Annotated in this window: 59 protein-coding genes and 2 tRNA genes (1 of these 61 running past the window's edge); 38 read left to right on the top strand and 23 right to left on the bottom strand. The window is 28.4% G+C overall.

The features are described from left to right. Positions 1–328: MerR family DNA-binding transcriptional regulator (locus O6B72_RS04155; RefSeq protein ID WP_269492303.1), on the bottom strand; the 328-nt coding region annotated here is incomplete at its 3' end. Between the two features lie 148 nt (positions 329–476). Further along, positions 477–1,019: a macro domain-containing protein gene (locus tag O6B72_RS04160; RefSeq protein WP_269492304.1), complete on the bottom strand. Its 543-nt coding sequence runs from the start codon at positions 1,017–1,019 to the stop codon at positions 477–479. A gap of 192 nt (positions 1,020–1,211) precedes the next feature. Between O6B72_RS04160 and O6B72_RS04165 the strand changes: the two genes are divergently transcribed. After that, complete coding sequence (locus O6B72_RS04165) at positions 1,212–1,763, top strand: PepSY domain-containing protein (protein ID WP_269492305.1); 552 nt, start codon at positions 1,212–1,214, stop codon at positions 1,761–1,763. Between the two features lie 46 nt (positions 1,764–1,809). On the opposite strand, the gene O6B72_RS04170 is transcribed toward O6B72_RS04165, so the two are convergent. Beyond that, positions 1,810–2,328: a macro domain-containing protein gene (locus tag O6B72_RS04170; RefSeq protein ID WP_269492306.1), complete on the bottom strand. Its 519-nt coding sequence runs from the start codon at positions 2,326–2,328 to the stop codon at positions 1,810–1,812. A 113-nt stretch (positions 2,329–2,441) separates the two neighbouring features. On the opposite strand from O6B72_RS04170, the gene O6B72_RS04175 reads away from it, so the two are divergent. The 12 genes from O6B72_RS04175 to O6B72_RS04230 all read left to right on the top strand — a co-directional run bounded on the left by O6B72_RS04175 (position 2,442) and on the right by O6B72_RS04230 (position 15,671). Further along, positions 2,442–3,299 (top strand): EamA family transporter, encoded by an 858-nt coding sequence (locus O6B72_RS04175; RefSeq protein WP_269492307.1) that lies wholly within the window; start codon positions 2,442–2,444, stop codon positions 3,297–3,299. A 74-nt stretch (positions 3,300–3,373) separates the two neighbouring features. Further along, positions 3,374–4,543, top strand: coding sequence for an efflux RND transporter periplasmic adaptor subunit (locus O6B72_RS04180; protein WP_269492308.1), 1,170 nt, complete (start codon positions 3,374–3,376; stop codon positions 4,541–4,543). 2 nt (positions 4,544–4,545) lie between these two features. After that, the gene (locus O6B72_RS04185; RefSeq protein WP_269492309.1) at positions 4,546–6,462 is read left to right on the top strand and encodes a MacB family efflux pump subunit; all 1,917 of its coding nucleotides are present in this window, start codon (positions 4,546–4,548) and stop codon (positions 6,460–6,462) included. 71 nt (positions 6,463–6,533) lie between these two features. Beyond that, the gene (locus tag O6B72_RS04190; protein WP_269492310.1) at positions 6,534–7,895 is read left to right on the top strand and encodes a phosphomannomutase/phosphoglucomutase; all 1,362 of its coding nucleotides are present in this window, start codon (positions 6,534–6,536) and stop codon (positions 7,893–7,895) included. A gap of 74 nt (positions 7,896–7,969) precedes the next feature. After that, complete coding sequence (locus O6B72_RS04195) at positions 7,970–8,893, top strand: Wzz/FepE/Etk N-terminal domain-containing protein (RefSeq protein WP_269492311.1); 924 nt, start codon at positions 7,970–7,972, stop codon at positions 8,891–8,893. Positions 8,894–8,909: 16 nt separating this feature from the next. Further along, on the top strand, positions 8,910–10,325 hold the full coding sequence (locus O6B72_RS04200; protein WP_269492312.1) for an oligosaccharide flippase family protein: 1,416 nt from the start codon (positions 8,910–8,912) through the stop codon (positions 10,323–10,325). A 64-nt stretch (positions 10,326–10,389) separates the two neighbouring features. Next, entirely contained in the window at positions 10,390–11,187 is a 798-nt protein-coding gene (locus tag O6B72_RS04205; RefSeq protein ID WP_269492313.1) for a glycosyltransferase family 25 protein, read from the top strand. A 90-nt stretch (positions 11,188–11,277) separates the two neighbouring features. Further along, positions 11,278–11,724, top strand: a complete 447-nt coding sequence (locus O6B72_RS04210; RefSeq protein ID WP_269492314.1) for a hypothetical protein — start codon at positions 11,278–11,280, stop codon at positions 11,722–11,724. Then, entirely contained in the window at positions 11,714–12,712 is a 999-nt protein-coding gene (locus O6B72_RS04215; RefSeq protein ID WP_269492315.1) for a glycosyltransferase family 2 protein, read from the top strand. Before O6B72_RS04210 ends, O6B72_RS04215 begins: the two co-directional genes overlap by 11 nt. 718 nt (positions 12,713–13,430) lie before the next feature. Beyond that, a complete protein-coding gene (locus O6B72_RS04220; RefSeq protein ID WP_269492317.1) occupies positions 13,431–13,847 on the top strand; it encodes a hypothetical protein in 417 nt (138 codons plus the stop codon). Next, positions 13,819–14,859 (top strand): glycosyltransferase, encoded by a 1,041-nt coding sequence (locus tag O6B72_RS04225; protein ID WP_269492318.1) that lies wholly within the window; start codon positions 13,819–13,821, stop codon positions 14,857–14,859. The genes O6B72_RS04220 and O6B72_RS04225 overlap by 29 nt, the downstream gene beginning before the upstream one ends. Further along, positions 14,856–15,671 carry a glycosyltransferase gene (locus tag O6B72_RS04230; protein ID WP_269492319.1) on the top strand — a complete coding sequence of 272 codons (816 nt, stop codon included), beginning with the start codon at positions 14,856–14,858 and terminating at the stop codon, positions 15,669–15,671. Before O6B72_RS04225 ends, O6B72_RS04230 begins: the two co-directional genes overlap by 4 nt. Positions 15,672–15,674: 3 nt before the next feature. Here O6B72_RS04230 and O6B72_RS04235 read toward each other — a convergent pair whose 3' ends face one another. After that, positions 15,675–16,616, bottom strand: a complete 942-nt coding sequence (locus O6B72_RS04235; RefSeq protein ID WP_269492320.1) for a sugar transferase — start codon at positions 16,614–16,616, stop codon at positions 15,675–15,677. A 132-nt stretch (positions 16,617–16,748) separates the two neighbouring features. Here O6B72_RS04235 and O6B72_RS04240 point away from each other — a divergent pair, with 132 nt between their 5' ends. After that, a complete protein-coding gene (locus tag O6B72_RS04240; RefSeq protein WP_269492321.1) occupies positions 16,749–17,111 on the top strand; it encodes a DUF2179 domain-containing protein in 363 nt (120 codons plus the stop codon). 42 nt (positions 17,112–17,153) lie between these two features. After that, positions 17,154–17,354 (top strand): hypothetical protein, encoded by a 201-nt coding sequence (locus O6B72_RS04245; RefSeq protein WP_269492322.1) that lies wholly within the window; start codon positions 17,154–17,156, stop codon positions 17,352–17,354. Positions 17,355–17,358: 4 nt separating this feature from the next. Here the strand turns inward: O6B72_RS04245 and lptB are convergent, their stop codons facing one another. From lptB to O6B72_RS04260, 3 genes are read right to left on the bottom strand one after another with little or no spacing between them, the layout of a single operon-like run. Then, positions 17,359–18,084, bottom strand: a complete 726-nt coding sequence (lptB, locus tag O6B72_RS04250) for an LPS export ABC transporter ATP-binding protein (protein ID WP_269492323.1) — start codon at positions 18,082–18,084, stop codon at positions 17,359–17,361. Beyond that, positions 18,077–18,499 carry a tRNA (adenosine(37)-N6)-threonylcarbamoyltransferase complex ATPase subunit type 1 TsaE gene (tsaE, locus tag O6B72_RS04255; RefSeq protein WP_269492324.1) on the bottom strand — a complete coding sequence of 141 codons (423 nt, stop codon included), beginning with the start codon at positions 18,497–18,499 and terminating at the stop codon, positions 18,077–18,079. The genes lptB and tsaE overlap by 8 nt, the downstream gene beginning before the upstream one ends. After that, on the bottom strand, positions 18,483–18,728 hold the full coding sequence (locus tag O6B72_RS04260; RefSeq protein WP_018713024.1) for an RNA-binding S4 domain-containing protein: 246 nt from the start codon (positions 18,726–18,728) through the stop codon (positions 18,483–18,485). The genes tsaE and O6B72_RS04260 overlap by 17 nt, the downstream gene beginning before the upstream one ends. Positions 18,729–18,801: 73 nt before the next feature. Here O6B72_RS04260 and O6B72_RS04265 point away from each other — a divergent pair, with 73 nt between their 5' ends. The 18 genes from O6B72_RS04265 to O6B72_RS04350 all read left to right on the top strand — a co-directional run bounded on the left by O6B72_RS04265 (position 18,802) and on the right by O6B72_RS04350 (position 38,450). After that, positions 18,802–20,022 (top strand): argininosuccinate synthase, encoded by a 1,221-nt coding sequence (locus O6B72_RS04265; RefSeq protein WP_269492325.1) that lies wholly within the window; start codon positions 18,802–18,804, stop codon positions 20,020–20,022. Between the two features lie 12 nt (positions 20,023–20,034). Further along, the gene (gene rplI, locus O6B72_RS04270; protein ID WP_269492326.1) at positions 20,035–20,478 is read left to right on the top strand and encodes a 50S ribosomal protein L9; all 444 of its coding nucleotides are present in this window, start codon (positions 20,035–20,037) and stop codon (positions 20,476–20,478) included. 1 nt (position 20,479) lies between these two features. Next, positions 20,480–21,022 carry an ATP-dependent protease subunit HslV gene (hslV, locus tag O6B72_RS04275; RefSeq protein ID WP_018713027.1) on the top strand — a complete coding sequence of 181 codons (543 nt, stop codon included), beginning with the start codon at positions 20,480–20,482 and terminating at the stop codon, positions 21,020–21,022. Next, on the top strand, positions 21,019–22,341 hold the full coding sequence (gene hslU / locus O6B72_RS04280) for an HslU--HslV peptidase ATPase subunit (protein WP_269492379.1): 1,323 nt from the start codon (positions 21,019–21,021) through the stop codon (positions 22,339–22,341). Before hslV ends, hslU begins: the two co-directional genes overlap by 4 nt. Further along, positions 22,341–23,225: a GTPase Era gene (era, locus tag O6B72_RS04285; RefSeq protein ID WP_269492327.1), complete on the top strand. Its 885-nt coding sequence runs from the start codon at positions 22,341–22,343 to the stop codon at positions 23,223–23,225. The genes hslU and era overlap by 1 nt, the downstream gene beginning before the upstream one ends. Before the next feature lie 76 nt (positions 23,226–23,301). Further along, entirely contained in the window at positions 23,302–24,870 is a 1,569-nt protein-coding gene (locus O6B72_RS04290; protein ID WP_114675227.1) for a hypothetical protein, read from the top strand. Further along, positions 24,867–25,502: a type 4a pilus biogenesis protein PilO gene (pilO, locus tag O6B72_RS04295; RefSeq protein WP_114675228.1), complete on the top strand. Its 636-nt coding sequence runs from the start codon at positions 24,867–24,869 to the stop codon at positions 25,500–25,502. The genes O6B72_RS04290 and pilO overlap by 4 nt, the downstream gene beginning before the upstream one ends. Then, positions 25,499–25,888 carry a hypothetical protein gene (locus O6B72_RS04300; RefSeq protein ID WP_257876478.1) on the top strand — a complete coding sequence of 130 codons (390 nt, stop codon included), beginning with the start codon at positions 25,499–25,501 and terminating at the stop codon, positions 25,886–25,888. The genes pilO and O6B72_RS04300 overlap by 4 nt, the downstream gene beginning before the upstream one ends. Continuing rightward, positions 25,872–27,431 carry a pilus (MSHA type) biogenesis protein MshL gene (gene mshL, locus O6B72_RS04305; protein ID WP_269492328.1) on the top strand — a complete coding sequence of 520 codons (1,560 nt, stop codon included), beginning with the start codon at positions 25,872–25,874 and terminating at the stop codon, positions 27,429–27,431. Before O6B72_RS04300 ends, mshL begins: the two co-directional genes overlap by 17 nt. Next, on the top strand, positions 27,424–28,236 hold the full coding sequence (locus tag O6B72_RS04310; RefSeq protein WP_258298513.1) for an ATP-binding protein: 813 nt from the start codon (positions 27,424–27,426) through the stop codon (positions 28,234–28,236). Before mshL ends, O6B72_RS04310 begins: the two co-directional genes overlap by 8 nt. Further along, a complete protein-coding gene (locus tag O6B72_RS04315; RefSeq protein ID WP_269492329.1) occupies positions 28,229–29,071 on the top strand; it encodes a CDC27 family protein in 843 nt (280 codons plus the stop codon). Before O6B72_RS04310 ends, O6B72_RS04315 begins: the two co-directional genes overlap by 8 nt. Next, positions 29,068–29,607 carry a hypothetical protein gene (locus O6B72_RS04320; protein WP_258298511.1) on the top strand — a complete coding sequence of 180 codons (540 nt, stop codon included), beginning with the start codon at positions 29,068–29,070 and terminating at the stop codon, positions 29,605–29,607. Before O6B72_RS04315 ends, O6B72_RS04320 begins: the two co-directional genes overlap by 4 nt. Positions 29,608–29,613: 6 nt before the next feature. Further along, positions 29,614–31,374, top strand: a complete 1,761-nt coding sequence (locus O6B72_RS04325) for a GspE/PulE family protein (RefSeq protein WP_269492330.1) — start codon at positions 29,614–29,616, stop codon at positions 31,372–31,374. Next, on the top strand, positions 31,374–32,621 hold the full coding sequence (locus tag O6B72_RS04330; RefSeq protein ID WP_269492331.1) for a type II secretion system F family protein: 1,248 nt from the start codon (positions 31,374–31,376) through the stop codon (positions 32,619–32,621). The genes O6B72_RS04325 and O6B72_RS04330 overlap by 1 nt, the downstream gene beginning before the upstream one ends. 172 nt (positions 32,622–32,793) lie before the next feature. Beyond that, the gene (locus tag O6B72_RS04335) at positions 32,794–34,929 is read left to right on the top strand and encodes an FtsK/SpoIIIE family DNA translocase (protein ID WP_269492332.1); all 2,136 of its coding nucleotides are present in this window, start codon (positions 32,794–32,796) and stop codon (positions 34,927–34,929) included. Between the two features lie 5 nt (positions 34,930–34,934). After that, a complete protein-coding gene (locus O6B72_RS04340) occupies positions 34,935–36,104 on the top strand; it encodes an FtsW/RodA/SpoVE family cell cycle protein (RefSeq protein ID WP_258298507.1) in 1,170 nt (389 codons plus the stop codon). A 2-nt stretch (positions 36,105–36,106) separates the two neighbouring features. Beyond that, the gene (murG, locus tag O6B72_RS04345) at positions 36,107–37,126 is read left to right on the top strand and encodes an undecaprenyldiphospho-muramoylpentapeptide beta-N-acetylglucosaminyltransferase (RefSeq protein ID WP_258298506.1); all 1,020 of its coding nucleotides are present in this window, start codon (positions 36,107–36,109) and stop codon (positions 37,124–37,126) included. Then, complete coding sequence (locus O6B72_RS04350) at positions 37,116–38,450, top strand: ATP-dependent DNA helicase (protein ID WP_269492334.1); 1,335 nt, start codon at positions 37,116–37,118, stop codon at positions 38,448–38,450. The genes murG and O6B72_RS04350 overlap by 11 nt, the downstream gene beginning before the upstream one ends. Here O6B72_RS04350 and O6B72_RS04355 read toward each other — a convergent pair whose 3' ends face one another. The 9 genes from O6B72_RS04355 to lolA form a co-directional block, all read right to left on the bottom strand. Then, complete coding sequence (locus O6B72_RS04355; protein ID WP_101636687.1) at positions 38,451–38,771, bottom strand: chaperone NapD; 321 nt, start codon at positions 38,769–38,771, stop codon at positions 38,451–38,453. Further along, entirely contained in the window at positions 38,768–39,676 is a 909-nt protein-coding gene (locus tag O6B72_RS04360) for a nitrate reductase (protein ID WP_269492335.1), read from the bottom strand. Before O6B72_RS04360 ends, O6B72_RS04355 begins: the two co-directional genes overlap by 4 nt. Continuing rightward, positions 39,673–40,110 carry a 4Fe-4S dicluster domain-containing protein gene (locus O6B72_RS04365; protein WP_269492336.1) on the bottom strand — a complete coding sequence of 146 codons (438 nt, stop codon included), beginning with the start codon at positions 40,108–40,110 and terminating at the stop codon, positions 39,673–39,675. Before O6B72_RS04365 ends, O6B72_RS04360 begins: the two co-directional genes overlap by 4 nt. 11 nt (positions 40,111–40,121) lie before the next feature. Further along, a complete protein-coding gene (locus O6B72_RS04370) occupies positions 40,122–40,610 on the bottom strand; it encodes a nitrate reductase cytochrome c-type subunit (protein WP_269486127.1) in 489 nt (162 codons plus the stop codon). Beyond that, on the bottom strand, positions 40,607–41,389 hold the full coding sequence (gene napH, locus O6B72_RS04375; protein ID WP_269492337.1) for a quinol dehydrogenase ferredoxin subunit NapH: 783 nt from the start codon (positions 41,387–41,389) through the stop codon (positions 40,607–40,609). Before napH ends, O6B72_RS04370 begins: the two co-directional genes overlap by 4 nt. After that, complete coding sequence (gene napG / locus O6B72_RS04380) at positions 41,389–42,126, bottom strand: ferredoxin-type protein NapG (protein WP_269492338.1); 738 nt, start codon at positions 42,124–42,126, stop codon at positions 41,389–41,391. The genes napH and napG overlap by 1 nt, the downstream gene beginning before the upstream one ends. A 4-nt stretch (positions 42,127–42,130) precedes the next feature. Beyond that, a complete protein-coding gene (gene napA / locus O6B72_RS04385; protein WP_269492339.1) occupies positions 42,131–44,914 on the bottom strand; it encodes a nitrate reductase catalytic subunit NapA in 2,784 nt (927 codons plus the stop codon). 119 nt (positions 44,915–45,033) lie between these two features. Continuing rightward, positions 45,034–45,462: a nickel-responsive transcriptional regulator NikR gene (gene nikR, locus O6B72_RS04390; RefSeq protein WP_016646960.1), complete on the bottom strand. Its 429-nt coding sequence runs from the start codon at positions 45,460–45,462 to the stop codon at positions 45,034–45,036. 69 nt (positions 45,463–45,531) lie between these two features. Next, positions 45,532–46,053 carry a LolA-like outer membrane lipoprotein chaperone gene (gene lolA / locus O6B72_RS04395; RefSeq protein WP_050334599.1) on the bottom strand — a complete coding sequence of 174 codons (522 nt, stop codon included), beginning with the start codon at positions 46,051–46,053 and terminating at the stop codon, positions 45,532–45,534. 87 nt (positions 46,054–46,140) lie between these two features. Between lolA and secA the strand changes: the two genes are divergently transcribed. Together secA and O6B72_RS04405 are read left to right on the top strand one after the other, a co-directional pair. Further along, the gene (gene secA / locus O6B72_RS04400) at positions 46,141–48,780 is read left to right on the top strand and encodes a preprotein translocase subunit SecA (RefSeq protein ID WP_258298496.1); all 2,640 of its coding nucleotides are present in this window, start codon (positions 46,141–46,143) and stop codon (positions 48,778–48,780) included. A gap of 10 nt (positions 48,781–48,790) precedes the next feature. Then, a complete protein-coding gene (locus tag O6B72_RS04405) occupies positions 48,791–49,981 on the top strand; it encodes an ABC transporter permease (protein WP_156847405.1) in 1,191 nt (396 codons plus the stop codon). A 407-nt stretch (positions 49,982–50,388) separates the two neighbouring features. On the opposite strand, the gene O6B72_RS04410 is transcribed toward O6B72_RS04405, so the two are convergent. The 4 genes from O6B72_RS04410 to O6B72_RS04425 form a co-directional block, all read right to left on the bottom strand. Continuing rightward, positions 50,389–50,475 (bottom strand) — tRNA-Leu (locus O6B72_RS04410). 89 nt (positions 50,476–50,564) lie between these two features. Next, positions 50,565–50,861 carry an HU family DNA-binding protein gene (locus tag O6B72_RS04415; protein WP_156847406.1) on the bottom strand — a complete coding sequence of 99 codons (297 nt, stop codon included), beginning with the start codon at positions 50,859–50,861 and terminating at the stop codon, positions 50,565–50,567. 168 nt (positions 50,862–51,029) lie between these two features. Beyond that, positions 51,030–51,758, bottom strand: a complete 729-nt coding sequence (locus tag O6B72_RS04420; protein ID WP_258298494.1) for a YaaA family protein — start codon at positions 51,756–51,758, stop codon at positions 51,030–51,032. A gap of 79 nt (positions 51,759–51,837) precedes the next feature. Next, a tRNA-Arg gene (locus O6B72_RS04425) sits at positions 51,838–51,914 on the bottom strand. 133 nt (positions 51,915–52,047) lie between these two features. On the opposite strand from O6B72_RS04425, the gene O6B72_RS04430 reads away from it, so the two are divergent. From O6B72_RS04430 to O6B72_RS04440, 3 genes are read left to right on the top strand one after another with little or no spacing between them, the layout of a single operon-like run. Then, positions 52,048–53,514 carry an acetyl-CoA carboxylase subunit A gene (locus tag O6B72_RS04430; RefSeq protein ID WP_018713063.1) on the top strand — a complete coding sequence of 489 codons (1,467 nt, stop codon included), beginning with the start codon at positions 52,048–52,050 and terminating at the stop codon, positions 53,512–53,514. A 3-nt stretch (positions 53,515–53,517) separates the two neighbouring features. Then, complete coding sequence (locus O6B72_RS04435; RefSeq protein ID WP_244078743.1) at positions 53,518–53,733, top strand: hypothetical protein; 216 nt, start codon at positions 53,518–53,520, stop codon at positions 53,731–53,733. A 2-nt stretch (positions 53,734–53,735) separates the two neighbouring features. Beyond that, positions 53,736–54,467 (top strand): arginyltransferase, encoded by a 732-nt coding sequence (locus O6B72_RS04440; protein ID WP_258298493.1) that lies wholly within the window; start codon positions 53,736–53,738, stop codon positions 54,465–54,467. 94 nt (positions 54,468–54,561) lie between these two features. Here O6B72_RS04440 and mog read toward each other — a convergent pair whose 3' ends face one another. The 3 genes in view from mog to mtaB are tightly spaced (at most 8 nt apart) and all read right to left on the bottom strand, a layout consistent with a single transcriptional unit that may run on beyond the window. Continuing rightward, the gene (gene mog / locus O6B72_RS04445; protein WP_258298492.1) at positions 54,562–55,098 is read right to left on the bottom strand and encodes a molybdopterin adenylyltransferase; all 537 of its coding nucleotides are present in this window, start codon (positions 55,096–55,098) and stop codon (positions 54,562–54,564) included. 8 nt (positions 55,099–55,106) lie between these two features. Further along, entirely contained in the window at positions 55,107–56,783 is a 1,677-nt protein-coding gene (locus tag O6B72_RS04450) for an AAA family ATPase (protein WP_269492340.1), read from the bottom strand. Further along, a protein-coding gene (mtaB, locus tag O6B72_RS04455) for a tRNA (N(6)-L-threonylcarbamoyladenosine(37)-C(2))-methylthiotransferase MtaB (protein WP_269492380.1) crosses the window boundary here: on the bottom strand, positions 56,746–57,671 show its 3' portion. 319 nt of this gene lie beyond the right edge of the window; the window shows 926 of its 1,245 coding nt (coding positions 320–1,245); its start codon lies beyond the right edge, outside the window — the gene reads right to left on this strand; it ends in the stop codon at positions 56,746–56,748. The genes O6B72_RS04450 and mtaB overlap by 38 nt, the downstream gene beginning before the upstream one ends.

Consider the following 57,671-nt stretch of genomic DNA (forward strand, 5'->3'; position numbering starts at 1 on the left):
AGTAATTCATACCACTACCTAAATCTTGTATAATTTCATAATTAAAGCCTTGTTTAGAACAATATAATTCTAATACTTGAATTTGTCTAATTAAATCATCTTTTTGGTCGTGAGAACTTACTCTTGCGTAAGCTATAGTTTTTAAGTTATCATTTCTGAAGATGATATTTTTATTTATGTTTTTAAGACTTTCTAGTTTATATCTACGCTCCCCACCACGAGTTAATTCATCAGGCTTTAATAAGCCTTTTTTATCCCAGTTTCTAAGTGTTTGAATAGTAACTCCAAGAGCTTTTGACGCTTGTCCTATCGATAATAATTTATTCATACATTAATCATATTAAATTTCAAAGTAATTGTCAATATAATAATATAAAATATTTATGGTATTTTATATTATTTTATAGATTTTATGTTGTTGGTGGTTACCCACTCATGCATATCTGAAATAGAACGAAATTTAGCTAAATTTTGCATCATATATCCTTTTTAAAAATTTCATTTATTAGATTAAAATCCTCTTTTGTGTATCCATATATCACAACTCTACACTTTATATTTGCACTATTGTTTTTAATAAAATGTTTTTTATATAAATTTATCACATCTTTTTTATTAAGTCCGCCAATGCCACACCCAATGAGAGGAATTCCAAGCTTAATGTCAAATTTGCCATATCTTAAAATTTCATTATCGATATTTTTTAGAACACTTTTAATAACATCTAAATTTGGATATTTTGGCAGATTTTTAAATGTATAGTTTAAAACAGCTGCGTGAAAAATATGAGTGAAATTTTCATTATTTGATATGGTTTTTACAACTTCACCTGGTTTTAAAGAGCTATTTTTTAGTTTTTCTTGCATCAAACATTCAAGCTCTCCACCGCCACATCTACAAAAAAATGCCCTTGAAACACCGCTTCCAAGCAGCATTAGAGTATTTGATGGATTTACTAAAATATCAGCTTTTTCATCAAGTAAATCACCACGCTTTATGCTAACTTCATAAGAGATCATTTAACCCTCCTTTTTGGTCTATGATAGATGATTTTTAAGACATTTTTATGTCTTTTTGCAAGATGGACAAAGTAGAATTTTAGTTTATAGAACTCTTATTTTCATTTTAAATTTATTCTTTTATCCATCTAAATTTCAATAAAAAATTTAATTATTATGTTATAATTCTCATTATCATAAAAGGAGTGTATTATGAACAGATACAAATTTTTTCGTAAGTTTCATATCTATTTGAGTTTATTTTTTCTACCAGTTGCCTTGCTTTACGCAGTTAGTGGGCTTGCTTATATCTTTGGTGCCAATCAAGATTTTATGGCTACAAAAAACAGCTATAAAACAAATTTGGTTTTGCAAAAAGGAGCGGAACAAGAGGCGGTTTTGCAATTTTTAAAAGAGCAAAATATAAAAATACCAAGCGATGTAGGGCTCAAAAAAGACAAAAAGCAAGGTGGGCTTACTATGGGAACTGCAAGTTATAGTATCAACGTCAAGCAGGCAAAAGATGAGCTTGTTGTAACTACTACAAAAAGAAGTTTTTTGGGCAACATCATCATGCTTCACAAAAACAAAACTAGTTGGTATTTTAGGATTTTATCGATAAGCTTTGGCTTTTCTTTGATGCTTTTTTATCTCTCTGGTTTGATGATGACCTTCTTTGCCAATAAAAAAGAGCGAAAAGCACAGCTCTTAGTTATTGCTGCTGGAGTTTTTGCATGTGTGGTTTTGGGCTATATCAGTCTATAGTTTTTAAATAAGTCATATTGCAATAGTGCAAAATAAAAAGTATCTTTTAAATTAGATTAAAATCCTCTTTTGTGTATCCATATATCACAACTCTACACTTTATATTTGCACTATTGTTTTTAATAAAATGTTTTTTATATAAATTTATCACATCTTTTTTATTAAGTCCGCCAATGCCACACCCAATGAGAGGAATTCCAAGCTTAATGTCAAATTTGCCATATCTTAAAATTTCATTATCGATATTTTTTAGAACACTTTTAATAACATCTAAATTTGGATATTTTGGCAGATTTTTAAATGTATAGTTTAAAACAGCTGCGTGAAAAATATGAGTGAAATTTTCATTATTTGATATGGTTTTTACAACTTCACCTGGTTTTAAAGAGCTATTTTTTAGTTTTTCTTGCATCAAACATTCAAGCTCTCCACCGCCACATCTACAAAAAAATGCCCTTGAAACACCGCTTCCAAGCAGCATTAGAGTATTTGATGGATTTACTAAAATATCAGCTTTTTCATCAAGTAAATCACCACGCTTTATGCTAACTTCATAAGAGATCATTTAACCCTCCTTTTTGGTCTATGATAGATGATTTTTAAGACATTTTTATGTCTTTTGTTTTTATTTAATTTAACTTTTTATAATTATGCGAAAATTTTAAATTTGGGAAAAATATGAATAAACTCATCTTTGTTACCATTATGTGGGCTTTTAGTTTTAGTTTGATTGGTGTTTGTTTAAAAGGTGTTGATAGCACATTTTTAGCACTTTTAAGAGTTGGTGTTGCACTAATTTGCTTTTTACCATTTATGAGATTTAATAATCCTAAATTAGCTTTTACAACAGCATTCATAGGAGCTTTTCAAATTGGTGTGATGTATCTGTTTTATTATGCAAGTTTTTCATATTTAAGTGTTGTTGAAGTTGCATTATTTACTATTTTTACTCCTTTTTATGTTACTATTTTTTATGATTTATTTAGTTTTAAATTTAGAAAACTTTATCTTTTAAGCGTCGGACTTGCAGTATTTGGAGCTTTTATAATTAAATTTGGAAATATAAATGAGGGGTTTTTAAAAGGTTTTTTACTTATTCAAGGAGCAAATATTTGCTTTGGTTTTGGTCAGAGTGCTTATAAATTTATACTTGAAAAAAAGGGACTTAAAGACCAAATGCATAATTTTGGATTTTTCTTTTTAGGAGCCATAATACCTTGTTTTGTAGCATTTTTAATTTTTGGAGATGGTTCAAAAACAGCTCTTAACTTAACTCAAATTTTAGTTATTTTATGGCTTGGTATAGGAGCTAGTGCAGTTGGATATTTCTTATGGAACAAAGGAGCTTGCGAAGTTGATAGTGGTGTTTTGGCTATTATGAATAATGCTTTAATCCCAACTGCAATTTTAGTAAATTTAATATTTTTTGGAGCAAAAGCTGATATTTTAAAACTTATAATTGGTGGTGGTATAATCTATCTTTCGCTACTCGTTCATAAAAAAATAATGAAATATTATGGGCTAAAAAACAGTTGATTTTATATATTATTTACATTTTAGTAGTATCATCTTTTTAAAATAATGATAAAATAAAATATGAAAAGAGAGTTATGAAAAAAAAGTGGATATTTTTTATAGTAATTTTGCTTATTGTTATAGCCTGTTTTAAGTTTTTTAATAAAAAAGAAGAGGTTGATTATTTTACTATTAAGCCAACAAAAGGGGATTTTGCAAATGTTGTGGTTGCAACTGGCGAGGTTAGTGCACAAAATTTAATAGATGTTGGAGCTCAAGTTAGTGGGCAAATCCAAAAACTTTTTGTAAAAACAGGTGATATGGTAAAAAAAGGTGAGACTATTGCCAAGATTGATTCTGTTAAGCAAAGCAATGAAGTTGGAAAGCTAAAAGCAGAAAATGAAATTTTACTAGCTGATTTAAACGCAAGTGAAATTTCATTAAAAATCCTAAACTCAAAATATAAAAGACAAAAAACTCTTTATAATAAAAATGCAACTTCAAAAGAAGCTTTGGATGATGCATATGATTTAGTTGCTTTAAAAATAGCTCAAATTTCACAAATAAAAGCTAGAGTTTTACAAAATCAAATTGCTCTTGATACGGCTATGACAAATTTAGGCTATACGCAAATTCTATCCCCGCTTGATGGTGTTGTGATTTCAACAATTGCAAAAGAGGGGCAAACTGTAAATGCAAATCAAACAACCCCTTTAATAGTTCAAATAGCCGATCTTTCAAAACTTGAGATAAATATGCAAATAGCTGAGGGCGATTTGCCTAAAGTAAAAACTGGAATGAAAGTAAGATATTCGATTTTAGCTGATCCAAATAAAAAATTTGATGGAATTATTTCAAGCATTGATCCTGCAATGACAACTTTAAGTGATGGTGTAAAAAACACGCAAAACTCACAAAAAAATGAAGCTGTTTATTACTATGCAAAAATTTTAGTTGATAATAGCAATAATTTTTTAAAAATAGGCATGACTACTGAAAATGAAATAGTTATAGAAGAGGTAAAAGATGCAATTTACTTACAAAAAAATGCAATTATAAAAGAGGGCGATAAGTTTTTTGTAAAAATTTTAAAAGATGAAAAGCCAATTAAAAAAGAGGTAAAAGTTGGAATTAGTGATGGATTTTATAGTGAAATTAAAAGTGGCATTAGTCAAAACGATGATATTATTTTAAATAGCGAAGCCCATCAAGCTGGAAAAAATCATAAAATTTCACACCCTGGTGGAAGAAATACTAGGATGTAGTTTTGCTAAAACTTGAAAATATTAATAAAAATTTTAATCTTGGTAAAAATAAAGTCCAAGTCTTAAATGATATAAATTTAGAGATTAAAAAGGGTGAATTTGTAGCCATAATTGGACAAAGTGGAAGTGGAAAATCAACTTTAATGAATATAATTGGCTGCTTAGATACGCAAAGTAGTGGAAAATACTATATTGATGATAAAGACATAAGCAAGTTTTCAAGTGATGAAAAAGCAAGTCTTAGAAGAAAAAAATTTGGTTTTGTATTTCAAAGATATAATTTAATTTCAAATTTAACTGCACTTGAAAATGTTTGTTTGCCGGGTATCTATGAAGGCTTAGAAGATAGAAAAACAAAAGGCTTAAACTTGCTTGATAAGCTTGATATAAAAGAAAAAGCCTATAGTAGACCAAACCAATTAAGTGGGGGACAGCAACAAAGAGTTAGTATAGCAAGAGCTTTAATAAATGGCGGAGAGGTTATTTTAGCTGATGAGCCAACTGGAGCTTTGGATAGTAAAAGTGGCATCATGGTTATGGAAATTTTGTCAAATTTACATAAAAATGGACATACAATAATTTTAGTAACGCATGATAAAAATGTTGCAAATTACGCAAATAGGATAATTGAGATAAAAGATGGAAAAATTATCAATGACGAAACTAAGAAAAATGAAAAATTTACTATACAAAATTTAGACAAAAATAAAAATAAATCATCTTTTGGATACAAATTTTTAGAAGCTTTAAAAATGGCTATAAGTTCAATTTTTTCTCATAAATTAAGATCTTTTTTAACAATGCTTGGAATTATTATAGGAATTGCATCTGTTATTTGTGTTGTAGCTCTTGGAGAGGGTTCACAAGAAAAAATTCTATCATCAATTAGAGCAATTGGAACAAATACGATAAATATCTATCCTGGAAAAAATTTTGGTGATTTAAGAGCTGGAAAGGTAAAAAGCTTAAGCGTAGATGACTCAAGAATTTTAGGAATGCAGAATTATTTAGATTATTCTACGCCAAATACTTCAACAAGTGGTGTGATAACTTATAAAAATTTAAGTTTAAATGCAAATTTAAGAGGTGGTGGGGTAAATTCTCTAGCAGTTAATGGTATAGAAATTCAAACTGGAAGAAGCTTTGAATTAAGTGATATAGCAAACTCAAGCTCAGTTGTTATCATAGATCAAAATACAAAAAATTCATTTTTTAAATATGAAGATCCACTTGGAAAGAATATATTTTTTAATCAAAAACCACTTAAAATAATTGGTATAGCAAAAGAAGATGAAAACGCATTTGGTGGAAGTGATAACTTAAGACTTTACGCACCTTTTTCAACTGTTATTAACAAAATTACAGGTGATAGGCATATTCACAGCATCACAGTAAAGGTAAAAGATGATATAAATGCCCAGCTTGCAGAAGAGGCTATAGTTGCTATCTTAACTCAAAAGCATGGAAAAAAAGATTTTTTTACAAGAAATTCAGATACTATTAAAAAAACAGTTGAAAGCACAATGGCTACGATGAGGCTTTTAATTTCATCAATTGCTTTGATTTCATTGATAGTTGGGGGAATTGGCGTTATGAATATAATGCTAGTAAGCGTGAGTGAAAGAACAAAAGAAATTGGCATAAGAATGGCAATTGGAGCAAAAGAAAGCGATATTTTAATACAGTTTTTAATAGAGGCTATAATTTTATGTATTATTGGAGGCATTATAGGATTATTAACAGCTTATTCTTTTGGTTATTTATTTAACTCTTTAAGTGGAAATTTTTATATGAAATTTAGCACAATGCCAGCAATTATTGCTTTAATGTCATCATGCTTAGTAGGAACTATTTTTGGATATTTGCCTGCAAAAAATGCTAGTAAATTAAATCCTATTGATGCACTTTTACAAGAGTAGAAATTGAAACTTTACCAAGTTTTAATTAATTTTATATATAATTTTCATTCCAAAAATAAAAAAGGAAATTTATGATAGAAAATATTTTTAGAGAATATGATATAAGAGGTATTTTTGAAACTGAGTTAAATGAAATTTCAGTTAAGGCCATTGGTTATGAACTTGGGCTTGAGATGAAAAATATGGGGGTTAAAACTCTAAGTGTAGGATATGATGCAAGACTTAGTGCAAATAGTCTTTTTAATTGGCTAGTAAGTGGTCTAAATAAGGCTGAAATTAAAATTTTTGATATAGGAATGCTTCCAACTCCAGTTGGATATTTTAGTGTTTTTAAAGATTTTTTTGATGCAAATATTATGATAACAGGATCACATAATCCTAAAAATTATAATGGATTTAAAGTGACAATTTTTAAGGATAGTTATTTTGGAAGAGATCTTCAAATTTTAAAAACAAAAGTTAAAAATGCAATAGATAATGATATTAAAATAGAGGATAATTTTAAAACCAATAAATTTGATGTTTTAACTCCATATATTGAATATTTAACAAAAAGTTTTGAGCATTTAAAAAACTTAAATTTAAAAATAGTAAGTGACGCAGGCAATGGAACAGCGGGAATTGTTTTGGAAAAATTAAAAGAAAACCTAATTTTAAATATGGAAATTTTATATCCTAAACCTGATGGAAATTTTCCAAATCATCACCCAGATCCAAGCGTGGAAGAAAATTTAAAAGATTTAAAAGAAAAATTAAATGATGGTTTTGAGATAGGCTTTGGATTTGACGGTGATAGTGACAGAATAGCAGTTTTAACCAAAAACAAAAATATAAAGGGTGATGAATTAGCGTATCTTTTTGCTCTCAATTTAAAAGATCCTAAAATTGTTGGAGAGGTTAAGTTTTCACAAAGTATTTATGAAGAGATTAATAAATTTGGCACAACTTTCATGAGTAAAACTGGTCATAGTAATATTAAAAAAATATTAAAAGATGGTGATTTTGACCTTGGAGCTGAAGTTAGTGGGCATATTTTCTTTAAAAATAGATATTTTGGATTTGATGATGCTATTTATGCGATGATGAGAGTTTTAGAACTTATTAAAGATGGTATAAATTTAGAGGCTGAGCTTGATAAACTTCCTAAAATTTATAGCACTGATGAAATAAAAATAGAAGTAAATGAAGAAAATAAATTTAAAATAATTGAAGTTTTTAAAGAGCATTTAAATGAACTTGGCTTGCCTGAAATTTTAGAAGTCATAGAAATAGATGGCGTTAGAGTGCATTTTAAAAATGCTTGGGCGTTACTTAGGGCTAGCAATACAACGCCAGTTTTAGTAGCAAGATTTGAAAGCACAGATGAGAGTTTAAAAAACGAGATAGAGGATAAATTTATTAAATTTGTAACTGAGATAAAAGATAATTTGTAATTTTTAAATATATTTTAAATATATTTTAAGAGTAGATATTATAAACTATTTAAATTTAATTTTAGGAAAATATTTTGAATAAAGAAGAAATTTTAATTAAAGATGATGAGATTGATTTAGTAGAGCTTTTTAAAACACTTTGGGGTTATAAAATTATCATATTTTTAGTAACATTTTTATTTGTGATATTGGGTGCAATATATGTTTTTGTTATTGCAACGCCAAAGTATGAAATAAGTGCTACATTTGAAAATGGATATTATAAAGTATCTATAAATGACAAAGTATCTATAAATGACAAAGTATCTATAAATGACAAGATATCTATAATAAATACTTTAAATGTTAAATGGATAGATGAGCTAAAAAATCAGTCTAATCTTGATTTTAAATTTGATAGCATAAAAGACATTGAAAAATCAAATAATTTTAAAATAGTAATTTTGGCAAATAGCAATGAAATAGGTATTTCTAAAATGAAAGAAGTTTTAAAATCTTTAGAAATAAACGATCAAAAAAATATAGATAATTATGTTAAAAATATAAAACAACAGATAGAAATTCTAAAAAATCAAAATTTAAATTTAGAATCTAATAAAAATAATTTTGAAATTCGAATTGATGATTTAAAGCAAATAGTAAAAAAATTTGATGACCAGCTTAACAGTTTGTCTAAAAAAGATGACTTAAGCTCTCAAACGCATTTTAATAAAACTATAGATTTAAAAAATGCATCAAATTTAGAGATATCAGCGATTGAAAAAAATATAATGGAGTTGGATTCTAATTATTTTAAAAATCAATCTGATATATTGGAGTTAGAGAAGAAAATAGAGCCAGAAAGTATCCAAAAAACACATATTTTATCAAACATAGTAACTTATGAAAATCCAGTAAAGCCTAAAAAAGCTTTAATTTTACTTATATCTTGTTTTGTTGGATTTTTTATTAGTGTTTTTGGTGTGCTTGTGTGGGACGTTGTAAAAAATAGAAACTAATACTAAAGTATAAATTTTGAGCGATTTAAAAAGATTTATAAAATCAAGCGGCATATATTTTCTAGGAAGCATATTAAGTAGGCTTATAGGATTTTTTATGCTTCCAATTTATACAAAGTATTTAAGTCCAGCTGAGTTTGGAGAGTATGACTTAAATCTAGCCTATATGCAGTTTTTTATCTCATTTTTCTTTTTGGATATTTATATTGGCATTATGAAATTTTTGCTTGATCCAAATTTAAAAGAAATTGAGAACTATAAAGAAAAAGTTCTTTTTTCAGGTTTTTTTATCTTTTTTATATCTACTTTAGTTTATTTTTTATTTTTTTATCTTTTTATGCAAATTTATGATATTAAATTTAAATCTATACTCATTTTGCTTGGATTATTTATAAATTTACAAATCGTTTATGGTTATATATGTAGAGCTTACTCTAAAAATCAGATTTTTGTTATAAGTGGTGTTGTAAATAGTATTTTGTATGCCGTAGTTTCATTTATACTACTTTATAAATTTAATTTTGGATATGAAGCTTTGTTTTTAAGTGCATTGTTTGGAAATTTAGTAGCTATTTTTATTATGGAGTGCAGTGTAAAAGTTATAAAAAAGATTAAATTTGCTCTGTTTGACTTTACATTTTTTAAAAGACTTTTGTATTACTCGCTTCCACTTTGTTTAAACTCGCTTTCATTCTGGTTTGCGGCTGTTTATGGTAGATCCGTTATAGCTAATAAGTTAAGTTATGCCGATAATGGATACTATACTATTGCTTTAAAATTTGCGATGATTATTTCTCTTGTTGCTATGTGTTTTAAACTAGGTTGGCAAGAAGTGAGCTTTTCAAAAGATCTTAAAAAACAGAATAACTCTATTTTTTACTCAAGAGCTTGCAATGAGTATCTTAAATTTATGCTTTTATCGGTAGCTGTTTTGTTACCGATAATTAAGATAATTTTTCCATTTTTTATAAACAGTGCTTTTAATGAAGCTTTGGTTTATATCCCACTTACGCTTTTAGGGGCTATAGTTTTTGGTTTTAGTGAGTTTTTGATGAGTATCATAAACACCATAAATAAAAACAAATATCTTTTTATCGCAACAGCTTGCGGCGCTATTTTAAACATAATTTTACTATATCTGTTTATCTATAAGTTTAAAGTTTTTGCAGTGGCTTTTTCATATATTATATGTTACTCATTGGTATGCTTTATAATGGTACTTGTGATAAACAAAACTTTTAAACTGAATATAAAAGTGCTAAATATCGTGCTTTATCTGTTTATTTTGCTAATTCAAAGCTTCATTATGATAAAATGCAATAATTATGCAAACATAACATCTTTTATTGTTATTTGTTTGCTGTTTCTGTTTTTTTACAAAAATGAAATTAATATAATAATTTCAAAATTAAGACAAAGGTTTTTTATATGAATATTGTTTTTATCAACGTCTTTTATATTGGTAAAAAATATAAATTTCCAATAAAGGAGAATTTATGAATTTTGATCCTAAACAAAATATACAGATTCCAATATATTTAATTTCTTTATGTAAAGACAAAGTTAGACGCGATACATTAAAGCAAATTTTTCCAAAATCATATGAAAAATTTACACTAATTGATGCTGTAGATGGTAGGATACTTAGTGCAAAAGAATATTATGATAAGGCAATGATGTCATATAAGTTACTTAAGAAAGTTAGAGGCTTTGTTATATCACCAAGCGAACTTGGTTGTACGCTTAGTCATATCAAAGCACTCGAAAATTTTATAAAATCGAATGAAAAATTTGCAATTATACTAGAAGATGATATTATAGGAAATGATATTGATTTGTTAAAAATACAAAATATAGCCTATAGCTTAGATGAAAATTCTATTTTTATTTGTGGTGGACAAGAAGGTGTAAAACAGTATCTATACGGTAAAAAAATAAATGATAATTTTTATGAAGTTTCAAAATTTTCATATAAATTTATTTATAGAACTTGTTGTTATATCGTAACAAGAACATCAGCTAAGCACATACTAAAATATCAAAATAAAAATTATGGTATAGCAGATCATTGGAATGAGATTTTGAAAAAAAGTAGTATTAAGATATATTATGCAAATATTTTAAAACATCCAGAAAATTTATTAGATAGCAATATAGAGGAAGATAGGATTAAATTTAAAATATCATTATTTCATAAACTATTTTCGCTGAGTGCACCCTATAAGATAATAAGAAAATTTTATTACAAATTTATGTCTGTTTGGTTAAGAATAATAGGATATAAAAAGTTGTAATTTACAAATTTAGTTATGAAAAATATTTTTAATACTACTAATAAAATATTGTGTTTATCGGTTCAAAAGTAAAAAATTTAGAAGGCAAATATGAAATATTATATGTGTAGTTGCTCTTTAATTTTAATAACGGTTTCAATTTATGATACTAAAAAATATCTTATAAAATATATTCATAGTATTCTATGTAAAACTTATAAAAATTTAGAAATTTATGAGATAAACGATGGAAATTCATCCAATAACATTATATCTATTGAAGAATGGTTAAAAAGCATTTATGAAACAGATACCATTGGATGTATTTTTTCGATTTTATTGAATAAACCCTTTTATACTTTTGTAAATAAAGAAAGAGGGGCTGATAGATTTTATTCTTTATTTGAAATGTTTGATTTATTTGATAGAATTATAGATGGTGATAATTTTAGTCAAAAAAGTATAAATTATAAAAAAGTTAATGAAATCATCAAAGAACAAAAAGAGTTTTCTAAAAAGTTTTTGATATCAAATTTAAAGGTTAATAATGCAAAATAATCCACTAGTTTCAATCATTGTCCCAGTTTATAATGTAGAAAATTTCATAGAAAAGTGTGCTACAACGCTTTTTGAGCAAGACTATGACAATATAGAGTATATTTTTGTAAATGACTGCACACCGGATAGTTCAATAAGCGTTTTAAAAGAAATTATAGAAAAATATCCAAATAGAAAAAAAAATATAAAAATAACAAATAACATAAAAAATCAAGGCTCGAGTCTATCCAGAAAAATTGGACTTGATATAGCTAATGGTGAATATATTTTATTTGTTGATAGTGATGATTGGGTTGAGTTAGATATGGTTAGTTCTTTGGTAAAAGAGGCTCTTAATACAAGCTCTGATATAGTGATTTACGATTATTATATAGTTTATATGAATAAAAAAATATCAAAAACAAATAGATCCTATAAAATCAAAAATATAAATAATATAGATCAATATTTTGTAAATCTGCTTTGTAATTATATAGATTCATCTTTGCCTATAAGATTATACAAAAAACAACTTTTTTATAATATAACTTTTCCTAATTTCTCTATGGGGGAAGATACAACTATTAGTCTACAATTGTTTTATAATGCAGATAAAATATCATATTTAAATAAATATTTGTATTATTATAATAAAAATAATACAAATTCTATATGCAGCAATACGAAATTGCTTAATAAAAATATAAACGATTTAAAAGATATGAATAAATTTATTATAAATTTTTTAAATGATAATAATCTAAATAAATATATAGAATTTCATTATCAAAGGATGTGCTATATTGTAATACAAACTACGCTAAGCAAGTACAAAGATGCGATTTTATTTATCTGTCCGGAGGCAAATAAAATAAAATACATATGGAAAAATAAAAAATTAAATTTGATAAAAAAAATAATATATAGTTTTCCTTTTATTGGTCTAGGGGCTTTTTATGAGCAGATAGTAAAATTATATATAAAAATGAGAAATAAAACTGATGCCTAATTATTCGTTAAAAAAGTATAGTACTGGTAATATTTTGCTGTTGCTTGTTATTTTTTTATCTTTTTTTAGTATAAATTGTTTTTATATAAATCCTGTATATGTTTTTAGTTTTTTATTTTATTTTATTTTTGTAATGAAAATATGTAATATTTTAAAAATAAAAAAACAGATATTGTTTCTTTTTTTATTTTTATTATCATTTTTAATATTGCAGTTATTTACTTTATATTATTCAAATTTTAAAATAAAAAATTATTTATCTATTTTTTTGTTTTTTCACTCTATGCTTATGGGATTATTGACTATATTTATTTTTAATAATATTTCTATAATTAGTAGAGTTAAGGTTTATAGTAATATATATAAAATATTACTTATTTTTTTATTTGTTGAGTTTTTTACGCGCTTTATATTTATAGCCAATATAAAAAATAATTTTTACGACTATAAAAATAGTCTTATGTATTATGATAGTAATTTTACTGGTTTAGTTATTTTAAATTTTCTGTATTTTTATATATATCTCAATAAGAGAAAAATATACAAATTGTCAAATTTAAAATTTTTGTTATTGTGGATGTTTCTGTTTTTAACATTTTCAAGAGCTGCATTTTTAGCTGCCATAATTTCTTATTTTATTTTTTTTAATATAAAAAAATTTAGATTTAGAGCTATTTTTTGTTTTTTTACCTTTTTTATTATTTTACTAATAATGCTAATGTTTTATTTAAATGGTAATAGCTATGTAGAAGTTGATGGTAGCTTTAATAGTAAATTTTATATTATAGCTAAAGGTCTTGATGTTTATTTTAATGAATTCGATACTATTAATAAATTATTTGGAATTGGAATTGGTAATTTTAAGAATATTTCTGGAATATTTGCACATAATATTTTTATAACTTTTTTGCTGGAATTTGGTCTTTTTGGAACATTATTTTTGCTTATAGTTGCAATCTATTTTATCAAAAATACCAATTACTTCTGTTTATTTATATTTTTACCAAATTTTATTGTTGGTTTTTCACTGTTTAGTGCGTACTCCCCATTTATTTTTGTTTTAACTGCTTGCATATTTATGGAAGAAAATGAAAAAAGGTTGTTAGATGAAAAAAATATTATTCGTTATTCATAGTTTAAAAAATAAAGGTGGAATTGAAAGAGTTGCAATAGAACTTGCTAATTCTTTGTGTCAATTCTATGATGTTACCATCTTATGTCAAATTGCTCATAAAACGCCTTATTTTGTTGACAGCAGAGTTAAGATTATATATGTTGATGCTAAAGGATTGTTTTTATTGTTTAGATTTAAACAATATATGGAAAGTAATTATTTTGATTTTATTTTAGTGCATTCTATGACTAAATTAACTACTGGATTATTAGCTTTAGGTTTTAGACATAATAATTTTAATACATTGGAACATACTTCTTTTTTATTAACTAAAAATAAAATCTTAATTTTACTAAAAAAAATACTATATAAATATATAAAAACTATAATAGTACTCACAAATAGTGATAAAATAGAGTACGACAAATTTCATGATAATGTTGTTGTTATAAGAAACAGTTCTCCTTTTAAAATTAAAAAAAATAAAATAAAAACAAGTAATAAGATAATTGCTGTTGGATCCTTAAATAAAATAAAAGGCTTCGAAAGACTTATAAAAGCTTGGGCTATAATAGAAAAAAACAGTAAAAATTTTAATATAGAAATATATGGAAAAGGTGAAGAAAACAAAACATTAAATAACTTAATAAAAAAATTAAAACTAAAAAAAATATTTTTGAAAGGAAATATAGAAGATATTGAAGATATATATAAAGAATCTTCTTTTTTTGTAATGACATCCTACTACGAAGGGCTTCCAATGGTTTTAATAGAAGCTCAAACTTTTGGATTGCCAATTGTCGCATTTAATTGCCCTTTTGGACCATCTGAAATTGTAAATAATGAATATGATGGATATTTGGTTAAAAATAATGATATTAATGAGTTTTCTAACAAGATGAAATTTTTAATTGATAATCCGGATATCATCGAAAAATTTTCTAATAATGCATTAAAATCTGCAGAAAGATTTACAAAAGATAAAATTATTTTACAATGGATAAAATTAATAGAGAATGGAAAAATAAAATGAAATTCTCAGTCTTAATATCAATTTACTTTAAAGAAAAATCATCAAATTTTAATCGTGCAATGCAAAGCATTTGGAATGAACAAAGTATTAAGCCAAGCGAGATAGTTTTAGTCGAAGATGGAAAGATTACAGATGAGCTTTATAGCGCCATAAATTTATGGAAAGAAAGGCTAGGACAAAATTTAAAAGTAATCAAACTAAAAGAAAATTTAGGTCTTGGAGATGCTTTGGCAAGGGGTTTAAAAGAGTGTAGTTTTGAGCTAGTTGCTAGAATGGATAGTGATGATATAAGCTTGCCAAAGAGGTTTGAAAAACAGCTTGAAATTTTTATAAAAAATGAAAATATTGATATTTGTAGTTCGTGGATAAGTGAATTTGAGGGTGATGAGAGTAATATTTATGCTTATAGAAAGTTGCCTAAAAGTCACAATGATATTGTCAAATTTGCAAAACTTAGAAGCCCAATAAACCATCCAGCAGCTATGTTTAAAAAATCAGCTGTTTTGCAGGCTGGAAACTATCAAAAAATGCTTTTAATTGAGGATTATTACCTTTGGGTTAGGATGATTTTAAAAGGTTTTAAATTTTATAATATCCAAGAAGTCTTGGTAAATATGAGGGCCGGAAAAGATCAACTAACAAGAAGACAAGGACTAAAATACGCAATAAATGAACTAAAAGTTCAATATCTTTTTTATAATATGGGCTTTTTAAATTTATATGAATTCTTAAGAAATTCGCTACTTAAATTTAGTGTTAGAACAATGCCTAAATTTATCCTAAGAATAGTTTATAAAATTTTAAGAAGATAAAGTCTATATACCTTTTCTTCCTAAAACTATCCCAATAGTTTTAAAAACTACTTTTATTTCAAGCCAGAGTGACCAATGTTTTATGTAGTATAAATCATACATTAATTTTTGTTTTGCATCATATACGCCATCACCGTATGGATAGCATACTTGTGCCCAGCCAGTAATCCCTGGGCGAACTAAATGTCGTTCATTGTAGTATGGCATCTCTTTTTCAAATTTATCCACCCAGTATTTTCTCTCAGGTCTTGGGCCTATTAAGTGCATATCTCCTTTTAGGACATTTATGCATTGTGGCAACTCATCAATTCTTGTTTTTCGCATAAATTTCCCAAAAGCAAAAACCCTATCATCATCTCTGCTTGCAAATTTTACTCCATCTTTTTCTGCGTCAATTCTCATCGAGCGGTATTTTATGCAGCCAAACTCATGCATATTTACCCCAACTCTTTTTTGAATAAAATAAATCTTTCCTGGACTTTGCTCTTTTATTTTTTTTCTAATATATGGTTTTATAGCTAAATTTATAACCCATAATATTAAAGCCCCAATTATATCAATAACTCTTTTTATTAGAAATTCAAATTTATTATATGGTCTTATTTCGCTTAAAAAGTTAAGATTCTTAGAATCATCTGGTATGTAGATTTTACAAAGATTTTTTTCAAGAAATTTTTGAATGGAGACAATTTTTAAAGATCTTTTATGATATTTAAATTGCAAAAGTGTTAAAAACCTTATTATTTTTGAATCAAGTGTAAAATCAGTATTTAAAACAAGATATTTATAATAATCTTTTTTTAAAAGCTCTTTTATTTTTTTTCTAATTAGCACTGAACTTTTTCTACTTCCATCATATTCTAAAAACTCTATATTTTTAAACTTTTTTTTCAATTTATTAAGTTCAATTTCATTAAATTTATATTTATCACCAAGAACTATCAAATTTTACTCCAAAGGAATTAATAATTTCTTATTTTATCTTAAATTATCTTTATAAGAGTTAAAAATCAATATTAAAATATATTATTAATTAAATATTGTTAAAATATGATAATAAATTTTTAAAGAGGATAAATGACTATTTTTGCAAGTGAGTGGTTTGTAACTTTTGGTATGCCAGTTTTAATTTGTTTAGCTAGGATTATTGATGTTACGATGAGCACAGTTAGAATTATTTTTGTTTCAAAAGGGCAAAAATTTCTAGCTCCAGTTTTAGGCTTTTTTGAAACTTTAATCTGGCTTTTGGCAATTACATCTATTATGCAGCACCTTGATCAATGGCAAAATTATGTTGCCTATGCACTTGGTTTTTCTCTTGGAACTTTTTCAGGCATAATTATAGAAAATAAAATAGCCCTTGGTCATGTTATGGTAACACTTGTTACGAAAACTGATGCCCATAGACTTATAAAAGTTTTAAGAGATCAAGGATACTAGGTTACTGAAACTTCAGCTATAGGAAATGATGGTTTTGTCAGTATGATGGTAACTATTATAAAAAGAAAAGAGATTAAAAACATTATACCGCTTATTAAAAGGCACAACCCATGTGCAGCTTATATAATAAGTGATATAAGATATGCAAATCCTGGCATTGCAAATGTACCTGTAACTTATGATGTTAAAAGAAAAATAAGAAAAATAAGAAGAGATAAAAATTTACTCGAAGATGACAGCTAAGAGTTTAAAAAAACTTAAACTCTTCTCCAAGATAGTATTTTCGCACATTTTCATCATTTGCCACTTCATCACTACTTCCACCAGCTAGAATTTCACCATCTTTCATTACATATGCTCTATCGCAAATTGCCAGTGTTTCTCGGACATTATGATCAGTTATTAAAATACCAATATCTAGTTTTTTTAGATTTTTAACTATGTTTTGGATGTCTGCCACAGCTATAGGATCAACTCCAGCAAAAGGCTCATCTAATAGTAAAAATTTAGGAGTTATAACTAAACTTCTTGCTATCTCACAACGCCTTCTTTCTCCACCGCTCAAACTTACTCCAAGCCTGTCTTTTATAGCAGTTATATTTAAAAGCTCAAGCATTTCATCTACTTTTTGATTGGCTTTGATTTTATCTTTTATACTAACTTCTGCTGCTAAAAGTAGGTTTTCTTCAACGCTTAATTCTTTAAAGACACTACTTTCTTGTGGCAAATATCCAATTCCTTGTAAAGCCCTTTTATGGAGTGGAACTTTTGTAATTATTTTATCATCAAGCTTTATATCTCCACTAGTTGGTTTTATAAGCCCACATATCATATAAAAACTTGTTGTTTTTCCAGCACCATTTGGTCCTAAAAGTCCAACAATTTCACCACTTTCTACACTTAGTGAAACGTTTTTTATTATATTTGTTTTCTTTATAGTTTTTTTAAGATTTATAGCTTCAAGCTTATGCATAATTTACCTTATATTCTCTTTTATTTCTTAAATTTTTTATTTCAATAGTGCAATAATTAAGTTCAAATTTTTGAAAATATTTTTCCAAATTTTCATCTCCCCATTCAACTAGATGAAGCCCATCTTCAAAAAAATTTTCAAAAAGTCCATTTTGAGTTAAGCTTTTAACTCCGTTTTGGTAAATATCATAGTGAAAAATTTCTAAATTTTGACATTTATAATTTTGCATAATGCTAAAAGTTGGGGAATTTACAACTCCATCAAATCCATTAAATTTAGCTATTTCTTTAACCAGAGTTGTTTTGCCACTTGCTAAATTACCTTTTAAAATTATAATGCCATTTTTAGGAAGTTTTTGAACCAAATTTACAAGTTCATCAATTCCTAAAATAAAATTTTCACACTTCTTTAACATATTTTGTTTGATCGCTTTTTGGTGTATTTTTTGTAGTTGGAAAGCCTAAAACCTCATATTTTTTCTCACCATTTAGGAATTTCAATGTGATAATATCGCCAATTTTCAGCTCTTTTGCTGGTTTGCATACTGCTTCATTTATGCTTACGACACCACTTTTACACATATCTTCACTAACCGCTCTTCGTTTTGTTAAATTTACTGCATTTAAAAATTTATCTATTCTCATAAGTCGTATTTTACCTTTTTTTAATGAAATTTAGGTAAAATTATTCTTAAAATTTTATAAAAAGGTTCAATTTATGAAAAAAGATGTTAAAAAGGTAGTTTTAGCCTATTCGGGTGGTCTTGATACAAGTGTTATTTTAAAATGGCTCGAAGATGAGTATAAGTGTGAAGTGGTGACTTTTACCGCAGACATCGGTCAAAATGAGGATTTAAAGCCAATCAAAGAAAAAGCACTAAAACTTGGCATTAAGGAAGAAAACATTTTTACGCTTGATTTAAAAGAGGAATTTGTAAAAGAGTTTGTTTTCCCTATGTTTAGAGCAAATGCTGTTTATGAGGGCGAATATCTACTTGGAACATCAATTGCTAGACCTTTGATAGCAAAACATCTTGTTGAAATTGCGGCAAAAACAGGAGCAGATGCTATAAGTCATGGAGCTACAGGCAAAGGAAATGATCAGGTTAGATTTGAGCTTGGAGCATACGCACTTAATCCTGATATTAAAGTAATTGCACCTTGGAGAGAGTGGGATTTAAATAGTCGTGAAAAACTGCTTGATTTTGCGCATAAAAATGGCATAAAAATAGAACAAAAAAAGGGAAAATCACCTTATTCTATGGATGCAAATTTGCTTCACATCTCTTACGAGGGGCTTATATTAGAAGATCCAAACAATTCCCCAGAGCCTGATATGTGGCGATGGACAACAGATCCAAAAGATGCTCCAAATGAGAGTGAAATAATAGAAATAGAGTATAAAAATGGTAATCCTGTTGCATTAAATGGCAAGAGTCTAACTCCTGCAAATATGCTAAATGAATTAAATAAACTTGGTGCAAAACATGGAATTGGACGACTTGATTTGGTTGAAAATCGCTATGTTGGTATGAAAAGTAGGGGTTGTTATGAAACTCCAGGTGGAACAATTATGCTTAAAGCTCACAGAGCGATTGAGAGTTTAACACTTGATAGAGGTGCGGCTCACTTAAAAGATGATATTATGCCAAAATATGCAGAGTTGATTTATAATGGTTTTTGGTTTAGCCCAGAAAGAGTTATGCTTCAAGCTTTGATTGATGAGAGTCAAAAGCATGTAAATGGCAAGGTTAGACTTGAGTTATATAAAGGAAATGTTACTGTGCTTGGAAGAAGTAGTAAAAAAGATAGTTTGTTTAACGCTAGTTTTAGCACATTTGAAGCCGATAATGTCTATAACCAAAAGGATGCCGAGGGCTTTATAAAATTAAATGCATTAAGATTTATAATTGCAGGTAAAAATGGAAGAAAAATATAATAAAGGATAGAGATGAAAGTATTACTTATAAAAGATGTAAAAAGCTTAGGAAAAGCTGGTGAGATAAAAGAAGTAAAAGATGGATATGGGCATAATTTTTTAGTTGCAAGAGGTTATGCCAAGATAGCAACAAACGAAGTTTTAAGACAATATGAAGCTGCTAAAAAAAGAGAAGCGCAAGAATTAGAAGATCAAATTTCTAATTTTAAAGATTTAAAAAAAGAGTTAGCTAAAATTAGAGTTAGCATAAAAAAACCTGTTGGAGAGGGTGGAGCTTTGTTTGGTTCAGTTACAAAAGATGAAGTTTCAAATGCTTTAAAAGAACAAAAAAATATTGAAATAGATAAGAAAATTTTAGATTTTGATACCATAAAACATATTGGAGTGTTTGATGTAGAAGCTAAATTTAAGCATGGTATAATAGCTAAGTTCGAAATAGAAGTAGTTGGCGAATAAAATGTTTGAAGCAACTACTATACTAGCTTATAAAGGCAAAAATGCTTCTGTAATTGGTGGCGATGGACAAGTTACTTTTGGAAATACAGTTTTAAAAGGCAGTGCTGTAAAAATTAGAAAAATTGGAAAAGATGGTTCAGTCTTAGCTGGTTTTGCAGGAAGCACAGCTGATGCTTTTAATCTTTTCGATATGTTTGAAAAATGTCTTGACTCTGTAAAAGGTGATCTTTTAAGAGCCGCTATTGATTTTAGTAAAGAGTGGAGAAAAGATAAATACTTAAGAAAACTTGAAGCAATGATGCTGGTTTTGGATAGGAAACATCTTTTTTTACTAAGTGGAATGGGTGATGTAGTTGAGCCAGATGACGGTAAAATTGCCGCTATTGGAAGTGGTGGAAATTATGCACTATCAGCTGCTAGAGCTTTGGATAAATTTTCAAATTTAAATGAGATTGAACTTGTAAAAGAGAGTTTGAAAATTGCAGGCGAAATTTGTATCTATACAAATCTAAACATAAAAACTTACTCTATAGAGGATAAATAATGCTTACACCAAGACAAATAGTAACAAAACTTGATGAGTATATAATCGGACAAAAAGAGGCCAAAAAGGTAATTGCCGTAGCACTTAGAAATAGATATAGAAGAATGCAACTAGAATATGATATGAGAAATGAAATCATTCCTAAAAATATCTTAATGATAGGATCAACTGGTGTTGGAAAAACAGAGATTGCTAGACGGCTTTCAAAGCTTTTTGGACTTCCTTTTATAAAAGTTGAAGCTAGCAAGTATACTGAAGTTGGCTTTGTAGGACGTGATGTTGAAAGCATGGTAAGAGATCTTGCAAATGCAGCTGTAAATTTAGTAAAAAGTGAAGAGATAGAAAAAAATAGTGATAAAATAGATGAATATGTCCAAAAAGAAATACTTAAAAAACTTCTTCCTCCACTTCCAAAAGGTGCAAGTGATGAAAAGTTAAGTGATTATGAAAAAAGCTATGAAAAAATGAAAGAAAAACTTTTAAATGGCTCTTTAGATGAACTTAATATAGAAATAGAAGTTATGGAAAATTCACTTGAATCAAATCCAAATTTACCGCCAGAAATGCAAAATATGCAAGATAGTTTTATTAAGATTATTGGAGTTGCTAGTAAAAAAGTCAAGAAAAATTTAAAAATCAAAGATGCAAAATCAGTTTTAAAAAATGAAGCTAGTAGCAAGGTTTTAGATATGGAAGCTATAAAAACAGAAGCTATGAATAGAGCTTCAAATAACGGCATAATTTTTATAGACGAGATTGATAAAGTTGCAGTTTCGGCTAAAAATAGCTCAAGACAAGATCCTAGCAAAGAGGGTGTTCAAAGAGATTTACTTCCGATAGTTGAGGGCTCAAGTGTTAGTACAAAATATGGCGTTTTAAACACTGATCATATTTTATTTATAGCTGCTGGTGCATTTCATATGAGTAAGCCAAGTGATTTAATACCGGAACTTCAAGGAAGATTCCCATTAAGAGTTGAATTAGATAGCTTGGATGAAAATGCCTTGTATGAAATATTAACTAAACCTAAAAATTCACTTTTAAAGCAATATATTGCTCTTTTAAAAACAGAAAAAGTTGATCTTAAATTTAGTGATGATGGTATAAAAGAAATTGCTAAAATTGCGGCACAAACAAATGAAAAAATAGAAGATATTGGGGCTAGAAGACTTCATACTATCATAGAAAAAGTGCTTGAAGATATAAGTTTTGAATCTGATAGTTACGCTGGAAAAAGCGTTGAAGTAGGGGCTGAGCTAGTAAAAGATAAATTAGGCGAAATATCTCAAAGCGAGGATTTAGCAAGGTATATTTTATAATGCCAGATAATATAAAAAAAAGTGGTTTTGTTACACTCATTGGCAGAACAAATGCTGGAAAAAGTAGTCTTTTGAATTTTTTACTTGGTGAAAAACTTTCTCTAGTGTCGCATAAGCAAAATGCGACAAGAAGAAAAATCAACGCAATTGTTATGAATGATGACAATCAAATTATTTTTATTGATACACCAGGACTTCATAAAAGTTCAAAAGTTATGAATAAAACTATGATTGAAATAGCACTAAATTCAGTAGGGGATGCTGATTTAGTACTATTTTTGGCTAGTGTGCATGATGATATATCAAATTATGAAGAGTTTTTGCTTAAGTTTGACAATGTTAAACATATATTAATTTTAACAAAAATAGATGAAACAAGCGATGAAAAATTAGCTAAAAAAATAACTCAGTATTCTAAATTTGATGATAAATTTTTAGCTTTAGTTCCAACATCCATTAAAAAGCCAATTTGTAGAAAACCTCTTTTAGATGAAATTTGTAAACACTTACCATTTCATGAGTATTATTATGACCCTGAACTTTTAAGTCCAACAATATCAAAGGATATTTATAGGGATTTAATATTAGAGTCTATTTTTGAGAGTGTAAGTAGCGAAGTACCTTATTATAGTGATGTTATAATTGAAAAAGTTATAGAAAAAGACAATTTAATTTCAGTTTACTCTCAAATTATTACAGATAATAATTCTCATAAAAAAATATTAATTGGAAAAGATGGACTTACAATAAAAAGAATAGGAATAAAAGCAAAAAAGTTGATTTCAGATTTTTCTAAGTTAAAAATTTATTTAAATTTAGAAGTTGTTGTAAAAAAAGGTTGGAATTCAAATGAAATGTTAATCAGAAAGCATTTTATATATTGACTTTTAAAGCAAATTTGTTTAAATTATAGGAGTCTAAAGTGTTAGTAAGTAAAATTTTATTAAAGAAAGTTGTGTTATGCTAAAGTTAAAAAGTAAAGAGACGAAAGTCAAAAAGAAAAAGCAAAAAGCTGAAAAAGGTTCAACAACTATCGTTACAATCGATAGGGTAAATGAACAAACTTTTGGTTTTGCTGGCAATGAAGTTTTTCACTATGAGCGCATCAAAAAAGGTGCTAAAAATGAGTTCTATATAACTTATTTACCATACAAAGATATTCTAACAACTACTGTAGAAGTTAGTAGATCTACACCAGATGATGAAGTAATTGATGCAATCACTATTAAAACTTATGAGGATTTGTCATTAAATCCAGATGATGATTTTAAGATAACCTATCTTGAATCGGATATGAGCGATAATGACAATAGAATATATAATGTTTTTGTTGTAAATAACTCTATTTTAAGAAGTGATCTTTCATATATAGCTGACAACACAAAATATATTGACTATGTTGCAAAAGCACCATTTTTAATGTATTCTCTATATAAAAGAAATATACTTCCATCCAATACAGTGGATTGTTTTATTTACTTCCAAGAAGAAGATGCATTTTTAGTTATTTATCAAAATGGAAAATATTTAGATTCAAGATCTATTAGATATAACTTGAAATTTATTTGGGATAAATTTGTAGAGTTAAGCGGCGATAGAGTTGATGCAAAAGATTTTTATTCAATGCTTTCAAAAGATGGTTTAATTAGTGAAAACGCAATAGATGGTGATAATTTAATACAGATTTTTGATGAGATGTTTTTATATATAAGTGATATACTAACAAGTATTACAAAGGTAAATAAAATATCTCTTGATAATGTTTTTTTTGGTACAGATATAGGAAACATTAAAGGAAGTGAGGAATTTATCACTGAAAGACTTGGAGTAGAACCAAAACCTTTTGATTTTAATATAGCTATAAATCAAAAAGATTTTGAAGATTTAACCCAACTTGATGTTTTAATGATGCTTACAGCAAAAGAATATCTTATAAATAAAGATGATGAATATAACTATTCTACATTTTTAAGGCCACCTCCTTTAGCTCAAAGACCTGTTGGAAAGCTAATTGGTGTTGGAGTTGCTGCATTAATAGCAATTCTCGCATATCCTGCTTATCAATATGCACACGGTTTCTATAATCAAAAGCTAACTGAGAAAAAAGAAATTGAGTATACTCAAAAAGATAAAGAGAAAAAAAGAATTGAATCTACTTTGGCAAGCTTGCAAGATCAAATAAATAAAAAGCGGGAAGAGATTGCAGCTGAGCAGAAAATTCTAAAAGAAAGATCAGATCTTTTAACGGCTATGTATGACAAAAAAGTTGAATATCCTATGAAAGGTAAAGCTATATTTGATATGACAAATATGATAAATAAACAAAGCGGTAAGCTGATGGGTATTCATAATGCAGATCAGAATTTAACATTTGAAGTAAGAACTGAAACTGAGAAAAAAATGACTGAACTTTTAAAAGCTATAAGCAATACAAAGGGTTATAATGTTGACACTAAACTTATACTTTTAGATGAAAACAATCAAACAATTGCTTATGAAAGCAATGTCAGTGTGGAGATGAAAAAATGAAAGAAAACTATTTAGATAAAATTGATAACGCACTGTTATCCAAACAGCAAAATGAAGTTCAAATGATAAATTTGGGGTTGGCTGTTGTTGTAATGCTATTTGGATATTTACTTGCTTTTGGACCTGCGCAAGATTATTTTGATGCAAAACAAAGTGCCTTGGATAATGTTGAAAAAAGGCTAGATGAAGTAAATAGATATCTTATGAATAATAATGATGCTACAATAGCTCAATATGAAAACACATTAAGACAAGAGGATAATAATCTTAAATATGTTCAAGAACAAAATGAATATTTTGATGATAAATTAAAAGAGCTTTCATATATTACATACAATGAAAAAAACTGGGCTAAATTTTTAGATTTTTTAACAAGTGCTGCTAAGGAAAACAATATAAAAGTTTTTTCACTAGAAAGTAAAAATTTAAAAGTTGTTGAAAAAGAGGTTCAGCCTATGCTAGATGTTTCTGTAAGTATGGAAGGTGGTTTTCATAATGTTTTAAAATACATAAATTCCATAGAAGAGTCAGAAATGGTTGTTGATTTGAATGGTATGGATATAAACTCAACATCACCAAATTTAATCGGTGGTAATATCAAGATTTCTGTATGGGGGATGAAATATCAATGAAAAAAATATTAATATTAGCTGTTTTAGCAGCTGGAGTTTATGCAGCTCCTGATATGTCAGCATATGAAGATAAATTTAATGCTCTAAGTCAAAAAAGAGTTGGGCTTAGTGATAAGGATATTTTATCTTTAAAGAGTCCTTTTCCAGTAGAAGATCTTAAAAGTACGATATCAGATGATATAAAAGATACTGACTTGGTCGGAAAAGAACTAAATGCAATTGTTGCTGATAGAGTTAGAATAAATAAGGATTGGTATAAAATAGGCGATAGTATAGGCACTTTTGAAATAAAAGAGATAAACGAAAAAAGTGTTATTATTGAGAATGAAAAGAAAAGTTTAGAATTAAAACTAAAACAAGGAAATAAAAATGTCAAAATCAACTAGAAAATTAGCTTTATCACTGATTTTAGCTTTAGGATTATCAACAGGATTAAGTGCTTCTACTTGCGATAAGAGGGCTTTTAATATATCTATTACAGATGCTGTAACTTTAAATGATATATTAACTCAGCTTTCTGATACTTGTAATTTTAGTATAGTTGCTAAGGATGCTATTGCAGCAGAGGCTTTGAAAAAAGAGTTAGTTGGGGTTAGTATTAAAAATCTATCATTGAGAGAAGTTTTTAATATTTTAATAAATGAAAACAACTTAGGATATGAGTTTAACAATCAAGCTCTTATGATTTCGGCTTTACAAACTAAAACTTTTAAAATTGATTATATAACAAGCATTAGAGAAGGTAGTGCCATAGTAAGGGCCTCTACAGATTCATCTCCAAAAGAATTTGATGCTGAAAGAAATGCTCAAGTAATAGATGATAATGTTATAAAAGCTACTGAAAAATTTGATTTTTGGGCAAATGTATCGGATGAAATCACTTATATTTTAAATAACGGAACTGAAAAATACGAAGCAATTCCTCCAATTATAAATCAAAATGCAGGTTTAGTTACAGTAACGGCTACAAAAGCACAGCTAAAAAGAGTTGATGAATACATAAGAGAACTTCAAAGAAGACTTAAAAGACAAGTAATGTTAGATGTAACCATAGTTGAAGTTAAGCTAAACAATAGCTATACAAAAGGAATTGACTGGTCTAAATTTGAACTTGGTTTTAATACATATGTAGATAATAGAAAAACACCTTCTTTCTTTAATTTTGGCAACCCGACAAATAGTCAACGTACATTGAATATAATACCAGATGGGGATAGTGATTCAAAATATGGAAAATTAACTACTCAAGGTTGGACCGGAAAAGCAAGTACTAGTAATGGTGTATGGGCAATTGGTGCAAATTTAAACTTTAGCATAAACGGTGCTATAAATTTCCTTGAAACAAAAGGAAAGACTAAAGTTATTTCTAATCCTAAGGTTATGACTTTAAATAATCAGCAAGCTATTATTACAGTTGGTGATATTTTTAATTATATCCTAATAGAATCAAAAAACTCTTCTGAGTCATCTACTACAGTTTCTGAAAATAGGAAGATGTATTCTACATTCATAGGAATTTTATTGAATATTACACCTGAAATTTCAGATCAAAATAAAATAATGTTAAGAATAAATCCAAGCTTAAGTGAGTTAAAATATAAAGAGGATGATAAAAAGCAAGAGACTCCAAGAAGTATAGCACCAGATACAAGAGAGAAAAAAGTTTCTACTGTAATAACTGTAAATGACGGTGATACTGTTATTCTAGGTGGTATGATAGCACAAAGTAAAGATAAGAAAAATACTAATGTTCCAGTTTTAAGTGAAATTCCATTACTTGGAAATTTATTTAAAAGCACAGGTGATATTTTATCAACAACAGAACTTGTATTTATCATAACTCCAAGATTAATGGATAATACAGGTAAAAATATAGCTGATTCTTTAAAAGAGCTAGGTTATTCAAAATCGCTTTACACATATGAATAATTTTAGTCTAATTAAAGATATTTTTGTCGAGAATGATAATACTAAAGATTTTGTCAATCTCGACAAATCAAATCTTGCATATCATAAGATTTTGAGTGCTTTACAAAAACCTTTAAAGCTTATTCTTTTTTATGGTAAGCCAGGAACTGGGAAGACTTTTTTACTTTATAAAATTAAAGAAGATTTAGAAGAAAGAGTAAAAGTAGTTTTTTTCCCACAACCTTTTTTTGATGAAAAAGAATTTTTTCATGAAATGTATTTACAAATTTTTAATAAAGAGCCAAAAGAGCTTGTAGATAGCTATGAGAGCTTTATGCGTATTTATAAAAATAGTAATTTAAATACTGGCGAGCAAGTAGTAATATTGCTAGATGAGGCTCAGCTATATCCACCAGTTTTAATAGAAAAAATTCGTCTCATGGCTGATAGTAGACTTTTTAAATTTCTTTTTACAGTACATAAAACAGACGAAGAAGATGCTTTAGCAAAAGACTATTTTAAAACTAGAATTTGGTCAAGTATAGAGCTTCCAAACTCAACTTTGAGTGAATTAAAGCTTTATATTGAAAAAAAACTTTTATTTCATAACTTTCACGCTTATTATTATCAATACAATGATGATAATTTTAATTTGATTTATCATCTAACTGATGGAAATTTAAGAAATTTAAATAAACTTTTATTTAAAATTTATGAAATTTGTGAATATTATGAAGTAAATAAACCAACAGAAGTTAATGCATCAGGATTTAGTAATAAAATCATTGAAATGGCTGCTATTAGTGTAGGACTTATAAATGCTTGAACATTTTGAAATTACAGAATTAGAAGAAAAATGGAATGAATATAATAAAAATAAAGGAAAGTTGTCTAAAAATTTAGGTTTTAGAAAATCAATTATCATAGCTTTTTTGGCTGGATCGGTTTTTTTAGGCTTAATATTTTGGTTTATTTTTTCTGATAAAAAAGACAATATTGAAGTAAAAACTACACAAGTTTCAACAAAAAATGAGTCTTTGCCTAGTTTAGAGAGTGTAAAGGTTGAAAAAAATAATACTCTTGATAAAAAAGAGTTTAGTGATGCAAGGGGCGAATTAAATTTTAATAATATAGGGATAAACTCAAGTGTTGATGCCGGCGGTTTCATGCTAAACAACACTTATGAGCAAGAAAAACAATCTTTTTTAAAAGAAGAAAAGACTTTTCCTTCCATACCAAAAGATGAAATAATTGACTTTGGAAACCCTCCAGTGCCTCCACAAACAGTATCTAATAGAAATTATACCAACGTTGAAAATACTCCAAAAAAAGGAAAGGTTATTATAAAAACTACACCTTTAAAAGTAGATAAAAATTCTCTTGAAGAGAAATTTTATGCAAGTAATGATATACTTTATTCTTTAAAACTTGCTCAAAATGCTTATGATAATAAAAGATATGATGAAGCTATTAAATGGGCATTAATATCAAATGAAATAGATAAAAATAGTGTAAAGAGTTGGATAATTTTTGCAAAAGCAAACTATAAAAAAGGTAATAAGCAAGATGCTTTAATAGCTCTTGAAAATTTTAACTCAAGAGTTTCTAATCCTGAAGTTATAGCTACAATTAAACAGATGAAAAATGGTGATTTAAGATGAAAATTTTTATTTTTTTATCTATTTTTCTAAACTCTATCTTTGCTCTTGATATTTATGATATAAAAAATTGGAATGATGCTGGAAGCTACAATAGAATTTGTTCACAAAGTGTTAGAGATTTTTTTGTAAAAACCCAAGATGAATCAATTGCTAATATCTATGCAAATGCATGTTTAAAAATGGATAAAATAAATGAGCTTATAATCCCCATGGTTATGCTTTATAAAACAAAAGAATCAAGAGAAAATGCATCTTTATACTCAACTATACTTTTTCAAAAAAAAATGTTATACTTAGCCTTAGTAGATGGGGTAGATATAAGCTATATTAGAACTCCAAAAGTTAACTATATATTATCAATAGTGTTTGATAAATATGTAGTTGGTGATTATAAAAAAAATGGTGAAGCCTATAGAGTGGCTTTAGATAACAAGAGCTATTGCGATCTTTTAGTAAATGATGAAAACGGTGTTAAACAACTTGTTATAGCTATTTATGAAAATGATAAATTAAGCTCTATTAAAAAATATTGGTGAATCGTTATGAGTACAGCAGAACAGCTTGAGAATCATATTATAAATGTATTAATTCAGCAACAGATTATATCTCCAGATGCAAAAGAAGAAATTGCTGAAAAAATGGATATCGGTCTTACTTTGGGTGAGGTTTTAATAGGTGATAATTATGTAAGTGATACTGATTTATCTTTTCTTCTTGCCGATATTTATAGAAAAGGTAAAATAACTCTTGAAGAGATTGAGGAAAAGTTTTTTATTGGTAAGCAAACTTTTTTAGAAAATTTTGCTAAAAAATTTAATATGGTTTATATTAATTTAAATGAAATTGATATAGATTATAGAATTTCAGAAAGGGTTTCTTTAAATCAGTTAAAAAGATTCAAAGCTTTGCCTGTTAAAGAGGATGATTTAAATATTTATGTAGCCTTACAAGAGCCCTTTGATGTAAACGCTCAAGATAGAGTACAGGCACTTTTTAGTAGAAAGCTTTTAAAAGTAGTTATAAGTGATCCTGAACAAATAGAAAAATATTTATCAAAAGTTGAGCTTGCAGAAAGTATAAAAGGTATAGTTGCTGATATAAGACAAGAGCTCAATAGTGTCGGGGAAGATGCTGTAGATAGTAGTAATAGTTCTGGCATTTTAAACCTAATAGAAACTATTGTGAAACAATCAATTAAGCTAAAAGGTAGTGATATTCATATCGAGCCAACTGAGACAAACTGCATAGTAAGAACTAGAATTGATGGTATGCTTAATGAAATTTTTATATTTGATAGAGATATTTATCCTCCACTTGTTTCAAGGTTGAAACTTTTATCTAATATGGATATAGCAGAAAAAAGAAAGCCTCAAGATGGTAGGTTTTCTTTAACTGTTGGCGAGAAAGAATATGATTTTCGTATCTCAACTTTACCTATTGTAAATGGTGAATCTACAGTTATGAGAATTTTGGATAAATCTAAAGTTTTAATCAGTCTTGATAAGCTTGGTATGCATCCTGAAAATTTGAAAAAATTTAACGCTGCAATGCATGCACCTTATGGTATTATTTTAGTTACTGGCCCTACAGGTAGTGGTAAAACAACTACATTGTATGCGGCACTCAATGATATGAAAAATGTTACCACAAAAATTATTACAGTTGAAGATCCGGTTGAGTATCAGCTAAATATGATTCAACAAGTTCATGTTAATGAAAAAGCAGGTCTTACATTTGCTAGTGCTCTTAGATCTATTTTAAGACAGGACCCTGATGTTATAATGATAGGTGAGATTAGAGATCAAGAAACTCTTAGAATTGCTATTCAATCAGCCTTAACTGGTCACTTGGTGTTTTCAACACTTCATACAAATGATGCTGTTAGTTCAATACCAAGAATGGTTGATATGGGTATTGAGCCATATTTAATAAGTGGTGCCATTACAGCAATTGAGGCTCAAAGGCTTATTAGAAAACTTTGTCCTAAATGTAAACAGCCTGTTACTTTACCAAAGAGTATGTTAGATAAAATAGAAAAATATTTACCAGAAAATTATTCTTTTTATAAGGCAGCTGGATGTGAAGAGTGTGCAGGTAGTGGATATATTGGAAGAGAAATGATAAGTGAGGTTTTACCTATTAGTGAAAAATTACAAAGCTTAATAGCATCGGGTGCTACAAAAGAAGAAATGAGTAAAGTTGCCTATGATGAAGGCTTTATTGATATGTTCCATGACGCTATTATAAGAGCGGCAAAGGGTGTTACAAGTATAGAAGAAGTTTATAGGGTGGCTAAAGAATAATGAAAAATTTTGAAGTTGAATATGTAAAAGATGGTAAGAGACAAAAAATGTTTGTTAAAGCTGACAATAAAACATCAGCTCAGAATATAGCAAAAAGACAAAGAAGTGGAACTATCTTAAAAGTTGGAGAGACAAAAAATGCACCTGCTAATGTTAGTTTAAATGATTTAGCTGCAAGTGTCACTAGACTTTTAGGAACTGGTGGAAAGATAAAGATTCCACTTATGGTTGCTTCTGTCAGGCAGCTTGCAGTTATGACAACAGCTGGAATTTCTATTCACGATAGTATTAAAGAAGTTGCTAATTCAACAGAAGATGCAAGGTTAAAAGAAATTTTTACTTCTATGAGTGATGACTTAAACTCAGGTCTTAGTTTGACTGAGGCGTCTAATAAATTTAAACATGAGCTTGGTGATGTTTTTATAGCTATGGTAAGTCTTGGAGAAAATACTGGTAATATGGCTGAAGCATTGACAAAATTATCGGAAATGATGCAAGAATTGTGGGACAATAAACAAAAATTTAAAAAAGCTATGCGTTATCCTATCACCATTTTAATAGCATTGGCTGTTGCATTTGTTGTTTTAATGTTATTTGTTGTGCCTAAATTTAAAGAAATTTTTGATGAGTTAGGTGCAAAGCTTCCACTTCCTACAAGAATTCTTTTTTCTATTGAAAGTGTTTTAAGTAATTACGGCTTGTATGTTTTAGGTGGATTGATAGCTACAATATTTGGTATAAGATATATGCTTAGAAATAATGATGAGTTTAAGAAAGGTTGGGATAAATATATCTTAAAAGTTTATCTGTTTGGAAAAATTATATTTTTCTCAACAATGGCAAGATTTACTCTTATTTTTACTGAACTTGTAAGAGCTGGTATTCCAATAGCTGATTCACTTGATACAGCAAATAAAATGGTTGATAATCAAACCTTAAAAGTAAAACTTGGAACTGTTAAAGTTGCAGTTCAACAAGGTGTGAGTTTAACCGATGCTTTTAGAAATACTGAAATTTTTGAAAGCATGCTTATACAGATGATTAGTGCAGGTGAGCAGAGTGGTAGTTTGGACACTATGCTTAAAAATGTTGCTGATTATTATAAAATGAAATTCAATGATATTATAGACAATATTTCAAGCTATATAGAGCCACTTTTACTATTTTTTATGGCTTGTATGGTATTGCTTCTTGCTCTTGGTATATTTATGCCTATGTGGGATTTGGGAAGCGCTGTTAAAAACTAAAAGAATTTGGGTAAAATTTTTACCCAAATTCAACCATTTTAAAAGATTATTTTGTTAAAATAGTATCTCATTTTTTTAAAAGGATTTTGCTATTTTAAGAGAGATTATTTTTATTATTCTGGCAGCTTTATCTGTTTTTTTAGAGATTTCAACTATTTCTTTAAATTTTCATATGGTAGGTAGTTTAGGTGCATTTTTAGGAAAATACAATATCTATGTTTTTGGATATTTTGCCTATATTTATCCGATTGTATTAATTGTTCTCATTTATTTTTCTTTTAAAAACATTAAGAATTTTACCGCAAGATTGGTTGAACTAGCTACAGGATTAAGTTTACTATTTTTTACCATTTTGATAGCTCAAGCAACTATTTTTTCTACAAATAAAGGATTAATTGGTGAAACAATAGTCATTTCTTTAAAAGATATGATTGGAAGTGCTGGAATGTGGGTTTTTATATTAATGATGTTTGTTTTATCACTTGTTTTAATATTTGAAGAAAAAATAACAACCATTATTAAAAAATCATTCATAACTCCAAAAAAACATCTTGAAATTATGATAAATACAAAACAAGATAATGATGAAATTTTAAATCATATAAACAATCTAAAAGAAAATGAAATTGTAGAAAAAGACAATCAAGAAATAAATCTAGCGTTAGATCAAGAAAATAGCAAAGTAACAGAAGAAAATTTCGTCTCAGACAAGATAGAACAAGTAAAAGAAAAAACTTTAAATTTAGAACCTATAAATTTAAAAACCACTATTTTAGAACCAGAAATCTCAAATGAAAATAAAAATATTACAAAAAAACCTAAAAATTTAAACAAAGTTGAGCACTTAAAAGAAGTTGCTGAAAATAAAAAACTATTAGATCAATTAGATAAAGGTGAAAGTATTAAAGTAATTGATTTTAAACTCCCAAGTTTAGATTTTTTAAATGATCCTCCAAAAATATCAAAAAATGTAGATGAAGAAGAAATCGATCAAAAAATTTATGATCTTCTTGATAAACTTAGAAGATTTAAAATAGATGGTGATGTTGTTAGAACTTACTCAGGTCCAGTTGTTACAACCTTTGAATTTAGGCCAGCCGCGAATGTAAAAGTTAGTAAAATTTTAAATTTAGAAGATGACTTGGCAATGGCCTTAAAGGCAAAAACCATAAGGATTCAAGCTCCAATTCCAGGAAAAGATGTAGTCGGTATTGAAATTCCAAATAAAAATATTGAAACTATTTATTTAAAAGAAATTTTGCAAAGTGAAATTTTTAAAAAAGCTTCAAGTCCTCTTACTATTGCACTTGGTAAAGATATAGTTGGACAGCCTTTTATAACAGATCTTAAAAAACTTCCCCATTTGCTAATTGCAGGAACTACTGGAAGTGGAAAAAGTGTTGGTATAAACTCAATGCTTTTAAGTTTACTTTATAAAAACTCACCAAAAACTTTAAGATTAATTATGATAGACCCTAAAATGCTCGAATTTAGCATCTATAATGATATACCACATCTTTTAACTCCTGTTATAACAGATTCAAAAAAAGCTTTAATTGCTTTATCAAATTTAGTAAGTGAAATGGAAAGACGATATAAAATTATGGCACAAACTAGCACTAAAAATATAGAAAATTATAATCAAAAAGCCATTAAAAATAATTTTGAAACTCTACCTTACATAGTAGTTATAATAGATGAGCTTGCAGATTTAATGATGACAAGTGGTAAGGATGTTGAGTTTTACATTGCTCGTTTGGCTCAAATGGCAAGAGCAAGTGGAATTCATTTAATAGTTGCAACACAACGCCCAAGTGTAAATGTTGTAACAGGTTTAATTAAAGCAAATCTTCCATCAAGGATTAGTTTTAGAGTAGGGCAAAAAATAGATAGTAAAGTTATTTTAGATCAAATGGGAGCTGATAGTTTATTAGGGCGAGGAGATATGCTTTTTACTCCTCCATCAAACACTGGACTTATTAGACTTCATGCACCTTTTACAACCGAAGAAGAAATTTTAAAAATAGTAGAGTTTTTGAAATCCCAAGGTCCGGCTATATATGATGATAAATTTTTAGAAGAAGCTAGCAGCGATGAAAACAAACAAAATATTGATGATATTGAACTTGATGAACTTTATGATGAGGCAAAAGAGATAATTTTAACAGATGAAAAAACTTCTATTAGTTATCTTCAAAGAAGGCTTAAAATAGGCTATAACAGGGCAGCAACTATTATTGAACAACTTGAGGCTATGGGAGTTTTGAGTGAAGTAAATGCTAAGGGTCAAAGAGATATTATAAGGTGAAAATTTTGAAATCTGATAAATTTTTATTTTTTATAACTTCTTTTTTAATTGCAATAGGTATTATATTTTCGCTTTCTCTTGGTGTTTTTAGTGTTTTACTTTATGATTATGACAATACACATTTTTTTATCAGACAGCTTAGTATAGGAGTCATAAGTATTTTTTTAATGTGGGCTTTATCTAGACTTAATCCTGAAAAAATTTTAACCTTTGTTTGTATTTATATATTTTTTTTAGCGATGTTTCTTTTAATGCTTGCTATGCCTTTTATGCCGTCATCCTTAGTTAGGGAGGTAAATGGAGCGGCTAGATGGATAAAACTACCCGGTTTTTCCTTTGCTCCAATTGAGTTTTTTAAGATAGGATTTATATATTTTTTAGCTTGGAGTTTTAATAGAAAAATAGATGGAGTTAAAAAGCCTTTTTGGGATGAATTTTGGATATTATTTCCATATATTATTGTTTTTTTCTTTATTATTATGCTTGTTGCTATATATCAAAATGACCTTGGGCAAATTGTTGTTTTAGGTTTAGTTTTATTTCTAATGATTGTGTTGGCTGGAATTAGCAAAAAAATGTTTTTTTCATCTTTTGGTTGTTTTATTATTATTATTATATGTATTATAAAATTTAGTGGCCATAGAATGAATAGAATATACTCATGGTTAGCTGGAATAAAGGATGTACTTGCTCCAATTTTACCTGATAAAATTGCAAATAGTATTTTTTCTGATGATGCTCAAACCCCATATCAAATTTCGCACTCATTAAATGCTATAAATAATGGTGGATTTTTTGGCGAAGGAATTGGGCTTGGAACCTTTAAGTTGGGATTTTTAAGTGAGGTTCATACTGATTTTGTTTTAGCAGGAATTTCAGAAGAAACTGGTTTTTTTGGAATTTTAATCATAGTTATCCTTTTTTATGTGCTTTTGTTTAGGATTTTTCAAATAGCTTCTAACGCATCAAATAAGGTTTATTATCTATTTTCTTCAGGGATAGGTTTTATGTTTTTATTTTCTTTTATGATAAACTCATATGGTGTTACATCATTAACACCTGTAAAAGGTATTGCGGTTCCATTTTTGAGCTATGGTGGAAGTCAACTTTTAGGAAGTTCAGTGGCCATTGGATGCATTTTAATGATATCAAAAAAAAGTAAAATTAAAGGCTAAAAATGTACATAGTTATAACAGGTGGTGGAACCGGTGGTCATTTAATAATTGCTAAAGTAATAGCTTGTGAACTAAAAAATCGCGGTATAAAAACTATTTTTATTGGCTCAAGTAATGGTCAAGATAAAGCTTGGTTTGAAAATAGCGATATTTTTCATGAAAAATATTTTTTAAAAAGTAGTGGAGTTGTAAATAAAAAGGGTTTTAGAAAAATATTTTCTTTATTTAATATAATAACTCAAATTTTCGAAGTTAAAAAAAAATTAAAAAATAAAAATATAAAAGCCGTATTTAGTGTAGGTGGATATAGTGCTGCACCAGCTTCTTTTTGGGCGGTTTTATTTAAAATTCCTCTTTTTATACATGAACAAAATGCCTTTACAGGAAAGCTAAATAAACTTTTAAAACCTTTTTCAAAATCTTTTTACTCATCATATGAAAAACCAAATTTTACTTATCCTATAAATTTAGATTTTTTTAAAACGGCTAGAATTAGAAAAAATTTAAAAACAATTTTATTTATGGGCGGCTCACAAGGAGCAAGTTTTATAAACGGTTTAGCTTTAAATTTAGCTAAGGATTTGCATAATAAAAACATAAATATAATTCACCAATGTGGAAAAAAAGAATTTAATAAAATAAAAGCTTTTTATGATGAAAATAAAATTGATGCTTTGGTAGTTGATTTTAGTAATGATATGCCAAATTTGATGAATAAAGCAGATCTTTGTATTAGTCGAAGTGGGGCAAGTTCTTTGTGGGAGCTTTGTGCTAATAATCTACCAGCTATTTTTATACCTTTTCCATATGCTGCAAATGACCATCAGTTTTATAATGCTAAATTTTTAGGTAATAATACAAAAATAATTAGGCAAGATAGAGTTTTAAAAGAAGAAATTTTAACTGAAATTTTTAATTATGATTTAGAAAAAACGAGTTTAAATTTAAAAGAATTAACCAAGGAAAATGGTTGTGAAGAAATAGTTGATGATATGATTAATAAGATAAAAAATGATAGATGAGTTAATAAATTTTTTAAAAACTGAAAATATTTTTTTGACAGGTGGTGCTGGTGTTGGCAAAAGTTATGCTGTTTCAAAAGTAATAAAGCATTATAAAAATGAGAATTTAGGTGTTGTCTCTTTGGGGAGCACTGGAATTAGCGCTGTAAACATCGGTGGTCTTACACTTCATTCATTTTTTGGATTCGGGATTTGTAAAAACAAAAACGAGTTAAGCGAGTATGACAAAGGTTCAAAAGCTAAGGAAAGAATTAAAAATTTAAAAAATATTTTAGATAAAACAGAACTTATTATCATTGACGAGATTTCGATGGTTTCGGCTGATTTATTCGAGATGATTTACTTAAGGCTTATAAATTTAACTTACAAAGGTAGGGTTATGGTAGTTGGTGATTTTTATCAACTACCTCCAATTATAAAAGATCAAAATTTAGATCTTTTCCAAAGAAGTATCTATGCCTTTGGATCTTATTCATGGGAGATGATGAGATTTAAAAATATAGAATTAATCAAGCCAAAAAGAACTAAAAATTTAGAATTTTTTAAAGTTTTATCTAAGATAAGAGTTGGCAAGATTAGTATTGAGGATGCTAGATATTTATATGGTTTTACAGAGGTAAAATTTACTCCAAGTAGCGATGAAACAGTGCTTTTTGGAAGAAATAAAGAGGCAAATGAATTAAATGTCTTCATGCTTGAAAAAATAAACTCTCCACTTCTAAAACACATTGGTAAGACTATAATAAATGATAACTTAGTTCATAAAGATAGGATTGATAAATGGCTAAATAATCTAAATGTTGCAACTGTTTTCGAGTTTAAAATTGGTGCAAAGGTGATTTTTACTATCAATAAATATAAAAATATTCTTGATGATAGTGAGTTTTATAATGGTGAGCAAGGTGTTATAAAAGATGTTTTTTTAAATGATGGTGAAATTTCAGAAATTTTAGTAGAGAAAAATAATGGCGAATTAGTCGAAGTAAAGCCAAATAACTATGATTTTGGAGAGTATATAAATGAAAATGATGAGCTTAAATACAATATAATAGCTAGTTTTTTTCAGTTTCCACTTCGTCTTGCCTATGCTATAACTATCCACAAATCTCAAGGAATGAGTATCGAAAGGTTGACTTGTGATTTAACGCATATTTTTGCCGAAGGACAGCTTTATGTCGCACTTTCAAGAGCAATTGAGCCTAACAATTTAAAGATAGTTTACAAAAAAAGCGAGAATTTCAACTCATATTTAAACAGAGTTATCAAAAGTCATAAAGATGTTGATGAGTTTTATAAAAAAACTGACTTTTTAAAATACGAGTGATTACACTTTGATATTTCCACTGTATTTTATCACTCCAGCTTTTAACTCCTTATTTAAGACTTCATCTATAAAATTTTGTTTTAAAGAAACATCGCTATCTTCGTAGTTGTATACCATACAAGCCTCTTTTACATTTTCTAAGCATTCAATTTCTTTAAATGTTTTTATCTGCTCATCAAAGCTTTCACACTCTAAAACAACAACAATTTGGTTGTTTTGGTGAGCTATGACTTCACAATTTTTGATTTTATTTAAATTTTCTATGGCTAAATTTAAGCCATTTTTGTCTATTAAATTTACAACTAAACTTGAAATATTCATTTTATCCTCCAAATTTTAATATTTTTCTCATATGCTGATGAAAAAATAAGGCCTTTATAGATAATAATTGCATTTAGTGTGCTTTGTTCTGTTTTTATAAAATCAACTCTTTTAAAACTCTTATCTAATACCAATATATCACTATTTTCATCGCTCATAAAAGCTAAATATTTATCACTTAGCCCAACAGCATAGACCAAAAAATTGGCTTGAAAGCTTTTTAAATTTCCATCTTTATAAAAAACAGCATTTTTATCAGCCGAACCGCTTATAAACTCATCTTTACAATTCATATAAAGATCGTAAATATTATCTTTATGAGCTAAAATAGTATCCAAAACTATATTTTCATTTAATGAGAATTTGTAAATTTCTCCACTTTCGCATCCAACTATTAAAATATCATCTACAATTTCAATATCGCCAAGCGATGAAGTAGAAAATTTATATTCGAAAATTATCTTTTTTTTGTTTAGGTCAAAAAATGAAATTTCACTACTCAAACTTGCATAAACTATCAAATTTTCATTTATAAAAAGAGCTTTTTTAACACTTTCATTATCTAATTTTATTTTGTTTAGAGTTCCATTTTCATAGATATATATGGCTCTTTTATAATAATCATCCTCACTTAAAATCAAAATTTTATCATCAAATGCATCTGTGCTAAAAACTTTTGGCAATTTTGTCTCAAAATATGATGAAATTTGAGGTAAATTTATGGTTTTTATAGTCTGGTTTTGCTCCACATCATAGACTAAAACTTCGCCACTATCGGTTGAAATGTATAAATTTTTATCCTTTAGAGTTAAATTTGTAACAGGATAATCAGTTTTAATCTCACCTAGAAACTCTGCTGCAAAAACAAATTTCAACAAAAGTAAAATAGCTATAAAAACTCTCAAAAAGAAACTCCTTTTAAACTAAGTGCTTCCTTAAAACAGGCACCTACACACTCACCGCATCCAATGCAGTTTTTATTTATGGTTGGCTTAAAGACTCCAAAATATTCAATTGCCTTAAATTTGCAAACTTCATAGCAGTTATAACATATCGTATTGTTCCAGGCAAGGCAAGATGTTATCTCTATCTTTGCAACTGCATTTATTTTGGCACCAAAGTCTAAATTTAGAGTATTTTTTTGATTTTCTTGACAAGCAATTGCACAATTTTTGCAAAAATCGCATCCAGACTCATTTACCTCAAAATAGACAAAATTCTCTTTAAATTTAATTAGATTTTTGTCGCATGAAGTAACACAAGGTGCCTTGCATTCCAAACATTCAAATTTACCACTAAAATAGGGCGGATAAATAGTCTTTTGAAATCTTTTTAGCACCTTTTGTCCTTTTACTCAACGCCTTGATTTAGCACATCAAGTAAATTTGAACCATGTTTTAAAACATTGTCTCTAAAAACTGCTTCAAATTTATTATTTACTACAGTTTTTGCATTTGATTGTGGCACATGACATTGAACGCAGTTATACCTAGTCATATCAAGTTCGCCGTGTAAATCCTTGCCAGTTCTTAAATCTACAAGATGAGATTTTGGTATGGCAGTTGAGCCAATATCTTTTGCAAATTCAGGCATATGGCAGGTTGTACACATGTTAAGCTCAAGTGTAATTGGTAAAAGACCATCTAAATCATGCGGAATAAGTGGTGGTGAGTTTTCAAAAGATCTATCAAATCTAGTTGAAGTTCCAGGTGCGTCACTGCTGTAGGTAAAATCTTTTAAAACCAAACTCTCCTCGCTTGTTAAACTAGCCTTTCTTAGACCATCTTGTTGACTAAAAGCAAAAACAACACAGATGAAAAATAGTATAATTTTTTTCATTTTTTATCCTTTTTTATAATACCGAAATTTAATGCATCGTGCGTGCAAACATCTACGCAACGACCGCAGCTTATACAGCTACTACTAATAAAAAAATCTTTTTTTGAAATATCTTTTAAAATGCCATCTTCTGGGCAAACCTTAATGCAGTCCATGCATTTTGTGCAGTTTTTAAAACTATGTTTTACTCTTATTATTGATATTTTTGAAAGTAGTGCATAAAATGCACCAAGTGGGCAAATTTTAGAGCAAACTCCTCTTTTTGCTACAAAAGTGTCAAAAACAAAAAGCAAAAAAGCAACAATTAAAAAGGTTGAATTTAAATAGATTAATCCCCTTTGAACAACTCCTATAAAGCTTATATTTTCAAAAGCAGGTACACCCAAAGTAAAGCTAGCTATTAAACTTAAAGCTAAAAAATAGTATCTAAAATTTGCATTTAAATTTAAATAACCGCCTCTAATTTTAAGCTTTGTTCTTACAAAGTAAGCAAAATCTGTTATCATGTTAACAGGGCAAATCCACGAACAAAAGAGTCTTGGAGCTATTAAACTATAAAATAAACCAATTATTAAAGCGCCACTTATTGCAACAAATGAAATATTGAAAGTTGCTAGGTAAATTTGAAGCACTGCAAATGGATCACTTAGTGAAATTTTACCAAGTAAAATGGAGCTACTTAAATTTCCCTTTAAAATATTTAAAATTTCTAAATTTCCAAGCATAAAGAGAGCTAAAACCAAAAATTGAACGACTCTTCTAAGATTGTTTATTTTCATTAAAGCTCCTCGCTATTTAGATAATCAAGCGCTTTTGTTTTATCAAGCTTTATCTTTGTGTCTGCATCTTTTAGCTTTTTATCGCCACCTTTTTCCCAGCCAATTACATAATTATCATTCATTTTGCCAATTACAAACTCTCTTCTAACTACGCTAATAGCAGGTTTTTTAGTGATGCAAACTTTCTCGCACATACCACATCCCGTGCAAATATCACCATCAACAACTGGAAGTAAAAATGCATGTTTTGCAGTTCTATCATTTCTTTTATATTCTAGATATAAAGCCTTATCTATAAGCGGACAGGCTCTATAACAGGCATCGCACTGAATTCCAAAGTAGGCAACACAACTTTTCATATCCACAACCGCAACGCCAGATCTCATCAAATTTACATCTAGTAAACCATCTTTTTGCAAAGACTTTATATCAAGTGCAGATGTTGGACAAATAGCAGCACAAGGGATATCTTCACACATATAACATGGAATTTTTCTTGGCGAATAATAGGGCGTTGAGATAGAGGTGTTATCAAAAATAGTGCTAAGTTTAAGTGTGTCGTATGGACAGGCTTCCACGCAAAGTCCGCACTTTATGCAACTTGCCACAAAACTTTTTTCATCTTTTGCACCAGGTGGTCTTAAGAAAAATTTAGCTTCCGTGTTTTTAGGAATACTCCATAAGACTCCACCGGCACTAAACAGGCAAGCTATTTTTAACACCTCTCTTCTTGTCATAAATCTACGCCTTATAAATTTTTACTGCACATTTTTTATAATCAGTTTCGTTTGATAAAGGGCAGGTTGCATCAAGACAAACTTTATTTATAAAGACATTTTCATCAAACCAAGGAACATAGACTAGCCCAACAGGTGGTTTATTTCGTCCTCTTAAATCAACTCTTGCCTTAACTTTTCCACGCCTACTTTCTATCCATACGATATCGTTTTGCATCAAATTTAATTTTTCAGCATCTAACTCGCTCATATAACACATTGCTTCAGGAACTGCTTTGTAAAGCTCAGGAACTCTCATTGTCATCGTTCCGCTATGCCAATGCTCTAAAACTCTTCCAGTGCATAACCAAAATGGATATTCTTTATTTGGAATCTCAGGTGGATCCATATAAGGGCGGAAGAAAATTTTACCTTTGTTATTTATATCAACCTTTTCATCATCTTTTGCCTTTGCTAAATCTCCAACACTTAGTTTTGCGCCTTTGTTTCCGTAGAATGCAAAATCACTTTGTGGTGCTTCTTTTTTAGCATAAGGATCATAAAGTGTATTAAATCTCCATTGAGTTTCTTTGCCATCAACAACTGGCCATCTCAATCCCCTAACTTTGTGGTATGTATCAAAATCAGCTAAATCATGTCCATGACCTAGTCCAAATTTGCGGTATTCTTCCCAAATTGCTTTTTGGACGAAAAAGCCATATCCTTTAAACTCTTTTCCATCGCTTCCAACTACATTTCTGCTATCGCCATTTACTTCGCTGTTATCAAACCCACCTATGATTTTGTCATCTTTGCTAAATTTTTTCCACTCATCATTTGCAAAAAGTATATCAAATAGTGTATCACTTTCTTTGTAACCCATTTTTTTAGCTTCTTCTAAAACATTTGGAAGAGTGAGTTTTTCATCTATCTTTTTTTCACCCCAAACATCTTTTAATGTAAATCGTTTTGAAAACTCAAGCATTTGCCAAGTATCACTCATAGCATCGCCTACTGGAATAACTTGTTGGCGCCAATGTTGAGTTCTTCTTTCAGCATTGCCATAAGAGCCCCATTTTTCATAAATCATTGCTGTTGGAAGTATTAGATCTGCTACTTTTGCTGAAATTCCAGGATAAACTTCACTTACTACTATGAAATTATCCATTTCTCTTGCTGCTTTTATCCAATGGTTTGCATTTGCGGTATTTTGCCAAGGGTTATTTACTTGAACCCAAGCAAATTTAATTTTGCCATCTTCTAAATCTCTCATAATTTTTACAAAATGTGAGCCATTTTTTGGATTAATAGTGCCATTTGGTAGTTTCCAAATTTTTTCAGTAATAGCTCTGTGTTTTGGATTGGCAACAACCATATCAGCAGGAAGTCTATGGCAAAATGTTCCAACCTCTCTTGCTGTTCCACACGCACTTGGCTGACCTGTTAAAGAAAATGCTCCACTTCCAGGTTTTGCTTGCTTTCCAAGCAAAAAGTGTACCATATAGCTTTGTTCATTCACCCAAGTTCCTCTTGTATGTTGGTTAAAGCCCATAGTCCAAAAGCTAACAACTTTTCTCTGTTTTTCTATATATAGATCAGCTAGTGCCTTAAGTTTTGCTTTAAACTCTTCAATATCTTCATTTTCATCGCCTTTTGCAATTTTTGCAGTATATTCAAGAGTATATGGAGCAAGAGCTTTTTTAAAGTCCTCAAAGCTTATCGCCCAATGTTTTCCAGCTGATTTTGTATTTTTCATCTCTAAAGTATCGCCTGATTTATATCCAAGATAGGCTAAACTCTCACCCTCAAATTCACTTACAACCTTACTTTTTTGTTTAACGGCGGTATCAAGCTCACTTTTTTTGTATTTTGGGTGGTTTATATCTTCTCTTAAGCCATATCCTATATCAACAGGTCCTGTTGCAAATGTGCAGTGGTTTTTAACAAAATCCATATCTACTAAATCAGGATGATTATAAACAAGCTCTCTTGCGATGTAGTTCCAAATGGCAAGATCAGTTGAAGGTCTAAAAATAATCTCAATATCTGCTAAATTTGAAGTTCTAGTTGAATAGGTGCTTAAATTTACAACTTTGACATTTTCTGGATCGCTTAACTTTCTATCGCTTACTCTTGCCCACAAAATTGGGTGCATTTCAGCCATATTTGCGCCCCAGCAAACAATAGTATCAGTTAGCTCGATATCATCAAAACAGCCTGATGGTTCATCAATTCCAAAAGTTTGCATAAAGCCAACAACAGCACTTGCCATACAGTGTCTTGCGTTTGGATCGAGGTTGTTACTTCTAAATCCACCTTTTATAAGTTTTGAAGCAACGTATCCCTCTTGGATTGTGTATTGACCACTTCCAAAAACACCAATTCCTGTAGGTCCAAGCTCATTATATGTTTTTTTAAACTGCTTTTCCATCTCATCAAAGGCTCTTTGCCAACTAACAGGGGCAAATTTACCTTTTTTATCAAACTCACCTTTTTCATTCATTCTTAAAAGTGGTTTTGTCAAGCGGTCTTCGCCATACATAATTTTAGCGTTAAAATAACCTTTTATGCAGTTTAAGCCTCTATTTACTGGAGCTTTAGGATCACCTTTTACAGCTACTATTTTTCCATCTTTTGTAGCTACCATAATCCCACATCCAGTTCCACAAAATCTACAAACTGCCTTATCCCATCTCCATGATTTTTCAGCTTCGTTTGATTTAGCTGATAAAGAAGATGGAACACTTATGCCAATAGCAGAACAGGCCGAGGCTGCTGCAGCACTTTTGATAAAATCTCTTCTATTCATTGATTAATCCTCCTTGCATTGATTAATTATGATTCTAGTATTTTATCAAAAAAATGTTATTTTGCAATTGATTTAGCTCAATTAATATTTTAATTCTTATATTATTACTTCATTTATTGTTAGCTTTGAGGAACACCAGCTTTTATTAAATTTGTAAATTTAACACCTTTTAGACCTGAAATTTTGTTTTTAAAATCCTCTATTTTTTTTATATTTCCTCTTAAAACAGAAGTTTCTAAACAATTGCTGTGATCTAAGTGTATGTGGTTTGTGCATATTATATTGACATTTGCATCATGTTCTATTGATATTTTTTTTGTTACTAAATCGGTTTGATGATGATCATAAATTATTGCTAAAACTGCTATTAGTTCAGCATTTTCATCATCTATATTTTTATCTTCCCAAGAATCTTTTACGATTTTTTCTCTTATTAGGTCTCTTACAAATTCACTTCTTGAAGCATATCCTTGAGAATTTATTTTTTCATCAAGACTATTAAGTAAATTTTCAGGTAATGACACACTAAATCTTATTATATTTTCCATAGCTATCCTTTTTATAATATTTTTAATACAAAATATAATATAATAATTTCTTTTAAAGTTTTATTAATATTACTTAGTGATAAGATCAAAATTTGCAGGAATTATAGGTGTAAGTAAATTTTCATCAATAAATTCATCTTTTTTAAGATTTTTAAATTTTATTTTTATATTGTTATCAAGTTTATCAGTGTAAGAAATTTCATCTAAAAGATCATTTTTAAAATTTAATTTATACTTAACTCCATCAAATTTTGCCTCATATACATTGCTATCTATTTTATTGGCATCTTTTATAATATTCATTAAATTTGGAACATCTTTTAAATTTGTAACTATTGCCTGCTCTAAATCAGGCTCTATAATAACAACTTTTTCGTAATTAAAATATATATCTTTTAAATTTGGAGTTTTGTAAGACCATAGAGCATTGTTTGTTGTTGAAATAAAATTTCCACTATATTCAATTTTATTTTCATTATTTTGTATAGTTTGTACAAAATCACTTTGTAAAGTTTTAAATTCCAATGGGTTTGCAAAAGCGAAATTTGTTAAAAAAAGCAAAAATGCTGCTAAAAAATAGATTTTTTTCATATTTTGTCCTTAAATTTTTAAAAATTCTAGCTAGTTTAAATTAATATATGTTAAAATGTAAAGTTAAATTATTTGTAAGGTTTATAAATGTCAAAAAATATATTTAGTAAAATTTTTGGAACAAAAAATGATCGTATAGTTAAAACTTATGCAAAAAGAGCAAAAGAAATAAACGCTCTTGAGAAAAAATATGAAAAATTAAGTGATGATGAGTTAAAAGCAAGTTTTAACACTTTAAAGGAAGAAGTTGCAAATGGAAAAAGTTTAGATGAAGTTTTAAACGATACGTTTGCAATTACGAGAGAGGCTAGCAAAAGAGTTTTAAATATGCGTCATTTTGATGTGCAGTTAATTGGTGGAATGGTTCTTCATGATGGAAATATTGCTGAGATGAAGACAGGTGAGGGAAAGACTTTAGTTGCAACTTTACCAGTAGTTTTAAATGCAATGACAAAAAAAGGCGTTCATGTAGTAACCGTAAATGATTATTTGGCAAAAAGAGATGCCAGAGAAATGGGAGTTTTATACGAGTTTTTAGGTTTTAGTGTAGGGGTTATAGTAAGTGGTGAATATGATGATGAAAAAAGAAAAGCTGCTTATAATTGTGATATAACTTATGGAACAAATAATGAGTTTGGATTTGACTATCTTAGAGATAATATGAAATTTAGATTTGAAGATAAAGTCCAAAGAGAACATAATTTTGTAATTGTGGATGAAGTAGATAGTATTTTAATAGATGAGGCAAGAACACCTTTAATTATTTCAGGTCCTACAAATAAAACTCTTGATGGATACATAAAAGCAAATGAAGTTGCTTTAAAGCTAAGTAAAGGAAAACCAGCTGAAACTCCACAAGATAAACCAACAGGGGATTTTATAGTTGATGAGAAAAATAGAACTATTTTGCCAACAGAAGAAGGAATTTCAAAAGCTGAAAAACTTTTTGGAGTTGACAACTTATATAGTCTTGAAAATGCGGTTTTGAGCCATTATTTAGACCAGGCTTTAAAAGCAAATTATCTTTTTGAAAAAGATGTTCATTATGTGGTTAGAGATAACCAAGTTGTTATTGTTGATGAATTTACAGGAAGATTGAGTGAGGGAAGGCGTTTTAGCGAGGGGCTTCATCAAGCTTTAGAGGCAAAAGAGGGTGTCAAAATCCAAGAGGAAAGCCAAACTTTAGCAGATATTACTTTTCAAAACTATTTTAGACTTTATAAAAAAATCGCGGGTATGACAGGAACTGCTCAAACAGAAGCAACCGAATTTAGCCAAATTTATGGACTTGATGTTATATCAATCCCAACTAATGTTCCAGTCATTAGAATAGATCAAAACGATCTTATATATAAAAGCGAAAGAGAAAAATTTAATGCAGTTATTGAAGAGATAAAAAGGGCAAATGCAAAAGGTCAGCCTGTTTTAGTAGGAACTGCTTCAATTGAAAAAAGTGAAGTTTTGCATAAGCTTTTACAAAATGCAAAAATTCCTCATTCAGTATTAAATGCAAAGAATCACGAAAAAGAAGCTGAAATTATAGCAGATGCTGGAGCAAAAGGAGCTGTAACAGTTGCTACAAATATGGCAGGTCGTGGTGTGGATATTAAAATAAATGATGAAGTAAAAGCTCTTGGGGGACTATATATAATAGGAACTGAAAGACATGAAAGTAGAAGAATTGATAATCAGCTTCGTGGTAGAGCAGGAAGACAAGGAGATCCAGGGGAGAGTAGATTTTTCCTAAGTCTAGAAGATAATTTACTAAGAATTTTTGGAAGCGATAAGATAAAAAATATAATGGAACGTCTTGGCATAAAAGAAGGTGAAAGCATAGAAAGTAGAATGGTTACAAGAGCTGTTGAAAACGCGCAAAAAAAGGTTGAAAATCTTCATTTTGAAAGTAGAAAATATGTTCTTGAATATGATGATGTTGCAAATGAGCAAAGAAAAACGATATATGTTTATAGAAATGAACTTTTAGATCCAAATTATGATTTAAATGAAAAAATTAATTCCAATAGAGTTGAATATGTTGATTATCTTTTTGAAAATGCTGAAATTTTTGATGGAATGGATAAAGATGATATAAACTACGAGCCTTTAATAGCTGCTTTAAGAAATGAAATTGGTGAAAACTTTACTATTGAAGAATTAAAAGAATTTTCAAATGTAAACCAGACAAAAGATTATATTGTTAAAAGATTAAAAGATGCGTATGATGAGAGAATGAAAGTTATAGATGATGAGCAAAAAAATGCAATTGAAAAACAAATTTATCTTCAAATTGTAGATAGAGATTGGAGAGAACATCTTTATCAAATGGATATCTTAAAGACAGGAATTGGACTTCGTGGATATAATCAAAAAGATCCGTTAACTGAATATAAAAAAGAAAGCTATAATCTTTTCTTGGAACTTGTTTTAAGACTAAAAACTGATAGCATAAGAGCTTTGCAAGGCATTAGATTTAAAACAAAAGAGGAAATTGAAGCAGAAGAAAGAGCAAGAGAGTTAGCTCAACAAAGGGCTATGGCTGAGCTTGAAAGAGCTATGAAGACAAATAAAGAAGCTCAAAATACTAATGAGCAGCAGTCTCTGCCAAATACTCCAATAAGAGTTCCTAAAAAACCAAGGAGAAATGAGCCTTGCCCTTGTGGAAGTGGTAAAAAATATAAAGATTGTTGTGGAAAAAGTGGTCCTAAAAAAGGTGAGTTTGCAAAATAGGGCTCTTTAAGTGGTAAAATATCTTATTTTTAAATATCTTAGATTTGACAAAAGTCAACCATTTATTACGCTTTGCGCTATTTTAGCTTTTTTAGGTGTTGGAATCGGACTAATGGTTTTAATAGTTGCTATGGCTATAATGAATGGTTTTGATAAAGAGTTTGAGAGAAAACTCTTTACTATGAATTATCCATTAACTATATTTAGTCATTTTAAAGGTGGCATTGCAAATACTGATGTAGATAATTTAAAAAAGGCTTTTCCAGATATTAAATTTAGCCCTTATATTTCATCGCAAGTTATCGTAAAATCTAATAACAAACTAGAAGGTGCAATGATATTTGGCGTTAATATAGACGATGAAAAAGAGATAAACTCTGTTGTAAAAGATGGTATTAAAGATGCAAATTTAAGCGGCTTTGGTATTATGATAGGAAGTGGATTAAAAGATGAGTTTTATCTAAAAAATGGTGATAAAACAACTATTATTTTCACAAAAACAGATCCAGGTGGATTTAGTATGATACCAAAAATGAAGCGTTTTGAGGTTAGGGCTGATTTTACTTCTGGACTTATTGCCTATGATAAAGCTTATCTATATTCTGATATTTATGATTTAGCTAAAATTTTAGGAGATGAAAATGGTGGATTTGATGGAATTCACATATATTCAAAAGAGCCTTTTAAAGATAAAGATCGTATTAAAGAATTTCTTCCAGATACTATGCATATAGTTGGATGGTGGGAGCAAAATGGAAACTTCTTTTCAGCTTTAGCCTTAGAAAAAAGAGCTTTATTTATAGTCTTAATGCTTATTATTTTAGTTGCCAGCTTAAATATCGTAAGTTCACTTTTAATGACAGTTATGAATCGTCGTCAAGAAATTGCACTTTTATTAAGCCTTGGCACAACGAAAAAAGAGATTAAAAATACATTTTTTGGACTTGGAATGGTGATTGGTGGTGGAGGGATAGTGTTTGGACTTGTCTTAGGCTTGCTTGGTATTTGGCTACTTGGAAGCTTTGATATAGTAAATTTGCCAGCAGATGTCTATGGAAGCTCAAAATTACCACTTGAGCTATCAAGTTTAGATCTTTTTATGATAATATTTGGAGCTATTTTCATAGTGGTTGCTTCATCATATTATCCAGCTAAAAAAGCTACAAAAATCGATGTTTTACAAACTTTAAGAAATGAATAACTATGCTATATGTAAAAATAAACTAATAAGTGTATCTTTTTTAAAAATACTTTAAACTATATGATATTTACCAAATTTAAATTATGTAGTAAATTTATCTTAATTTATTTCTTTAAATAATATTTTGTTCTTATCTGTCTGTTTTTATATATACATAATTATTATATAAATTGGCTATATAATAAGGCTTTTTAAAAAATATAATAAATTTTTAAAAAAATAAAAAAGTATATAGTTTTGTATATAGTCTCATCAAAAATACCATGTATACATTATCAAAATTACATGTATTATGATACATTTGTAACATAATGTTTTTTATAAAAAAACTGCTACAAAAAGTATGATAGGTTGTGTGTTTTGATTTAGTTAAAATGATATAGAATTTTATATTACGTTGCAAGGGATGGTGCCCGAAGCCGGAATCGAACCGGCACGGAGTTGCCTCCGCCAGATTTTGAGTCTGGTGCGTCTACCAATTTCACCACTCGGGCATTTAAAAGGGATTATTGTATCAAAAAATATTTTAAAGATTATTTAAAATGTATAAAAAAAGGATGCCAATTTAAGGCATCCTAAAAAATTATTTTTTCTTTGCTTTTTTAGAAGCAGCAACTGCATCTTTAAGTTGTTTACCAACTTTGAATTTAACAACATTCGTAGCTGGTGATTTGTAAGTTTTATTAGTTCCAGGAACTTTACCTTCTCTTGCGGCTCTTGTAGCAACGTCAAAAGATCCGAAACCTATAAAGCTTATTGAATCACCTTTTACTAAGCACTCTTTAATGCTATCAAGTATTGCATCAAGTGCAACTGAAGTATCTTTTTTTGTCATGTCTGCTTTTTTAGCAACTAAATCAATAAATTCTGCTTTTTTCATAGAATTATCCTTTTAATAAGATTTTGTAGAGACCATTTTACAATACTTTTATAAAAAAAACAATGTTTTTTTATATAAATTTGCACTTTATAAGCAAATTTGAGTGAATTTAAGGCAATGTATGTATTGTTTTTATCTACATACATTTTTTATAAGCTTAAATATAGCTTAGTTTTTAATTTCAAAAATAAATTCTTGTCTGTTTTTTATCTCTTGAATTTCTGATAAAATCAACCCATTTATATTTATATTTTTAAATTCATCAATACTTTTAATATTGTTTTTTGCCATTTCTTTTAAGATTAATCCTCGGTAATGTTTTGCATAATGGCTTATAACTTTGCCATCTTTTATAAATTTAAGTGTAAAGAAAGGCTTTTTTATAGTGTAAAATTTCTCATAAAACGAAGCTCTTAAATCTAAAATTTCATCATTTTTTAAATATTCATCTAAACTACTTGAAAAGTTATCTTTATAGCATTTTTCAATGTTTAAATTTGGTAATTTTGCACCTTGTTTTAGTTTATAATCAGGTAAAATATCACTAGCTTTTATAATGCCAAATAAATTTGAAAAAATTAACACATTTTCATCAATATAATGTTTATTTTCTAAATTTTTATAGTCAAGTGATTTGTAGGCAACTCCATTATATCTTAAAATAGCTTTTATTCCATTTTTTTCTTTAAATGAGCTTTTATAGTGGTTTATCAAATTTTTATCTTTCAAGCCAAAAAATTGAGATAATTCATCGATATTTAAAGAATTTATATATTTTTCATATATTTCTAAGACAAATTTTCTTTTATCGTTTAAATTTGGGAAAATAAAATTTCCAACATTTTCACTTCCTTTTGCTTGGTTTTTTGACTCACTTGGCGAAAATAAAATTTTCATTATCTTTCCTTATATAGTGATTTAATTTTGACATTTATAAGTCTTAAAGGTGCCATTTGATCGTATTTTATTAATAAAATGGTACGCCCTAGAAGATTCGAACCTCTGACCTTTTGAACCGCAATCAAATGCTCTATCCAGCTGAGCTAAGGGCGCATAGATAATTGAAAGAATTGTATTTTACACAATATTAACTTAAAATAAGCAAAATTCAGAAAAATCACTAAATTTATCATATTTTTAATCTTTTTTTACTAATATATAGTGTCAAATTTAAAAAGGTTGGATTATGATACATAAAATTCTTATTGCAAACCGTGGAGAGATAGCTGTTAGAGTTATTAGAGCATGTAGAGATTTACATATTAAAAGTGTTGCTATTTATACAAAGCCTGATTTTTCATCATTACACGTAAGGATAGCCTCAGAGGCTTATGAAGTTGGTGAGCATCCGCTTGAGGGCTATTTAGATCCTCAAAGGATAGTTGAAGTTGCAAAACACTGTGGTGCAGATGCGATACATCCAGGATATGGTTTTTTAAGTGAAAACTATGAATTTGCAAAAGCTGTTGAAGATGCAGGACTTATTTTTATTGGACCAAAACCAGATATTATTAGAAAAATGGGTAATAAAAATATAGCTAGATATTTAATGAAGAAAAATGGTATTCCGGTTGTGCCAGGTACTGAAAAGTTAAATCATGAAAATATTGAAACCATAAAAAGATATGCTCAACAAATAGGCTATCCAGTTATTTTAAAAGCAAGTGGCGGCGGCGGTGGAAGAGGTATTAGAGAGGTCCATAAAGAAGAGGATTTAGAAAGACTTTTAGAAGACTGTAAAAGGGAAGCAAAAGCATTTTTTAATAGTGATGAAGTTTTTATGGAAAAACTTATAATAAACCCTCGCCATATAGAATTTCAAATTTTAGGTGATAATTATGGAAATATAATTCATCTAATGGAAAGAGATTGTTCTATTCAACGTCGTCATCAAAAAATAATAGAAGTTGCACCAAGTCCAACAGTAAGTGAAAATTTAAGAAAAACTATGGGTGTTACAGCAGTTGCTGCTGCAAAAGCTGTAAATTATACAAATGTTGGAACTGTTGAGTTTTTATTAGATGATTATAATAATTTCTATTTTATGGAGATGAATACTAGAATTCAAGTAGAGCATGGTATAACAGAAGAAATTACTGGAGTTGATCTTATAGTAAGACAGATAAGGGCTGCAGCTGGTGAGATACTTGATCTTGAACAAAGTGATATAAAAGCTCAAGGATTTTGTATAGAGGCTAGAATTGTAGCAGAGGATGCCTCAAAAAACTTTACTCCGGCTCTTGGAAAAGTAACTGGATATTATCCTGCCTTGGGACCTTCTGTTAGGGTTGATAGTCATTTATATAGAGATTACAATATTCCTCCGTACTATGATTCACTTTTGGCAAAACTTATGGTAAGTGGTACAAGTTTCGATTTGGTTGTTAATAAATTTGAAAGAGCTTTGGATGAATTTAGTATAGAGGGCGTTACGACAACACTACCTTTACTTCTTGCAATTAGTCAAAGTAGGGAGTTTAGAAGAGGGTTTTTTGATACATCATACACTGATAAAAATCTTCCAATGCTTTTGGAAAAAATGCAAATTTATAAAAACAAAAAGAACAAGTTTAAAAAAGAAGATGATTTAAGTATGGTCATAGTTGAAGCTGTTAAGCGTTTTGAAGAGGATTTAAAAGAAGAGGAAAAATAAAATATGAATGATTTTTTTAATGATTTAAAAAATATAAAAAAAGATATGCTTAAAAATAAAGCTTTAAAACAAAATGCAAAAGAAATAACAGAAAAAATAAAATCAGAAGATGATGAATTTAAAGTTGAGTTTGATAAAGAAAGCATTAAACAAAGAGTAAAAAGACTTCAAGACGAGTTTTTAGAATATGCAAAAGATGAAAATATAAAAAAGATTTAAATTTGATAAATATCACTCCTTTTTGTTCTTTAGAAAGTTTATGTCCTTATTTAGGAGATAGGCCTAGTAGGACTGAGTATTTATATATTAAAGGATGTAATAAATCTCTTAATTCAATTTTAGTAAAGCGTGGGTATAGACGATTTGGAAGATATTTTCAAAAGCCAATTTGTGCAAATTGCAATGAGTGCATAAGTGTTAGAATAGATGCTTTGAAATTTAAGTCAAGCAAAAGCCAAAGAAGGGTGATAAGAAAAAATCAACATATAAGATTTGCCTATCACACGCCTTTTGCAGATGAAGAAAGGGTAGAGCTTTTCAAAAAATATCATAAATTTAAAAGTCTTCAAAGAGAGTGGAAGTATTATGATATAAATGTTTATAAATATTATGATTTATACATTTTAGGATATTCTGATTTTGGTAAGGAAATATCATATTATGATGAAAATGGCAAGCTCATATGTGTTGATTTAGTTGATGTAACAGATGATGGATTGAGCTCAGTTTATTGTTATTACGATCCAGAATATTTAAATTTAAGTCTTGGTAAATTTTCACTCTTAAATGAGATAGAAATAGTTAAAAAACTAAATTTAAGGTGGATTTATCTAGGATATTATGTAAAAAATTGTCAAAGTTTAGAGTATAAAAAGGACTTTTTACCGCAAGAAAAATTAAAAGAGTATGTAGATTTTGACAAAGAGCCGATTTGGGAAGAGTTTAAAATTTAAAATATTTTTTTATATAATAATTTTTTAAAAATGTTAGTATTTAAAATTTTAATTTAAAAATAAATAGTAAGTTTTTTAAACTTGCTATTTAATATTATTTTTTAATTCCACTTTTTGGTCGAAAAACTTTCATTTTTGACTCATCTGTTTTTATATAGTTTCCACCTATTAAATCAACGCAGTATGGAATAGCAGGAAAAACAGGCTCTAAACACTCTCTTATTGCCTTTGGCTGACCTGGAAGATTTAAAATAAAACTTTTATTTCTTACTCCTGCTGTTTGTCTTGAAAGTATTGCTGTTGGAACAAATTTTAAACTTTCCATTCTCATTAATTCTCCAAAACCAGGTAGTACTTTATCACAAATCGCTTCTGTAGCCTCAGGTGTAACATCTCTTAAAGCTGGGCCCGTGCCACCTGTTGTAAAAACTAAATCACAATTTAGCTCATCGCAAAATTTAATCAAATTTGATTTTATTAACTCAAAATCATCAGGTATGACTTCATAAAAAAATTTAATCTCATTAGTTATCCACTCTTGTAAAATTTCTCTTATGGCATTTCCTGAAATATCTTTATATTCACCTTTGCTAGCTCTATCACTAAGAGTTAAAATTCCTATTCTTATCATTATTTTCCTTAATTGTTATTTTCTTTTAAAATATCTCTTATTGTTTCTTTCGAGATAGTCTCAAATGCAAAAAGATGTTTAGTTATTTCAAATAAAGGCTTTTGCATAGTACTTAAAAACTCTTTAATCTCTTTTTCATTTTTATTTAAAATATTTAAAATTTCATTTTGGTTTGGCACAATAAATTCACCCATAGAGTATTCAAAAATCATCTTGTGGGAAAGCTCAAGTGCTTTTTTAATGTCAGATTTTGAGTTATTAAAACTATCATTTTTATAAATTTTAAGAGCATTTACGCCACTTAAATAAACTTTTAGTCTGTTTTCTAAGATGCTTTTTGAAACTATTTCTTCATCATCTTTTAAGAAATCATCTTCTAAAAGGTTTGTTTTTTCAAACTCTACACCAAACCAATATGCACTAATTGCCTTTGCTGCTTGATAAAGGGCTTGAATTTCTTTTTCTTTTTCACTTAAAATTAACTCTTTTTTCTTTCCAAATAAAACTTTATTTTTTGTTTTTACAAAGTCATTAAATTCTAAAATTTCACTTTTTCTTTTTAGTGCGTTAATCATAGCTTCATTTACAAATGTAGCAAGTCCAGCGCCACTAAAACCTACACTTATCCTTGATAATTTACTTAAATCAAGATCAAATTTCTTGCCTCTTAAATAAATTTTTAAAATTTCAATTCTATCTTTATAGTTTGGTAGTGAAATAAAAACTCTTCTATCAAATCGCCCAGGTCTTAAAAGCGCATCATCAATCATCTCTATTTTATTGGTTGCACCTATTACAATAACGCCTGAATTTTCAATAAAGCCATCCATTTCGGTTAAAAGCTGATTTAAAGTAGCTTCTCTTTCATCATTTCTACCTTCGCCTCTACTTTTTCCGATAGCATCAATTTCATCTATAAAAATAATTGATGGAGCATTACTTTTAGCATTTGCAAAAAGTTCTCTTACTTTTTTTGCACCAACTCCAACATACATTTGGGAGAAATTTGCTCCACTTTCATAATAAAATGGTACTCCGGCCTCACCAGCAATTGCTTTTGCTATTAGCGTTTTTCCAACTCCTGGAGGACCTGCCATTAAAAGTCCTTTTGGTAAATTTATGCCAAGATTTTTATAAATTTTAGGATTTTTTAAAAAATCAACTATTTCAATGATTTCATCTTTTACTTCGCTAATACCAGCAACATCATCTAAAGTTATATTTGAAATAGCAGGTTTAAAACTATTAAAAAACTCTATATTATCATTTGCTTCAGCTTTTTTAAGCTGTGTTTTTAGTGATTTTTTTTGTCTAAGATAAAAGTCTAGAATGATGATAAATAAAAAAGATATTAAAAATAAAACTATCATTTGCGATAAAAATGAAGTTTCATCTTTTTGATAAATTCTCGTTTGTTTATAAAGTTCTTTTAAATTGACAGCCTCTTTTAATACTACATATTCTTTGCCATCAAGCTTTAAATATACTTTATTGCCATCAATTTTTGCTTTTTGAATTTTATTGCTGTTTAAAATTTGATTGTATTCATTAAAATTTAAATAAACAGGTCCATTTCTAAAATAAACAAAACTTAAAAGTCCTATTAAAATAAACAGAAATATCAGTGTAATATTCAGTTTATTTAACTTAAAAATTCGTAAAATTTCCTCTTTTTTCAATCTCATATTTCTTTACCTTTATCCAGTTATGAGTAAGATCTTTATCGCTTTTTATGTAAATTTTATTGTAGTATTCATCAAAGCCAGTAAAAAAATCTCCGTTTTTTTGTTCAACTAAAACATTTAATTCATTATAGTGTTTTTTTCTAAACTCAAAGTTATTTTGCTCTACGATATCTTGTAAAGTTTTTAATCTTTCTTTTGCTATTTTTCCATCAACATCTATTTTTAAAGTTGCTGAGTGTGTATTATCTCTTGGTGAGTAGACAAAAGCATGAATGTGTGTTAATGGAAAGCTTTTAAAATTATTTAAAGCTTCAAGCCAAATTTTATCACTTTCTCCAGGGTGACCTACGATAAAATCAGTTCCTAAAGCATATCCTTTGCTAGCAAGCTCATTAAAAAGCTCTATATCCTTAAAAGCTTTGTTTCTTCTTCTCATAATTTTGAGCATAGTTTCTGATGTATGCTGAAGTGCAATATGAAGATGTTTTTCAAGCCACTTTTCATTTAAAAGCTCTTTAAACTCATCATCTATTTGTGATGGCTCTAAACTCCCAAGTCTTATTCGCTCGATGCCATTTATTTGGCTTAATTTTTTAAGAAGTTTTGCAAGACTTGTTTTTGTATCTTTGCCGTAACTTCCGATATTTGTTCCTGTTAGGACAATTTCACTAAAACCATTGTTTGCCAAATTTAAAACTTCTTTTAATATTATAGACTCATCTTTGCTTCTAGCATGTCCTCTAACACTTGGAATTATACAGTAGCTGCAGTTAAAATCACAACCTTCTTGTATTTTGACAAAAGCTTTTGTATATTTTTTAAAATTTTTTACTATACTATTTTGACTTTTATTTATATCTCCAAGATCTATAAATTTGATATTTTTCT

The organism is Campylobacter ureolyticus (genome assembly GCF_027277485.1).
GTDB classification, from domain to species: Bacteria; Campylobacterota; Campylobacteria; order Campylobacterales; family Campylobacteraceae; genus Campylobacter_B; species Campylobacter_B ureolyticus_B.

What these genes read in the sequence shown, in the direction of transcription:
- O6B72_RS04170 (WP_269492306.1), bottom strand. Translation starts at nt 2,328, where the DNA reads ATGATCTCTTATGAAGTTAGCATAAAGCGTGGTGATTTACTTGATGAA.
- O6B72_RS04230 (WP_269492319.1), top strand. Translation starts at nt 14,856, where the DNA reads ATGAAATTCTCAGTCTTAATATCAATTTACTTTAAAGAAAAATCATCA.
- O6B72_RS04175 (WP_269492307.1), top strand. Translation starts at nt 2,442, where the DNA reads ATGAATAAACTCATCTTTGTTACCATTATGTGGGCTTTTAGTTTTAGT.
- murG (WP_258298506.1), top strand. Translation starts at nt 36,107, where the DNA reads ATGTACATAGTTATAACAGGTGGTGGAACCGGTGGTCATTTAATAATT.
- O6B72_RS04450 (WP_269492340.1), bottom strand. Translation starts at nt 56,783, where the DNA reads ATGAGATTGAAAAAAGAGGAAATTTTACGAATTTTTAAGTTAAATAAA.
- rplI (WP_269492326.1), top strand. Translation starts at nt 20,035, where the DNA reads ATGAAAGTATTACTTATAAAAGATGTAAAAAGCTTAGGAAAAGCTGGT.
- O6B72_RS04180 (WP_269492308.1), top strand. Translation starts at nt 3,374, where the DNA reads ATGAAAAAAAAGTGGATATTTTTTATAGTAATTTTGCTTATTGTTATA.
- era (WP_269492327.1), top strand. Translation starts at nt 22,341, where the DNA reads ATGCCAGATAATATAAAAAAAAGTGGTTTTGTTACACTCATTGGCAGA.
- O6B72_RS04415 (WP_156847406.1), bottom strand. Translation starts at nt 50,861, where the DNA reads ATGAAAAAAGCAGAATTTATTGATTTAGTTGCTAAAAAAGCAGACATG.
- O6B72_RS04300 (WP_257876478.1), top strand. Translation starts at nt 25,499, where the DNA reads ATGAAAAAAATATTAATATTAGCTGTTTTAGCAGCTGGAGTTTATGCA.
- O6B72_RS04420 (WP_258298494.1), bottom strand. Translation starts at nt 51,758, where the DNA reads ATGAAAATTTTATTTTCGCCAAGTGAGTCAAAAAACCAAGCAAAAGGA.
- pilO (WP_114675228.1), top strand. Translation starts at nt 24,867, where the DNA reads ATGAAAGAAAACTATTTAGATAAAATTGATAACGCACTGTTATCCAAA.
- O6B72_RS04370 (WP_269486127.1), bottom strand. Translation starts at nt 40,610, where the DNA reads ATGAAAAAAATTATACTATTTTTCATCTGTGTTGTTTTTGCTTTTAGT.
- O6B72_RS04245 (WP_269492322.1), top strand. Translation starts at nt 17,154, where the DNA reads ATGATGGTAACTATTATAAAAAGAAAAGAGATTAAAAACATTATACCG.
- O6B72_RS04225 (WP_269492318.1), top strand. Translation starts at nt 13,819, where the DNA reads ATGAAAAAAATATTATTCGTTATTCATAGTTTAAAAAATAAAGGTGGA.
- O6B72_RS04320 (WP_258298511.1), top strand. Translation starts at nt 29,068, where the DNA reads ATGAAAATTTTTATTTTTTTATCTATTTTTCTAAACTCTATCTTTGCT.
- nikR (WP_016646960.1), bottom strand. Translation starts at nt 45,462, where the DNA reads ATGGAAAATATAATAAGATTTAGTGTGTCATTACCTGAAAATTTACTT.
- O6B72_RS04430 (WP_018713063.1), top strand. Translation starts at nt 52,048, where the DNA reads ATGATACATAAAATTCTTATTGCAAACCGTGGAGAGATAGCTGTTAGA.
- tsaE (WP_269492324.1), bottom strand. Translation starts at nt 18,499, where the DNA reads ATGTTAAAGAAGTGTGAAAATTTTATTTTAGGAATTGATGAACTTGTA.
- O6B72_RS04265 (WP_269492325.1), top strand. Translation starts at nt 18,802, where the DNA reads ATGAAAAAAGATGTTAAAAAGGTAGTTTTAGCCTATTCGGGTGGTCTT.
- mog (WP_258298492.1), bottom strand. Translation starts at nt 55,098, where the DNA reads ATGATAAGAATAGGAATTTTAACTCTTAGTGATAGAGCTAGCAAAGGT.
- napA (WP_269492339.1), bottom strand. Translation starts at nt 44,914, where the DNA reads ATGAATAGAAGAGATTTTATCAAAAGTGCTGCAGCAGCCTCGGCCTGT.
- O6B72_RS04260 (WP_018713024.1), bottom strand. Translation starts at nt 18,728, where the DNA reads ATGAGAATAGATAAATTTTTAAATGCAGTAAATTTAACAAAACGAAGA.
- O6B72_RS04165 (WP_269492305.1), top strand. Translation starts at nt 1,212, where the DNA reads ATGAACAGATACAAATTTTTTCGTAAGTTTCATATCTATTTGAGTTTA.
- O6B72_RS04240 (WP_269492321.1), top strand. Translation starts at nt 16,749, where the DNA reads ATGACTATTTTTGCAAGTGAGTGGTTTGTAACTTTTGGTATGCCAGTT.
- O6B72_RS04190 (WP_269492310.1), top strand. Translation starts at nt 6,534, where the DNA reads ATGATAGAAAATATTTTTAGAGAATATGATATAAGAGGTATTTTTGAA.
- O6B72_RS04335 (WP_269492332.1), top strand. Translation starts at nt 32,794, where the DNA reads ATGGTAGGTAGTTTAGGTGCATTTTTAGGAAAATACAATATCTATGTT.
- O6B72_RS04290 (WP_114675227.1), top strand. Translation starts at nt 23,302, where the DNA reads ATGCTAAAGTTAAAAAGTAAAGAGACGAAAGTCAAAAAGAAAAAGCAA.
- O6B72_RS04205 (WP_269492313.1), top strand. Translation starts at nt 10,390, where the DNA reads ATGAATTTTGATCCTAAACAAAATATACAGATTCCAATATATTTAATT.
- O6B72_RS04355 (WP_101636687.1), bottom strand. Translation starts at nt 38,771, where the DNA reads ATGAATATTTCAAGTTTAGTTGTAAATTTAATAGACAAAAATGGCTTA.
- mshL (WP_269492328.1), top strand. Translation starts at nt 25,872, where the DNA reads ATGTCAAAATCAACTAGAAAATTAGCTTTATCACTGATTTTAGCTTTA.
- lolA (WP_050334599.1), bottom strand. Translation starts at nt 46,053, where the DNA reads ATGAAAAAAATCTATTTTTTAGCAGCATTTTTGCTTTTTTTAACAAAT.
- lptB (WP_269492323.1), bottom strand. Translation starts at nt 18,084, where the DNA reads ATGCATAAGCTTGAAGCTATAAATCTTAAAAAAACTATAAAGAAAACA.
- napH (WP_269492337.1), bottom strand. Translation starts at nt 41,389, where the DNA reads ATGAAAATAAACAATCTTAGAAGAGTCGTTCAATTTTTGGTTTTAGCT.
- hslV (WP_018713027.1), top strand. Translation starts at nt 20,480, where the DNA reads ATGTTTGAAGCAACTACTATACTAGCTTATAAAGGCAAAAATGCTTCT.
- O6B72_RS04330 (WP_269492331.1), top strand. Translation starts at nt 31,374, where the DNA reads ATGAAAAATTTTGAAGTTGAATATGTAAAAGATGGTAAGAGACAAAAA.
- O6B72_RS04220 (WP_269492317.1), top strand. Translation starts at nt 13,431, where the DNA reads ATGTTTTATTTAAATGGTAATAGCTATGTAGAAGTTGATGGTAGCTTT.
- O6B72_RS04215 (WP_269492315.1), top strand. Translation starts at nt 11,714, where the DNA reads ATGCAAAATAATCCACTAGTTTCAATCATTGTCCCAGTTTATAATGTA.
- O6B72_RS04210 (WP_269492314.1), top strand. Translation starts at nt 11,278, where the DNA reads ATGAAATATTATATGTGTAGTTGCTCTTTAATTTTAATAACGGTTTCA.
- O6B72_RS04325 (WP_269492330.1), top strand. Translation starts at nt 29,614, where the DNA reads ATGAGTACAGCAGAACAGCTTGAGAATCATATTATAAATGTATTAATT.
- O6B72_RS04160 (WP_269492304.1), bottom strand. Translation starts at nt 1,019, where the DNA reads ATGATCTCTTATGAAGTTAGCATAAAGCGTGGTGATTTACTTGATGAA.
- secA (WP_258298496.1), top strand. Translation starts at nt 46,141, where the DNA reads ATGTCAAAAAATATATTTAGTAAAATTTTTGGAACAAAAAATGATCGT.
- O6B72_RS04315 (WP_269492329.1), top strand. Translation starts at nt 28,229, where the DNA reads ATGCTTGAACATTTTGAAATTACAGAATTAGAAGAAAAATGGAATGAA.
- napG (WP_269492338.1), bottom strand. Translation starts at nt 42,126, where the DNA reads ATGACAAGAAGAGAGGTGTTAAAAATAGCTTGCCTGTTTAGTGCCGGT.
- O6B72_RS04435 (WP_244078743.1), top strand. Translation starts at nt 53,518, where the DNA reads ATGAATGATTTTTTTAATGATTTAAAAAATATAAAAAAAGATATGCTT.
- O6B72_RS04350 (WP_269492334.1), top strand. Translation starts at nt 37,116, where the DNA reads ATGATAGATGAGTTAATAAATTTTTTAAAAACTGAAAATATTTTTTTG.
- O6B72_RS04310 (WP_258298513.1), top strand. Translation starts at nt 27,424, where the DNA reads ATGAATAATTTTAGTCTAATTAAAGATATTTTTGTCGAGAATGATAAT.